Source organism: Frigoribacterium sp. VKM Ac-1396 (assembly GCF_015350895.1).
Taxonomy (GTDB): domain Bacteria; phylum Actinomycetota; class Actinomycetes; order Actinomycetales; family Microbacteriaceae; genus Frigoribacterium.
The window spans coordinates 1,073,470-1,115,953 of the sequence record NZ_JADKSD010000002.1 but is presented as its reverse complement, the minus strand read 5'-3'; the positions used below and the strand labels follow the sequence as shown (position 1 = coordinate 1,115,953).

At 70.4% G+C, this 42,484-nt stretch carries 43 protein-coding genes; 3 read left to right on the top strand and 40 right to left on the bottom strand.

Annotated features, from left to right (window positions below; all coding sequences use genetic code 11):
* Window positions 1-528 precede the first annotated feature (528 nt).
* From tyrS to infC, 20 genes are all read right to left on the bottom strand, one after another.
* Window positions 529-1,842: a tyrosine--tRNA ligase gene (gene tyrS / locus ITJ55_RS12280; RefSeq protein ID WP_370544145.1), complete on the bottom strand. Its 1,314-nt coding sequence runs from the start codon at window positions 1,840-1,842 to the stop codon at window positions 529-531.
* A 35-nt stretch (window positions 1,843-1,877) separates the two neighbouring features.
* Window positions 1,878-2,522, bottom strand: a complete 645-nt coding sequence (locus tag ITJ55_RS12275; protein ID WP_370544144.1) for a DNA-3-methyladenine glycosylase — start codon at window positions 2,520-2,522, stop codon at window positions 1,878-1,880.
* Window positions 2,523-2,568: 46 nt separating this feature from the next.
* Window positions 2,569-2,706, bottom strand: a complete 138-nt coding sequence (locus ITJ55_RS12270) for a hypothetical protein (RefSeq protein WP_194595665.1) — start codon at window positions 2,704-2,706, stop codon at window positions 2,569-2,571.
* The gene (argH, locus tag ITJ55_RS12265; RefSeq protein ID WP_194595557.1) at window positions 2,703-4,169 is read right to left on the bottom strand and encodes an argininosuccinate lyase; all 1,467 of its coding nucleotides are present in this window, start codon (window positions 4,167-4,169) and stop codon (window positions 2,703-2,705) included. Before argH ends, ITJ55_RS12270 begins: the two co-directional genes overlap by 4 nt.
* The gene (locus tag ITJ55_RS12260; RefSeq protein WP_056262928.1) at window positions 4,166-5,368 is read right to left on the bottom strand and encodes an argininosuccinate synthase; all 1,203 of its coding nucleotides are present in this window, start codon (window positions 5,366-5,368) and stop codon (window positions 4,166-4,168) included. The genes argH and ITJ55_RS12260 overlap by 4 nt, the downstream gene beginning before the upstream one ends.
* 53 nt (window positions 5,369-5,421) lie before the next feature.
* A complete protein-coding gene (gene argF / locus ITJ55_RS12255) occupies window positions 5,422-6,342 on the bottom strand; it encodes an ornithine carbamoyltransferase (protein WP_194595556.1) in 921 nt (306 codons plus the stop codon).
* The gene (locus ITJ55_RS12250) at window positions 6,339-7,535 is read right to left on the bottom strand and encodes an acetylornithine transaminase (protein ID WP_194595555.1); all 1,197 of its coding nucleotides are present in this window, start codon (window positions 7,533-7,535) and stop codon (window positions 6,339-6,341) included. The genes argF and ITJ55_RS12250 overlap by 4 nt, the downstream gene beginning before the upstream one ends.
* Window positions 7,536-7,537: 2 nt before the next feature.
* The gene (gene argB, locus ITJ55_RS12245; protein ID WP_194595554.1) at window positions 7,538-8,584 is read right to left on the bottom strand and encodes an acetylglutamate kinase; all 1,047 of its coding nucleotides are present in this window, start codon (window positions 8,582-8,584) and stop codon (window positions 7,538-7,540) included.
* Window positions 8,584-9,741, bottom strand: coding sequence for a bifunctional glutamate N-acetyltransferase/amino-acid acetyltransferase ArgJ (gene argJ, locus ITJ55_RS12240; RefSeq protein WP_194595553.1), 1,158 nt, complete (start codon window positions 9,739-9,741; stop codon window positions 8,584-8,586). The genes argB and argJ overlap by 1 nt, the downstream gene beginning before the upstream one ends.
* Complete coding sequence (gene argC / locus ITJ55_RS12235; protein ID WP_194595552.1) at window positions 9,738-10,787, bottom strand: N-acetyl-gamma-glutamyl-phosphate reductase; 1,050 nt, start codon at window positions 10,785-10,787, stop codon at window positions 9,738-9,740. Before argC ends, argJ begins: the two co-directional genes overlap by 4 nt.
* A 58-nt stretch (window positions 10,788-10,845) precedes the next feature.
* The gene (gene pheT, locus ITJ55_RS12230) at window positions 10,846-13,356 is read right to left on the bottom strand and encodes a phenylalanine--tRNA ligase subunit beta (protein WP_194595551.1); all 2,511 of its coding nucleotides are present in this window, start codon (window positions 13,354-13,356) and stop codon (window positions 10,846-10,848) included.
* On the bottom strand, window positions 13,356-14,396 hold the full coding sequence (gene pheS, locus ITJ55_RS12225; RefSeq protein ID WP_194595550.1) for a phenylalanine--tRNA ligase subunit alpha: 1,041 nt from the start codon (window positions 14,394-14,396) through the stop codon (window positions 13,356-13,358). Before pheS ends, pheT begins: the two co-directional genes overlap by 1 nt.
* A 94-nt stretch (window positions 14,397-14,490) precedes the next feature.
* On the bottom strand, window positions 14,491-15,408 hold the full coding sequence (locus ITJ55_RS12220; RefSeq protein WP_194595549.1) for an amino acid ABC transporter permease: 918 nt from the start codon (window positions 15,406-15,408) through the stop codon (window positions 14,491-14,493).
* Complete coding sequence (locus ITJ55_RS12215; RefSeq protein WP_194595661.1) at window positions 15,405-16,073, bottom strand: amino acid ABC transporter permease; 669 nt, start codon at window positions 16,071-16,073, stop codon at window positions 15,405-15,407. The genes ITJ55_RS12220 and ITJ55_RS12215 overlap by 4 nt, the downstream gene beginning before the upstream one ends.
* Window positions 16,074-16,151: 78 nt before the next feature.
* Window positions 16,152-17,015 carry a glutamate ABC transporter substrate-binding protein gene (locus ITJ55_RS12210; RefSeq protein WP_056262909.1) on the bottom strand — a complete coding sequence of 288 codons (864 nt, stop codon included), beginning with the start codon at window positions 17,013-17,015 and terminating at the stop codon, window positions 16,152-16,154.
* Window positions 17,016-17,125: 110 nt separating this feature from the next.
* Window positions 17,126-17,863: an amino acid ABC transporter ATP-binding protein gene (locus ITJ55_RS12205; protein ID WP_194595548.1), complete on the bottom strand. Its 738-nt coding sequence runs from the start codon at window positions 17,861-17,863 to the stop codon at window positions 17,126-17,128.
* A gap of 128 nt (window positions 17,864-17,991) precedes the next feature.
* A complete protein-coding gene (locus tag ITJ55_RS12200; RefSeq protein ID WP_194595660.1) occupies window positions 17,992-18,792 on the bottom strand; it encodes an RNA methyltransferase in 801 nt (266 codons plus the stop codon).
* 123 nt (window positions 18,793-18,915) lie between these two features.
* Window positions 18,916-19,302, bottom strand: coding sequence for a 50S ribosomal protein L20 (rplT, locus tag ITJ55_RS12195; protein WP_043596706.1), 387 nt, complete (start codon window positions 19,300-19,302; stop codon window positions 18,916-18,918).
* Between the two features lie 30 nt (window positions 19,303-19,332).
* Window positions 19,333-19,527, bottom strand: coding sequence for a 50S ribosomal protein L35 (gene rpmI, locus ITJ55_RS12190; protein WP_043596704.1), 195 nt, complete (start codon window positions 19,525-19,527; stop codon window positions 19,333-19,335).
* Window positions 19,528-19,530: 3 nt separating this feature from the next.
* The gene (gene infC, locus ITJ55_RS12185; RefSeq protein ID WP_082486865.1) at window positions 19,531-20,160 is read right to left on the bottom strand and encodes a translation initiation factor IF-3; all 630 of its coding nucleotides are present in this window, start codon (window positions 20,158-20,160) and stop codon (window positions 19,531-19,533) included.
* 398 nt (window positions 20,161-20,558) lie between these two features.
* Here infC and ITJ55_RS12180 point away from each other — a divergent pair, with 398 nt between their 5' ends.
* On the top strand, window positions 20,559-20,891 hold the full coding sequence (locus ITJ55_RS12180) for a DUF1844 domain-containing protein (protein WP_194595659.1): 333 nt from the start codon (window positions 20,559-20,561) through the stop codon (window positions 20,889-20,891).
* 70 nt (window positions 20,892-20,961) lie between these two features.
* Here ITJ55_RS12180 and ITJ55_RS12175 read toward each other — a convergent pair whose 3' ends face one another.
* From ITJ55_RS12175 to ITJ55_RS12150, 6 genes are all read right to left on the bottom strand, one after another.
* Window positions 20,962-21,795 (bottom strand): SseB family protein, encoded by an 834-nt coding sequence (locus ITJ55_RS12175; protein ID WP_194595547.1) that lies wholly within the window; start codon window positions 21,793-21,795, stop codon window positions 20,962-20,964.
* Window positions 21,795-22,541: a bifunctional 1-(5-phosphoribosyl)-5-((5-phosphoribosylamino)methylideneamino)imidazole-4-carboxamide isomerase/phosphoribosylanthranilate isomerase PriA gene (gene priA / locus ITJ55_RS12170; RefSeq protein ID WP_194595546.1), complete on the bottom strand. Its 747-nt coding sequence runs from the start codon at window positions 22,539-22,541 to the stop codon at window positions 21,795-21,797. The genes ITJ55_RS12175 and priA overlap by 1 nt, the downstream gene beginning before the upstream one ends.
* Before the next feature lie 67 nt (window positions 22,542-22,608).
* The gene (gene hisH / locus ITJ55_RS12165; RefSeq protein WP_194595545.1) at window positions 22,609-23,247 is read right to left on the bottom strand and encodes an imidazole glycerol phosphate synthase subunit HisH; all 639 of its coding nucleotides are present in this window, start codon (window positions 23,245-23,247) and stop codon (window positions 22,609-22,611) included.
* Window positions 23,244-23,861: an imidazoleglycerol-phosphate dehydratase HisB gene (hisB, locus tag ITJ55_RS12160; RefSeq protein ID WP_194595544.1), complete on the bottom strand. Its 618-nt coding sequence runs from the start codon at window positions 23,859-23,861 to the stop codon at window positions 23,244-23,246. Before hisB ends, hisH begins: the two co-directional genes overlap by 4 nt.
* Window positions 23,858-24,943, bottom strand: a complete 1,086-nt coding sequence (locus ITJ55_RS12155) for a histidinol-phosphate transaminase (protein ID WP_194595543.1) — start codon at window positions 24,941-24,943, stop codon at window positions 23,858-23,860. The genes hisB and ITJ55_RS12155 overlap by 4 nt, the downstream gene beginning before the upstream one ends.
* Window positions 24,944-25,035: 92 nt before the next feature.
* The gene (locus ITJ55_RS12150; protein ID WP_194595542.1) at window positions 25,036-25,404 is read right to left on the bottom strand and encodes a hypothetical protein; all 369 of its coding nucleotides are present in this window, start codon (window positions 25,402-25,404) and stop codon (window positions 25,036-25,038) included.
* A 273-nt stretch (window positions 25,405-25,677) separates the two neighbouring features.
* Between ITJ55_RS12150 and lexA the strand changes: the two genes are divergently transcribed.
* Window positions 25,678-26,391 (top strand): transcriptional repressor LexA, encoded by a 714-nt coding sequence (lexA, locus tag ITJ55_RS12145; protein WP_194595541.1) that lies wholly within the window; start codon window positions 25,678-25,680, stop codon window positions 26,389-26,391.
* 90 nt (window positions 26,392-26,481) lie between these two features.
* On the opposite strand, the gene hflX is transcribed toward lexA, so the two are convergent.
* Complete coding sequence (gene hflX, locus ITJ55_RS12140) at window positions 26,482-28,026, bottom strand: GTPase HflX (protein ID WP_194595540.1); 1,545 nt, start codon at window positions 28,024-28,026, stop codon at window positions 26,482-26,484.
* Window positions 28,027-28,102: 76 nt separating this feature from the next.
* Here hflX and ITJ55_RS12135 point away from each other — a divergent pair, with 76 nt between their 5' ends.
* Window positions 28,103-28,720 (top strand): class I SAM-dependent methyltransferase, encoded by a 618-nt coding sequence (locus ITJ55_RS12135; RefSeq protein ID WP_194595539.1) that lies wholly within the window; start codon window positions 28,103-28,105, stop codon window positions 28,718-28,720.
* Window positions 28,721-28,746: 26 nt separating this feature from the next.
* Here ITJ55_RS12135 and dapF read toward each other — a convergent pair whose 3' ends face one another.
* From dapF to ITJ55_RS12070, 13 genes are all read right to left on the bottom strand, one after another.
* On the bottom strand, window positions 28,747-29,625 hold the full coding sequence (gene dapF, locus ITJ55_RS12130; protein ID WP_194595538.1) for a diaminopimelate epimerase: 879 nt from the start codon (window positions 29,623-29,625) through the stop codon (window positions 28,747-28,749).
* Window positions 29,622-30,533, bottom strand: a complete 912-nt coding sequence (gene miaA, locus ITJ55_RS12125) for a tRNA (adenosine(37)-N6)-dimethylallyltransferase MiaA (RefSeq protein WP_194595537.1) — start codon at window positions 30,531-30,533, stop codon at window positions 29,622-29,624. Before miaA ends, dapF begins: the two co-directional genes overlap by 4 nt.
* A gap of 1 nt (window position 30,534) precedes the next feature.
* Complete coding sequence (gene miaB, locus ITJ55_RS12120) at window positions 30,535-32,136, bottom strand: tRNA (N6-isopentenyl adenosine(37)-C2)-methylthiotransferase MiaB (RefSeq protein WP_194595536.1); 1,602 nt, start codon at window positions 32,134-32,136, stop codon at window positions 30,535-30,537.
* A gap of 37 nt (window positions 32,137-32,173) precedes the next feature.
* A complete protein-coding gene (locus tag ITJ55_RS12115) occupies window positions 32,174-33,016 on the bottom strand; it encodes a regulatory protein RecX (protein ID WP_194595535.1) in 843 nt (280 codons plus the stop codon).
* Window positions 33,013-34,074, bottom strand: a complete 1,062-nt coding sequence (gene recA / locus ITJ55_RS12110; RefSeq protein WP_056262869.1) for a recombinase RecA — start codon at window positions 34,072-34,074, stop codon at window positions 33,013-33,015. The genes ITJ55_RS12115 and recA overlap by 4 nt, the downstream gene beginning before the upstream one ends.
* Window positions 34,075-34,367: 293 nt before the next feature.
* The gene (locus tag ITJ55_RS12105) at window positions 34,368-34,592 is read right to left on the bottom strand and encodes a DUF3046 domain-containing protein (RefSeq protein WP_056262867.1); all 225 of its coding nucleotides are present in this window, start codon (window positions 34,590-34,592) and stop codon (window positions 34,368-34,370) included.
* Window positions 34,593-34,688: 96 nt separating this feature from the next.
* Window positions 34,689-34,997 carry a helix-turn-helix domain-containing protein gene (locus ITJ55_RS12100; RefSeq protein WP_056262865.1) on the bottom strand — a complete coding sequence of 103 codons (309 nt, stop codon included), beginning with the start codon at window positions 34,995-34,997 and terminating at the stop codon, window positions 34,689-34,691.
* 151 nt (window positions 34,998-35,148) lie between these two features.
* Window positions 35,149-35,640 carry a nicotinamide-nucleotide amidohydrolase family protein gene (locus tag ITJ55_RS12095; protein ID WP_194595534.1) on the bottom strand — a complete coding sequence of 164 codons (492 nt, stop codon included), beginning with the start codon at window positions 35,638-35,640 and terminating at the stop codon, window positions 35,149-35,151.
* On the bottom strand, window positions 35,637-36,284 hold the full coding sequence (gene pgsA, locus ITJ55_RS12090; RefSeq protein WP_194595533.1) for a CDP-diacylglycerol--glycerol-3-phosphate 3-phosphatidyltransferase: 648 nt from the start codon (window positions 36,282-36,284) through the stop codon (window positions 35,637-35,639). The genes ITJ55_RS12095 and pgsA overlap by 4 nt, the downstream gene beginning before the upstream one ends.
* Window positions 36,285-36,287: 3 nt before the next feature.
* The gene (locus tag ITJ55_RS12085; protein WP_194595532.1) at window positions 36,288-39,155 is read right to left on the bottom strand and encodes a DNA translocase FtsK; all 2,868 of its coding nucleotides are present in this window, start codon (window positions 39,153-39,155) and stop codon (window positions 36,288-36,290) included.
* A 54-nt stretch (window positions 39,156-39,209) separates the two neighbouring features.
* A complete protein-coding gene (locus tag ITJ55_RS12080; protein ID WP_194595531.1) occupies window positions 39,210-40,427 on the bottom strand; it encodes an ABC transporter permease in 1,218 nt (405 codons plus the stop codon).
* Complete coding sequence (locus ITJ55_RS12075; RefSeq protein WP_194595530.1) at window positions 40,424-41,128, bottom strand: ABC transporter ATP-binding protein; 705 nt, start codon at window positions 41,126-41,128, stop codon at window positions 40,424-40,426. Before ITJ55_RS12075 ends, ITJ55_RS12080 begins: the two co-directional genes overlap by 4 nt.
* Entirely contained in the window at window positions 41,128-42,153 is a 1,026-nt protein-coding gene (locus ITJ55_RS12070; RefSeq protein WP_194595529.1) for an HlyD family efflux transporter periplasmic adaptor subunit, read from the bottom strand. The genes ITJ55_RS12075 and ITJ55_RS12070 overlap by 1 nt, the downstream gene beginning before the upstream one ends.
* Window positions 42,154-42,484 lie beyond the last annotated feature (331 nt).

Below are 42,484 nucleotides of genomic sequence, written 5' to 3'. Positions count from 1 at the left end.
AAGCCACAAGCAATGCCAGGGTATAATTTGGCATTTGACAATGTGCACGCTGTTGAGTTCTCAAGGACCAAACGCACTCGAGGCCCGGCTTTAGTAGACCTTCGCTCGAAGCTGCTGTGGAACCATACCATCCTGGTGGACCAAGTCAAATCGACTCGATTTCCGATCTTCACGTGGTGAAGACCAGCGCCTGGCAGAACCAGAGGATGGATTTGAAACCCTACCACACGATTCTCGAGTCGTAAACGACTCGGTCTCGGGGAGGATGTCACCACTTGAGGCCGGTGAGCTCCGGATCGGGACCATCTCTGGTCTCTGTCCTGGCCGCTCCGCCGCACCTTTGGGCTGACTCGGATTACTTTACACAGCCACGAGGGCTCACCCCCAAATCTCCATGCATCCCGGGCGTGTCGTTATAGCGACGCCCGGAAACACGGGGATGTGCTGGCCGCAGCTCTCCTCAGATGAGGAGAAGCCCGCACCCCGACGGGGAATGCGGGCTTCTCGGCTGCTCGGTGCAGACGCGTGTCAGACCTGGACGGTCACGCCGGCCAGCGTCTTCTTGCCTCGCCGGAGGACGACGACTCCCCCGTCGAGTTGCGAGTCGGCCACGAGGGCGTCGCCGTTCTCGGCCCTCGTGTTGTTCACGTAGACGCCGCCTTCGGCGGTGGCGCGGCGGGCCGCCCCCAACGACGACACGAGACCCGTGTCGACGAGGGCCTGGGCGACGGTGGTCGACCCGTCGGCCGTGGCGGCCGGCAACTCGGCGATCGCGCTCCGCAGGGTCGATCCGTCGAGCTCGGCGAGATCGCCCTGACCGAAGAGGGCCGCGGCGGCGGCGATCGCGGAACGGGTGGCCGCGGCGCCGTGGACCAGGGACGTGACGTTCCAGGCCAACGCCCGCTGCGCCTCCCGACGGAAGGGTTCGTCGGCGACGGCCGTGGCGAGGCGTTCGATCTCGGCACGCGAGAGGAACGTGAACACCTTCAGGCGCGAGACGACATCGGAGTCGTCGGTGTTGAGCCAGAACTGGTACAGGGCGTACGGGCTGGTCAGGTCGGCGTCGAGCCAGACCGCGTTGCCCTCGCTCTTGCCGAACTTGGTGCCGTCGGAGTTCGTGATGAGCGGCGTGCCGATGGCGTGCACCGAGACGCCTTCGGTGCGCCGGATCAACTCGGTGCCGCTCGTGAGGTTGCCCCACTGGTCGCTGCCGCCGGTCTGCAGCACGCAGCCGTAGCTGCGGTACAGCTCGCGGAAGTCGAGCCCCTGCAAGATCTGGTAGCTGAACTCGGTGTAGCTGATGCCGGCGTCGGAGTTCAGGCGCGCGGCCACGGCGTCCTTCTTGAGCATCGTGTTGACGCGGAAGTTCTTGCCGATGTCGCGCAAGAACTCGATGGCGCTGAGCGGTGCCGTCCAGTCGAGGTTGTTGACCACCTGGAGGCCGTTGTCGCCGTCGGGCGACAGGAACTTCTCGACGTGCACGCGGATGCGGTCGACCCACTCGGCGGTCTGCTCGGGCGTCTTCAGCACCCGCTCGGCGGTCGGTCGCGGATCGCCGATGAGACCGGTCGAACCACCCACGAGGCCGAGCGGTCGGTGACCGGCCAGCTGCAGGCGGCGCATCGTGAGCAACTGCACGAGGTTGCCGAGGTGGAGGCTCGGCGCCGTCGGGTCGAACCCGCAGTAGTACGTGATCGGCTCGCCGGCGAGCAGGGTCTTCAGTGCGTCGGCGTCGGTCGAGACGTGCACCAGGCCGCGCCACTGCAATTCGTCCCACACGTCGTCGAACGACGGGTCGTTGCTCTGGGCGGCCAGGACGTCCGCGGTCGTTTCACTGGTCACCTGCAAGACGCTACCAGCGGCCGCCACGACCCTCGTCACGCCCCACCGCGTCGGCGGGACACGGCTGCCCGGTAGGGCGAGACCGTCGGGTCGCCCTCGAGCGAGAACCACCACGGGAAGGCGTCGCCGCCGGCGTGACCCGACACACCGACGCGGGGGCCCGCGGCGACGGCGCCGACCGGTGCGGACGGGAGGCGCAACCGGAACCGCGCCTCCTGACTGGGGGCGTCGGCGACGAGGCGCGAGCCGTCGTCGCCGAGCTCGATGCCGAGGGCCGACCCGAGTCGGCCCGGGCCTCGGGCGAGGTCGGCCGGCGTCCGCGACGTCGACCGACGGGCTCGCGCCTCGTCGAGGCCGGCCACGACCTCGCCCGCCCGGAGGAGGACGCCCGATGCGTACCCCTCGGGGCCGCACACGACGTTGACGCACCGGTGGATGCCGTACGACAGGTACACGTACAGCGTGCCGCCGGCGTCGAACATGCTGCCGTTCCGTGTCGAGCGACCGCGGTGCGCGTGCGATCCGGGGTCTTGCCCCTGACCGTGGTACGCCTCGACCTCGGTCAGGCGCACCCCGACTCCCCCGGACCAGAAGATCGAGCCCAGGAGGCGCGGTGCGACCTCCAGCGCCGGCTCGGCCAGCAGCCTCGCGAGCACGTCGTCGGCAGACGTCGTGGTCACCGCCCCCTCGTGCCCACGCGGCTCGGACCCCTGGTGCCCACGTGACTCAGAAGATTCGCTGCCCGCTGGCCACCGCGATCACCACGACGGTCACGAGCACCGCCACGGCGAGGGCGACGACGACCGGCACGACCCAGGCGCGGGTCGGCCGGTCGTCGCCCGAGCCGGGGCGGCGAGGACTCACGCCGCCACCGGGTCGAGGGCCTGGACGAGGTGGCGCATCTGCTCGGTGAGCTGCGCCAGCTGCTCGGCGACCCGTTCGGGAGCCGTGCCGCCCACGCCACGGCGACTCGCGATGGACCCCTCGACCGTCAGGACCGGTCGGATCTCGGGGGTGAGGTGCGGCGAGACGGCCCGGTACTGCTCGTCGGTGGGCTCGTGCAGCTCGAGGTCGTGTTGCTCACAGAACCGCACCAGCTCACCGCTGATCTCGTGCGCGTCACGGAAGGCGACACCCTGACGGACGAGCCACTCGGCGACGTCGGTGGCGAGCGAGAAGCCCTGCGGTGCCAGCTCGGCCATGCGAGCCTCGTCGAAGTCGAGCGTCGCCACCATGCCCGTGAAGGCCGGCAGCAGCACCTCGAGCTGGGTCACCGAGTCGAAGACCGGCTCTTTGTCTTCTTGCAGATCGCGGTTGTACGCGAGCGGCAGCCCCTTGAGCGTCGCCAGCAGACCCGTCAGGTTGCCGATGAGACGCCCGGACTTGCCCCGAGCCAGCTCGGCGATGTCGGGGTTCTTCTTCTGCGGCATGATGCTCGACCCGGTCGAGAAGGCGTCGTGCAGCCGGACGAAGCCGAACTCGCGGGTGTTCCAGAGGATGATCTCTTCGGCCAGGCGCGAGAGGTCGATGCCGATCGACGCCGTGACGAAGGCGAACTCGGACACGACGTCTCGACTCGCCGTCGCGTCGATCGAGTTCTCGGTCGTGCGGTCGAAGCCGAGTTCGGTCGCCACCAGCAGCGGGTCGAGTCCCAGCGAACTGCCGGCGAGGGCACCCGCACCGTACGGCGAGGCGCCGGCTCGACGTGACCAGTCGCGCAGGCGCTCGAGGTCGCGGACCAGGGGCCACGCGTGGGCCAGCAAGTGGTGCGCCAGCAAGACGGGCTGGGCGTGCTGGAGGTGCGTCCGACCGGGCATGACGGCCGTCGGGTGGGCGGTCGCCTGCCCTGCGACGGCGTCGACCAGGTCGACGACCTGCCGACCGATGACCCGGGCGTGTTCTCGCAGGTACAAGCGCACGAGCGTGGCGATCTGGTCGTTGCGGCTGCGACCGGCTCGCAGCTTGCCGCCGAGCTCGGGCCCGGCGATGCCGATGAGCCCCCGCTCGAGGGCGGAGTGCACGTCTTCGTCGGACTCGGCCGCGGTGAACGTGCCGTCGAGCACGTCGGACTCGAGGCGGTCGAGCGCCGAGAGCATCGCGTCGAGCTCGGAGCCGTCGAGGTAGCCCGCGGCCGAGAGGGCCCGGGCGTGTGCGCGTGATCCGGCGATGTCGTACGAGGCCAGCTGCCAGTCGAACTGGGTGGACTTGCTCAGCGCCGCGAGTTCGGCGGACGGCCCGGAGGCGAAGCGGCCGCCCCAGAGGGCGCCCGCCTCGCCTGCGCGCTCGTTCTTGCCGGGCCCGTCACCGAGCCCGCCCGCGTCGGTCACGCCCCGTGGGCCAGGTCGCGACGAGCCGAGATCTTGCTCGGCAGCGACCAGATCTCGATGAAGCCCTTCGACAGGGACTGGTCGAAGGTGTCCCCCGTGTCGTAGGTCGCGAGGTCGAAGTCGTAGAGGCTCGCGTCGCTCTTCTGGCCGGTGACGACGGCACGGCCGCCCTGCAGCTTGAGGCGGATCTCACCCGACACGTACTTCTGGGTGTCGTCGATGAAGACGTCGAGCGAGCGCTTGAGCCCCGAGAACCAGAGGCCGTCGTAGACGAGGTTCGACCACTCGGCCTCGACCCCGCGCTTGTAGCGACCCAGGTCGCGCTCGATGGTCAGGGCCTCGAGAGCCTCGTGTGCGGCGATCAGGGCCATCGCGCCGGGGGCCTCGTAGACCTCGCGGCTCTTGATGCCGACCAGGCGGTCCTCGACGACGTCGATGCGGCCGACGCCGTGCTTGCCAGCGAGCTCGTTCATGCGCTCGACGATGCCGAGGGGGGTGAAGGCCACGCCGTCGATCGCGGTCGGGACGCCGGCCTCGAACGTGATGACGACCTCGTCGGCGTCCTTGAGGACGGCAGGGTCTTGCGTGTACTCGTAGAGGTCTTCGATCGGGGCGTTCCAGGGGTCCTCGAGGAACCCGGTCTCGACCGCGCGGCCCCAGACGTTCTTGTCGATCGAGTAGGGGTTCTTGGCGCTCTGTCGGATCGGCAGGGCGTGCTCTTCGGCGTACACGATCGCCTTGTCACGGGTGAGGGCCAGGTCGCGGACCGGGGCGATGCTCGTGAGATCGGGTGCGAGGGCCGCGACGGCCGCCTCGAAGCGCACCTGGTCGTTGCCCTTGCCCGTGCAACCGTGCGCGACGCTGTTCGCGCCGAGCTCCTTCGCGACCGACGCCAGGTGGCGCGCGATCAAGGGGCGGCTCAGGGCCGAGACCAGCGGGTAGGTCTTCTGGTACAGCGCGTTGGCCTTGAGGGCCGGCATCAGGTAGTCGGTGCCGAACTCCTCCTTGGCGTCGACGACGACGGACTCGACGGCACCGCAGTCGAGCGCGCGCTGACGGATGTCTTCCATGTCTTCACCGCCCTGTCCGACGTCGACGGCGAGGGCGACGACCTCCTTGCCGGTGGCGTCGGCCAACCAGCCGATGCCGACCGAGGTGTCGAGGCCTCCTGAGTATGCGAGGACGACGCGTTCCGCCATGGTTCTCCTTGTGTGGTGTGGGTGTGTCTACGTGTGTGGGTTGGTGGGGGTGCTCAGCGGGCCAGCAGCCAGGTGAGCAGTGCCTTCTGGGCGTGCAGCCGGTTCTCGGCCTCGTCCCAGATGACGCTGGTCGGGCCGTCGATGACGTCGGCCGTGACCTCGTACCCGCGGTCGGCGGGGAGGCAGTGCAAGAAGATCGCGTCGGCGTCGGCCCGGGCCATCAAGGCCTGGTCGACCTTGAACGACCCGAAGACGGCGACGCGTTCGTCTTTCTCGTCCTCTTTGCCCATCGAGACCCAAGTGTCGGTCACGACGACGTCAACGCCGTCGACCGCCTCGACCGCATCGGTCGTGACGAGCACCGAGCCGCCCGTCCGGGCCGCGATGGCCTCGGCGTCGGCCACGACGGACGGGTCGGGCAGGAAGCCCTCGGGTGCACCGATGCGGACGTGCATGCCCGCGGTCGCACCGGCGAGCAGGTACGACTGGCCCATGTTGCAGCGGCCGTCGCCGACGAAGGCCACCGAGAGGCCGGCGAGCGTGCCCTTCTTCTCGCGGATGGTCTGCAGGTCGGCCAGGAGCTGGCACGGGTGGAAGTCGTCGCTCAGGGCGTTGACGACGGGGACGGTCGTGCCCGCCGCCATCTCTTCGAGGCCGGACTGCGCGTAGGTGCGCCAGACGATGGCGGAGACCATGCGCTCGAGCACGCGGGCCGTGTCGGACGGCGTCTCTTTGCCACCGAGCTGGCTGTTCGCGGTGGCGATGATGAGCGGACTGCCGCCGAGGTCGGCGATGCCGACGGCGAACGACACCCGGGTGCGCGTCGACGACTTGTCGAAGATGACGGCGACGGTCTGCGGGCCGGCCAGCGGGCGCTGCGACCAGCGGTCGCGCTTGAGCTCGTCGGCGAGGTCGAGGACCTCGAGCTGCTCGGCGGTCGTCAGGTCGTCGTCCCGGAGAAAGTGGCGGGTCATTCGAGGCCTTTCAGGACGGTGGTCATGATCTGGGTGAACTCGGCGATCTCGTCGTCGCCGACGATGAGCGGAGGCGCGAGACGGATGCTCGAGTCGTTCGGTGCGTTGACGATCAGACCGGCCTCGAGGGCGTCGGCCGCGATCCGTGCCGCCACGGGCTGGGTCAGGCCCAGGCCGATCAGGAGCCCGGCGCCCCGGATCTCGCCGACCAGCGGCGAACCGATCGCCTCGACGGCCGCCCGCAGCTGGTCGCCCCGGACGATCGCGTTGAGCACGAGCTGGCTCGCCTCGATCTCACCGAGCACGGCGTTCGCGGCGGCCGTGGCGAGCGGGTTGCCGCCGAAGGTGCTGCCGTGCTGCCCGGCCTCGAACAGGTCGGACGCGTCGCCGAAGGTGATCAGCGCACCGATCGGGACTCCCCCGGCGATGCCCTTGGCCACCGTGATGGCGTCGGGCACGAGGTCGTGCTGCTGGAAGGCGAACCACGAGCCGGTCCGCCCGATGCCGGTCTGGATCTCGTCGAGGATCAGCAGGGCGCCGTGTCGGGTGGTCAGTTCTCGGGCCCGCTCGAGGTAGCCGTCGGGCAGGTCGACGACGCCGGCCTCGCCCTTGATCGGCTCGACGAACAATGCCGCGACCGTGTCGTCGAGGGCCGCTTCGAGGGCCTCGATCGTCGTGTCGATGTGCTCCACGCCGGGCATCATCGGCTCGAAGGGCTCCCGGAGCGCGGGTTTGCCGGTCAGTGCGAGCGAGCCCATCGTGCGGCCGTGGAACGAGTTCTGCAGGGCCAGGATGCGCGTGCGCGAACCGTCGCCGCGGTTGAGGCGGGCCAGCTTGACCGCGGCCTCGTTGGCCTCGGCCCCGCTGTTGCCGAAGTAGACGCGCCCACGCTCGCCGGCGCCGCTGATGCGGGTCAACCGTTCGGCGAGCTCGACCTGCGGGGCCGTCGCGAAGTAGTTGGAGACGTGGATCAGCTTGCTCGCCTGCTCGGTGAGCGCCTGGACGAGCACCGGGTGCGCGTGCCCGAGGGCGTTGACCGCGATGCCGGCCAGGAAGTCCAGGTAGCGCTTGCCGTCGACGTCCCACACCTGGCAGCCCTCGCCCCGGTCGAGCATCACCTTCGGCGTGGACAGCGAGCGCATCATCGAGTCGCCGAATCGGCGCTGCCAGGTACCGCCTTGGGTCTGGATCATGGTCACGACTGTCCTTTCGTGTCGGTGCCGCTCGCGGCAGGGCCGCCCGGGGTGGAGCCCCGGGTGGTGACGGACTCGCCGGCGGGGGTGCCGAACGAGGTGACGACGGGTGCGCCGGTCGAGGCCGCCCTGTCGTCGGGGACCACCTCGGTGCCCGACCCGCGCTGGGTGAACACCTCGAGGAGGATCGAGTGCGGGATGCGACCGTCGATGATGGTCGCCCCACCCACGCCGCCGACGACCGAGTCGAGACAGGCGCGCATCTTGGGGATCATGCCCGACTCGAGGGTCGGCAGCATGTCGGTCAGGGCCGAGACCGTGATGGCCTCGACCAGCGAGTCGCGGTTCGGCCAATCGGCGTAGAGCCCGGCGACGTCGGTCAGCACGACGAGCTTGGCCGCGCCGAGGGCGATGGCCAGTGCACCCGCCGCGGCGTCGGCGTTGACGTTCAAGGCGTGCTCGGGGTCGACCCGGTTGGTGGCGATGGACGAGACGACGGGGATGCGCCCCGCCGCGATCTCGGTCAGCACCGAAGAGGGGTCGACGCGCGTGACGTCACCCACGTGGCCCAGGTCGAAGGTCTCACCGTCGACGACGACGCCGCGCTTGCGGCCCTCGAACAACGTCGAGCCCTCACCCGAGACACCGCGGGCCAGGTCACCGTGCTCGTTGATGAGCTCGACGATCTCGCGGTTCACCTCGCCGGCCAGGACGTCGCGGACGACCGAGATCGCCTCGGTCGAGGTGTACCGGTAGCCGCCCCGGAACTCGCTCTCGATGCCGGCCGCGTCGAGTGCCGCCGAGATCTGCGGCCCGCCGCCGTGCACGACGACCGGGTGCAGCCCCGCGTAGCGGAGGTAGACCATGTCTTCGGCGAAGGCCTGCTTGAGGGCGTCGTCGACCATGGCGTTGCCGCCGAACTTGACGACGACCACCTTGCCCGAGAAGCGCTTGAGCCAGGGCAGGGACTCGATCAGCGTCGAGGCCTTGACCGCGGCCAGCTCTTGCTCGTCGGCAGCCGTGGCGCCGGTGTTCGTGTGGACGCCCATCAGCTCGAGTACGCGCTGTTCTCGTGCACGTAGTCGTGCGTGAGGTCGTTCGTCAGGATGGTGGCCTCGACCGGGCCCGTCTTGAGGTCGACGAGCACGTGGACCGCGCGCGGGGTCAGATCGACCTCGTCGCTCGGCCGGTCGGGGGCACCGGCGTGGCACACCCGGACGCCGTTGATGGTCACGTCGACGTCGTAGGGGTCGAACTCGGCCGAGGTGGTGCCGATCGCCGCGAGCACCCGCCCCCAGTTGGGGTCGTTGCCGAAGACGGCCGCCTTGAACAGGGCGTTGCGTGCGATGGACCGACCGACCTCGACGGCGTCGTCGTCGGACGCCGCCCCCACGATCTCGATGCGGATGTCGTGCGAGGCGCCCTCGGCGTCGGCCTGCAGCTGCCCGGCGAGGTCGGCGCAGAGCGCCGTGACCGCCGCAGCGAACTCGCCGGCAGGAGGCGCGACCCCGGACTCGGCGCTGGCCAGCAACACGACGGTGTCGTTCGTCGACATGCAGCCGTCGGAGTCGAGACGGTCGAAGGTCACCCGGGCCGCCTCGCGGAGGGCGGAGTCGAGCCCGGCCGCGTCGACGTCGGCGTCGGTGGTGAGCACGACGAGCATCGTGGCGAGGCCGGGGGCGAGCATGCCCGCGCCCTTCGCCATGCCGCCGACCACCCAGCCGTCGCCCGTCACCACCGCCTGCTTGGGCTTGGTGTCGGTCGTCATGATGGCCGTCGCGGCCTCGAGGCCGCCGTCGGCCGACAGTGCCGCGGCTGCCGCGGTGGACCCGGCCAGCACCTTGTCGCGGAAGGTCTGGTCACCGACTCCGATGAGACCCGTGGAACAGACGAGGACGTCCGTCGCCGACACGTCGAGGGCCGTGGCCACGGTCTCGGCCGTGGAGTGGGTCGTCTGGAAGCCGAAGGCTCCCGTGAAGCAGTTCGCGCCTCCTGAATTGAGGACGACGGCGTCGACGCGCCCGTCGGCGACCACCTGCTGCGACCAGAGCACGGGGTTGGCCTTCGCCCGGTTGCTCGTGAAGACGGCCGCGGCGGCGGTGCTGCGGCCGCGGTTGACGACCAGCGCGACGTCGGGGGCACCGGTGCTCTTGAGGCCGGCGACGACGCCGGAGGCCTCGAAGCCGGCTGCTGCGGTGACGCTCACGGGGCGACTCCGTTCTGGCCGAGGCCGGTGGTCTCGGGCAGGCCGAGGGCGATGTTGGCGGACTGGACCGCGGCGCCCGCGGTGCCCTTGACGAGGTTGTCGATGGCGCTCACGACGACGACGCGGTCGGCCGCCTCGTCGACGGCGAGCCCGATCAGCGCGGTGTTGGCACCGAGGGTGTCGGCGGTGCGGGGGAACTCGCCCTCGGGCAGGAGGTGCACGAACGGCTCGTTCGCGTAGGCCTGCTGCCAGGCGGACCTCACGTCGTGGGCCGAGACGCCCGGGGCGAGACGAGCGGTCGTCGTGGCGAGGATACCCCGCGACATCGGGACGAGCACGGGTGTGAACGAGACGTTCACCTCGGTCGCTCCGGCGACACGGAGGTTCTGCTGGATCTCGGGGACGTGCCGGTGGCGTCCGCCCACGCCGTAGGCGGACGCCGAACCCATCAGCTCGCTCGCCAACAGGTGCGTCTTGAGCGCCTTGCCCGCCCCGGACGGGCCGACGGCGAGCACGGTCACGATGTCGGCCGTCTCGACGACGCCGGCCTGGACGCCGGGCGCGAGCCCGAGGGTGACCGCCGTGACGTTGCAGCCGGGCACCGCGATGCGCTTCGCGCCGACGAGGACGTCTCGCTGGCGGCCCGGGGTGTCGCCGAGGACGAGCTCGGGCAGGCCGTACGACCAGGCGCCGTAGAACTCACCGCCGTAGAAGGCCTGCCAGGCGGACTCGTCGGTCAGGCGGTGATCGGCCCCGCAGTCGACGACGAGCGTGTCGTCGGACAACTGCGCGGTGATCGCCCCGGACTTGCCGTGGGGCAACGCGAGGAACACGACGTCGTGGCCCGCGAGGGTGTCGGGCGTCGTCTCGACCAGGGTCAGGTGCGCGAGGGAGCGCAGGTGCGGCTGCACCGAGAGGAGTCGCTGACCGGCGTTCTGGAACGCCGTGACGGTCTGCACCTCGAAGTCGGGATGCTCGGCCAGCAAGCGCAACAGCTCACCGCCGGCGTAACCACTCGCGCCGGCCACGGCAACGGAGAAAGGCATGCGTCCACCCTAATGTTCGAATCGGCCTGGGATCAGGGGCGGCGGCGCCGGGCGAGTGTCAGTCGCGGAGCGCCGCCCCGAATCGCTCGCCGGCCAGGCGGACGGAGCCGGACTTGGCCTCGGAGGCCTCGGCCGCGGTCAAGGTGCGGTCGTCGGCCCGGAAGCGGAGAGCGAAGGTGAGCGACTTCGACGCATCGGGCAGCCCGGCACCTCGGTAGTCGTCGACCAGCCGTGCGCTCTCGAGCAGGGGGCCGGCGCCCTCGCGCACCGTGGCGAGGACGTCGCCCGCCGGGACGTCGACGGCCACCACGAGCGAGAGGTCTTGCGTCGCCGCGGGGTACGACGACAGGGCGGAGGTGGCCGGTTCGACCGCGGCGAGGGCGAGCAGCCGGTCGAGGTCGAGCTCGGCCACCGCCACCACGCGAGGCAGGTCGAGGTCGGCCGCGACGCTCGGCAGCAGTTCGCCGGCGATGCCCACGACCTCGTCACCCACCAGCACCTCGGCCGTGCGGCCGGGGTGCAGCGAGACGTGTCGAGCCTGCCGGAACGCGACGTCGGCGGCCACGGAGGCAGCCGCGACGCGCACGGCGTCGAGCACGTCGGCGAGCGAGGCCGCGACGGCGGGCTGGCCCGGTGCGCGGTCGATCGTCGTGCCGACGGCGAGGAGCCCGAGGTGTCGGGGCTGCGGCGGCAGGGCCTCGGCGAGGGCGGCCAACGTGGCGTCGTCGGGACGAGCGGCCCCGAAGGGCACCTCGTCGCTGCCGTAGGTGACGCCCTCGGCGGGCAGGAAGACGGTGCCCACCTCGAACAGGGAGAGGTCGACCAGGCCACGCCCGACGTTGCGGCGCGCGATGTCGAGCAGGCCGGGCACCAGCGAACGGCGCAGCTCGGGCGCCGCCGAGTCGAGCGGGTTCGCGAGTCGGACCGCCGGCGACGCCGTGCCGTCGGTCGAACCGAAGGCGGCGTTCTGGGCCGACGAGACGAACGGGTACGCGGCGACCTCGGTCGAGCCGGACGCGGCGAGGCCGTTCGACACCTGGCGACGCAACTGCTGGTCACGGCTGAGGCCGCGCCCGGCGGGAGCGACGGGCAGCACGGAGGGAATGCGGTCGTAACCCGTGATGCGGGCGACCTCTTCGACGAGCGACGCCGAGTCGACGAGGTCGGTGCGCCAGGTCGGCGGGGTGACGAGCCAGTCGTCGCCGGCACGCTCGACGCGCGCACCGATCGCCGTCAGGGCCTCGGACACCTCGTCGTCGGTGTAGTCGACGCCCATCAGGCTCGCGGCCCGACCGACCGGCAGGGTGATCGTCTCGGGCGTCGTGGACGCGTCCCACCGGGAGCCGAGCGTGTCGGCGGCGCCGCCGGCGAGCTCGACGAGGAGGTCGACGACGCGCTGGGCGGCCGCCTCGGCGACCTGGGGGTCGACACCGCGCTCGAAGCGCTTGGACGCCTCGCTGGGCAGTTTGTGCCGGCGGGCGGTGCGAGCGATGGAGGTCGGGTCGAAGGTCGCGGCCTCGATCAGGACGTCGGTCGTGGTCGCACCGATCTCGGTCGAGGCCCCGCCCATGACGCCGGCGAGGCCGATCGCGCCGGACTCGTCGGCGATCACGAGGTCTTCGGCGTGCAGGTCGCGCACCTGGCCGTCGAGGGTCTCGAGGCGTTCGCCGGGTGCCGCCCGGCGGACCGAGAGCCTCCCGCTGACCTTGTCGAGGTCGTAACCGTGGATCGGCTGCCCGAGCTCGAACATGACGTAGTTGGTCACGTCGACCGGCAACGAGATGCTGCGGACGCCCGCCAGCCGCAGGCGCGAGGCCAGCCAGGGCGGCGTCGGGCGGGTCGCGTCGATGCCGCGGACCACCTTGGTGGTGAAGGTCTGGACGCCCACGCGGTCTCGCACGGGCGACTGGTCGTCGACGACGACCGAGAAGCCCCCTGACGGGGTCGGCGACACCAGGGACGCCGGGTCGCGGAAGCTCGCACCGGTCGCGTGCGAGTACTCGCGGGCCACCCCGCGGATGCTGAAGGCGTAGCCGCGGTCGGGCGTGACGTTGATCTCGACCGCCGCCTCGTCGAGGCCGAGCAACGCGATCGCGTCGGTGCCGACCTCGGGGTCGAGGCCGAGCGACGACAGCACGAGGATGCCGTCGTGCTCGTCGCCGAGGCCGAGCTCGCGGGTCGAGGCGATCATGCCGTCGGACACGTGCCCGTAGGTCTTGCGGGCCGCGATCGGGAAGGGCCCGGGCAGCACGGCACCGGGCAGCGACACGACGACCTTGTCGCCGACCACGAAGTTGTGGGCGCCGCAGACGATGCCGCGGACGTCGTCGGGGTCGTTCGCCGCGTCGGTGCCGACGGCGACCTGGCACCAGTTGATGGTCTTGCCGTTCTTCTGCGGCTCGGGCGTGAACTCGAGGACCTGCCCGACCACGAGCGGCCCGGTCACGTCGCCGACGTGGACGTCTTCTTCTTCGAAGCCCACCGACACGAGGGCGGCGTGGACGCTCTCGAGCGAGACGTCACCCGGCAGGTCGACGAACTCGCCCAGCCAACTCAGCGGAACCCGCATCAGACCACCATCCCGAACTGCTCGCTGAACCTGACGTCGCCCTCGACCATGTCGCGCATGTCGTTGAGGTCGTTGCGGAACTGGAGGGTGCGCTCGATGCCCATGCCGAAGGCGAAGCCCTGGTAGCGCTCGGGGTCGATGCCCGCTGCGCGCAGCACGTTCGGGTTCACCATGCCGCAGCCGCCCCACTCGACCCACCGGGCGCCACCCTTGGCGTTCGGCTGCCAGACGTCCATCTCGGCGCTGGGCTCGGTGAAGGGGAAGTAGTTGGGGCGCAGGCGGATCTGCGCCTCGGCGCCGAACATCGACCTCGCGAGGTGCTCGAGCGTGCCGCGCAGGTGGGCCATCGTCAGCCCCTCGTCGACGGCGATGCCCTCGAGCTGGGTGAAGACGGGCGTGTGCGTCGCGTCGAGCTCGTCGGTGCGGAACACCCGGCCGAGCGCGACGTTGTAGACCGGCAGCTCTTTCGACAGGAGGGTGCGGATCTGGACGGGCGACGTGTGCGTCCGCAGGACGAGGTGACGATCGACGGGGTCGACGAAGAAGGTGTCTTGCATGGCTCGCGCCGGGTGGTCGGCGTCGAAGTTCAGGGCGTCGAAGTTGAACCACTCGTGTTCGAGCTCAGGCCCCTCGTTGACCTCCCACCCCATGCCGACGAAGAGATCGGCCATGCGCTCTTGCAGCAGCGTCAGGGGGTGCCGGGCCCCGGCGCGACGACGCGACGGCAGGGCCGTGACGTCGACGGTCTCGGCCTCGAGCCGGGCGTTCTCCTCGACGACGGCCAGCTCGGCCTCACGCGTGGCGACGGCTTGGCCGACGCGACCGCGGGCCTGGCCGACGAGCTTGCCCGCCGCGGCCTTCTGGTCGTTCGGCAGGTCGCGCAGACCGGCGTTCAGGCGTGCCAGCACCGAGGCCTCGCCGACGTGCTGCGCACGCGCGGTCTTGAGCTCGGCGACGGTGGCGGCCGTGGCGATCGCCGCGAGGGCGGCGTCGACCGCCGACGCGACGGCGTCTTCGGAGAGGGGGACGGAGTCTGACACGAGAACCAAGCTTAGCGATCTTGCGGAGGCGACCCGTGCCTCCTGGTCGGGGACGACGAGGAGGCGCGGGCTGGGGACGAGGCGACGGGCCGGGTCAGGTCGCGCGGCCCGACACGTGGTCGGACTCGTACCGGCCACCGCGGGCGGACATGCCGGGGTCCTTCGGAGCCCCCGGGCGCTTCGCGACGACGGCGCGACGACCCGTGCGTCGGTCGACGACGCGGACGACCCACGAGAGCAGGAGGTTCGTCGCGAGGTAGACGACCAGCACGACGGCGAAGAGCGTGAAGGTGTAGCGACTGCCGTAGTACGACCCCAGCTGGTTGAGACCGACCCGGGTGAGTTCGAGGTAGCCCACGATGTAGCCGAGCGACGTGTCTTTCAGGAGGACGACGAGCTGGGCCAGGATGATCGGCAGCATCTGACGGAACGCCTGCGGGAACTCGATGGCGAACCTCGTGCGGATCGGCGTCAGTCCGATGGCGAGGCCCGCCTCGCGCTGACCCTTCGGCAGCGACGCGATGCCCGCCCGAAGGGCCTCGCCGATGAGCGCACCGTTGTAGACCGCCAGTGCGGCGACGACGGCCCAGAACGCCCCGGTCGAGAAGACCAGCAGGATGAACAGCATCATCAGCAGGACGGGCATGCCCCGGAAGAACTCGAGGACGATCGTCGTGGGCACGCGGACCAGCGCAGAACGGGCCGTCCGGAGGAACGAGAACAAGACGCCGATCACGACGGCGAGCACCGACGCGAGGGCGGCCGCCTGGACGGTGCCGAGCCACCCGCGGCCGATGGCGCGCCACAGGGCCAGGTCTTGGAGGATGTCCCAGCGGGAGGCGTCGAAGACGCCCGGCGTCTCGGCGCCGTTCGCGCTGATGCGGGGGCGTGCGAGGAGGTACGCGACGTAGGCGACCAGCGCCAGGACGAGCACGACGCCGACCACCGAGATGATCCGTGACGTGCGGCGGGCCTTGGGGCCGGGGGCGTCGTAGAGGACGGAGGTGCTCATCGGAGGACTGCGACCTTCTTCTCGACCACGGCGGCGAGGCGGCCGAGCGTGATGGTGACGAGCAGGTAGAAGAACGCCACGGCGAGCAGCGTCGTGATGACGGCGTCACCGCGGTCGTTGGCGATGTACCGGCCGGCGGCGAAGAGCTCGCCGACGAAGAAGCCACCCGCGACCGAGGTGTTCTTGGTCAGGGCGATGAAGACGTTGATGAGCGGCGGCACGACCATGCGCATGGCCTGCGGCAGCACGACGTGACCGAGCGTCTGACCGAAGCCGAGGCCGATGCTGCGCGCCGCCTCGGCCTGCCCGACGGGCACGCCGTTGATGCCCGAGCGGATCGCCTCGGCGACGAACGGCGACGTGTAGGCCGTCAGCCCGATCACCGCGAGCGGGAAGTACGTGCCGAAGTCGACGCCGAGGTAGGGCAGGACGAACGCGCAGAAGAAGAGCACGAGCGTCAACGGGATGTTGCGCAGCGCCTCGGTGTAGACCGTGGCGAGGGTGCGGAACGAGGCCACGGGCGAGATGCGCAACGCGGCCACGACGAAGCCGATCACGAGGGCCCCGAGGCCCGAGAGAACGAGCAGCTGCAGCGTCGTGGCGAAGCCGCCCCAGAAACGGGGCCAGTTGTCGGTCACGGCGTCGAAGCCGGGGATGACGTCCAAGGGGTTCAACGGGGTCCTTCGGTCAGGGCTCGTGGTGCGGGCACCCGGGGCAGGACGCCCCGGGTGCCCGCAGGGTGCTCAGTAGCGGTCGATGGCGGGCGGGGTCGGGGTGTCGAGCACCTTGCCCGCGGTCTTCTCCCACAGCTCGTCCCAGGTGCCGTCGTCCTCGGCCTCCTGGAGCGTGTCGTTGACGAACATGCGGAAGTCGGTGTCGTCGAGCGCCAGGCCGATGCCGTAGGGCTCCTCGGTGAACGGCTCGCCGACGACCTCGAACTCGCCCTCGTTCTGGTCGGCGAGGCCGGCCAGGATGACGTTGTCGGTGGTCACGGCCGAGACGGCACCCGTCCGCAGCGGCTCGAGGCAGTTCGAGTACGTGTCGGTCGCGAGGATGTCGGTCGTGTAGGCCGCGACGTTCTTCTCGCTGGTCGAGCCGCTGACCGTGCAGACCTTCTTGCCGGCCAGGTCGTCCGCGGACTCGATGCCCTCGGGGTTGCCGTCGAGAACGAGGAGGTCTTGACCGGCCGTGTAGTACGGGCCGGCGAACGAGACGACCTTCTTGCGATCGTCGTTGATCGTGTAGGTCGCGATGACGAGGTCGACCTGACCGTTCTGGATGAACGGCTCGCGGTTCGCCGACACCGTCTCGGTCCAGGTGATGTTCTCGGGCTGGATGCCGAGCTTCGCCGCGACGAGCTTGCCGATCTCGGCGTCGAAGCCCTCGGGCACGCCGTCCGGGTTCGCGAGGCCGAAGAGCGGCTGGTCGAACTTGGTGCCGATGGTGATCTCACCGGCGTCGGCGAGCCGGGCCATGGTGCTGCCTTCGGCGAAGTCGGCCGGCGTCTCGACGTCGACGGCCGGGGCCGACGAGTCGGTGCAGGCCGAGAGGCCGAGGACCACGGCGGCTGCTGCGGCTACGGCGACGAATCCCTTGCTGAGTCGCATTCTGATCTCCTTGCTGGGTGACCCGGACGCCGGGCGGCGATCGGGTGTCGGGGGCCGGCGCGTCGGGCGCCGGGGACGGGTGGCGGACGCGACGGCCTCCGCAGCCCCGCTCAGTGCGTGAGGATCTTCGCGAGGAAGTCCTGCGCGCGGGTCGACCGGGGGTCGGTGAAGAACTGCTCGGGCGTGGCCTCTTCGACGATCTGGCCGTCGGCCATGAACACGACGCGGTCGGCGGCCTTGCGGGCGAACCCCATCTCGTGCGTGACGACGATCATCGTCATGCCGTCCTTCGCGAGCTGCACCATGACGTCGAGCACCTCGGTGATCATCTCGGGGTCGAGCGCGCTCGTGGGCTCGTCGAGCAGCATCACCTTGGGGTCCATCGCGAGGGCACGGGCGATCGCCACGCGCTGCTGCTGACCGCCCGAGAGATGCGAGGGCATCTTGTCGGCCTGGTCCGCCACGCCGACCCGCTCGAGCAACTGCATCGACCGCTCGCGGGCCTCGGCCTTGCTGCGCTTGCGCACCTTGAGCTGGCCCAGCATGACGTTCTCGAGGACCGTCTTGTGCGAGAAGAGGTTGAAGCTCTGGAACACCATGCCCACGTCGGCGCGCAACCGCGCCAGACCGGCACCCTCGTCGGGCAGGCGCGTCCCGTCGATGGTGATGACGCCGTCGTCGACGGTCTCGAGGCGGTTGATGGCCCGGCAGAGGGTCGACTTGCCCGAACCGCTCGGCCCGATCACCACGACCACCTCGCCCTTGCCCACCGTCGTGGTGATGTCTTTCAGGACGTGCAGGTCACCGAAGTGCTTGTTGACGTGGTCGACCACGACGAGGGGTTCCATGCGCCCACACAAACAGACCCCCAGGTCGGGGTCAAATTCACAGTCGATTCTTAATGAAAACGAAACGACGTGTTCGGTCGCGACGTCCGCGCCCGACCCGGCCCGCGCCTCCTGAGGACGAGGAGGCGCTAGCTGCGGTGGGCGAACGCGCTCTCGTAGAGGCACACCGAGGCCGCGGTGGCGAGGTTCATCGATTCGGCGTGACCGTAGATGGGCACCACCAGGGCGCGGTCGGCACGGCCGAGGTCGACGTCGGTGAGACCTCGGGCCTCGTTGCCGAAGAGCCACGCGGTCGGCGCCGCGAGGACGCCCTCGCCGCGCGCGGCGAGCAGGTCGTCACCCTTGACGTCGGCCGCGATCACCTGCAGGCCGGCCTCGCGGCACCGGTCGACGATGCCTGCGAGCTCGACGCCCACGGCGACGGGCACGTGGAAGAGCGAGCCGGTCGTGGACCGCACGACCTTGGGGTTGTAGAGGTCGACGCTGCGGCCGGTCATTATGACGGCGTCGGCCCCGGCGGCGTCGGCGGCCCGGATGATGGTGCCGGCGTTGCCCGGATCACGGACCTCTTCGAGGATGACGATCAACTTCGGCTCGGCGGCGAAGACGTCCTTGACGGACGTGGGGAACTGCCGGCAGACGGCGACGATGCCCTGCGGCGTCACCGTGTCGGCCATGGCCTCGAGCACCGGCTCGGTGACGAACTGCACGTCGATGCCCTCGGCCTCGGCGGCCGCCGACACCGCGGGGTAGCGCTCGAGGGCGGTCGGGGTGCCGAAGAGCTCGACGATCAGTTCGGGTCGGAAGGCGAGGGCCTCACCGACCGACTGCGGCCCCTCGAGCAAGAAGGTGCGGGTCTCGGTGCGGGCGTCGCGCTTCGAGAGCTTGGCCACCGCCCGGACTCGGGGCGAACGGGGGTTGTCGAGCAGGGAGTCGTGGGGCACCCGTCCATGATGCCGCACGCGACCGGGTGGCGCGGGGACGCACGAAGCCCGACGGCGACACCGGTGAGGTGTCGGCCGTCGGGCCTCGGGTGTGTGGTGCGGGTACGACTACGCGGCGACCTTGGGGGCCGAGGTGTCGGCGGGCAGCGCGGCCTTGGCGGTGGCGACGAGCGACGCGAACGTGGCGGGCTCGTTGACGGCCAGCTCGGCCAGGATGCGACGGTCGACCTCGACGCCGGCCAGGGACAGGCCCTGGATGAGGCGGTTGTAGGTCAGACCGTTCGCACGCGACGCGGCGTTGATGCGCTGAATCCACAGGCGACGGAACTCGCCCTTGCGAGCACGGCGGTCACGGTACGAGTAGACGAGCGAGTGGGTGACCTGCTCTTTGGCCTTGCGGTACAGGCGCGAACGCTGACCGCGGTAACCCTCGGCGCGCTCGAGGATGACGCGACGCTTCTTGGCGGCGTTGACCGCTCTCTTGACTCTTGCCATTTTCTTGTTCCTCTACGTTCGTGTCAGCGGTCAGTGACCGAGAAGCTTCTTGGCGACCTTGGCGTCGGCGGGCGCGAGCACCTGGTCCTGGTTCAGGCGAGCCTTGCGCTTGGCGCTCTTCACCTCGAGGTTGTGGCGCATGCCGGCCTGCTGCTTCATGATCTTGCCGGAACCGGTGACCTTGAAGCGCTTCTTGGCGCCGGAGTGGGTCTTCTGCTTGGGCATGTCTTATTTGCTTTCTTCTGTCGGTCGGTCGGCCGGTGCGTCGGCCGGGACCTCGTCGGACGTCGGGTGCTTCGGCGCCTTGTTGGCCGCCTTGCGAGCCTCGGCCTCGGCCTTCGCCTCGGACTTGTTCTTGTGCGGGCCGATCACCATGACCATGTTGCGGCCGTCGATGGTCGGGGTCGACTCGACGCTGCCGAACTCGGCGACGTCTTCGGCGAAGCGCTGCAGCAGGCGGACGCCCTGATCCGGGCGCGACTGCTCGCGACCGCGGAACAGGATCATGGCCTTGACCTTGTCGCCGCCCTGGAGGAAGCCCTCGGCGCGCTTGCGCTTCGTCTCGTAGTCGTGCTTGTCGATCTTCAGACGGAAACGGACCTCTTTGAGGATCGTGTTCGCCTGGTTGCGACGCGCTTCTTTCGCCTTCTGCGCGGCCTCGTACTTGAACTTTCCGTGATCCATGATCTTGGCCACGGGCGGCTTCGAGTTGGGGGCCACCTCGACCAGGTCGAGTTCGGCCTCTGCGGCGAGACGCAGGGCCATGGCGATGGGGACGACACCGACCTGTTCTCCGCCAGGCCCGACGAGGCGGACCTCGGGGACGCGGATGCGGTCGTTCGTACGGGGATCGCTGATGCGGAACTCCTCTGTCGTTTCTTCTGCACCTGGCGGGGCCGGACGGCTTTGCCAGAGAAAGAGGAGGTCCGTGCGGGCGTCGTCAGGGACACGTCACACTGCACCCTGGCTGCTCGACCGGTGCCTGCCCGCGGCCTCTGACGAGGAGCGGGACGGAGCGATGGTGCTGATCGAACGGGGTGCCAACAACCCGGTAACCTTGTGCAACGGTCAAGCGCGGGTGGGAGAATCTCCACTTTCGCACGGAGCAGACGCTCCGAGCCTGGACGAGTTTAGCAGAGGATCAGTTCGTGAGCCACTCCCCCGACGACGCACCCACACCCGACGCCCGCTTCGGCGATGCCGTGTCGGTGACCACCCCCGACACGGCGCCCGGTGCGTCCCGGTTCGAGGACGACCTGCGGTTCGGCGACGACGCCGCCCGCGACATCGCCGACGTCAACGCGGTCGAGGTGATCAACACGGTTTGCGTGCACCTGATGAGCGCCGCCGCCGTCAAGGTGGGCCTGGCGGACGACCCGCAGACCCAGACCGACCTCGACGAGGCCCGCAAGCTCATCACCTCGTTGGCAGGGCTCGTCACGGCCAGCGCGCCCGAGATCGGGGACCAGCACGCCCGCGCCCTGCGCGACGGGCTGCGGTCGCTGCAGCTGGCCTTCCGCGAGGCCTCCGCCATCCCCGACGCCGTCGGCCAGGGTCCCGGCGAGAAGTACACCGGCCCCGTCAACTGACCGGGCCCCGCGTCGCGCGCCCCCCGGGGCCGTGGCGGCCTCAGCCCGCAGCGATCAACCCGCGGCGGCCTCAGCCCGCGACGATCTTGACCGACATGCTGTCGACCCGGTCGACGATGAGCGGGTCAACGGCCCACGCCGCCTGCAGTCGCCCCACGAGGGCCGCGAGCGCGTCACGGTCGAGGCCGGGAACGATCCCGAGCTGCACGACGATCTCGGGGGCACCGAGCCGTGCGTCTCGGTAACCCGGCGCGACCACCAGGCTGACCAGCGCCTCCTCGTCTCGCGACGCGTCGAGGAACGCCCGCAGGACGCGTTCGTCGTGGTGGCTGGGCGTCCACGGCAGGTCTTGGGCGATCGCCCAGACCGCCGGGCGGCGGAGTCCGAACTCGGTGATCGACCCGGGGTCGAGCACGATGTGGTCGGTCGACTCGGAGGCGGCGGCCAGGGCCACGCGGCGGGCGTCCACCGGCACGGGACGCGCGGCAGGGCGCCACCTGGTCAGGGTCTCGACCGATGTGAAGGCCGGCAGCACGTCACGACCGTCCGGGCCCGACACCGTGACGATCGACAGCTCCTGGGTCTTGTCGACGCGCCGCCCGTGTTCGTCGAGACCCTCGTCGCCGGCCACGGCGACCAGGGGCACGAGCAGTCGTGCCGGGCGCAGGGCGTCGACGACGTCGGCCTCGCCGAGTCGCCCCTCCCGAAAGCCGAGGAGGGCGTCGAGGAGGCGCGGGTCGGCCGATCCGTCGTCCCCCGCGTGCGCCGTGTCGTGGTGGTCGAAGGTGCGACCCGCCCAGGGGTGACCTGCGCTGTCGGCCCCGCGACCGGAGTGGTCGTGCCCGGAGTCGCCGGCCGCCGACCCGTCTCGCGCGTGCCCCCGGCCTTGCGGAGCAGCGGTCATCAGTTCAAGGCGACGTCGAGGGCCGCGGCGAGCGTGAAGGCACCCGAGTAGAGCGCCTTGCCGACGATGGCACCTTCGAGGCCCTGGGGCACGAGTTCGCGCAGGGCGGCGAGGTCGTCGAGGCTCGAGATGCCGCCGGACGCGATGACCGGGCGGTCGGTGCGGTCCATGACCTGTCGAAGCAGGTCGACGTTCGGGCCCCGGAGCGTGCCGTCCTTCGTGACGTCGGTCACGACGTAGCGCGCGCAACCGGCCTCCTCGAGCCGGGCGAGCACCGTCCAGAGGTCGCCGCCCTCTTCGGTCCAGCCGCGGGCCGCGAGCGTCGTGCCCCGGACGTCGAGCCCGACCGCCACCGCCTCGCCGTACTCGGCGATGACGTGGGCGGCCCATTCGGGGTTCTCGAGGGCGGCGGTGCCGAGGTTGATCCGCTTGACGCCGGTGCTCAACGCGTCCTCGAGCGACTTGTCGTCGCGGATGCCGCCGCTGAGCTCGACGTTCACCCCCTTGACCTGCTTGATGACCTTCTTGATCACGGCGCGGTTGTCGCCGCGACCGAAGGCGGCGTCGAGGTCGACCAGGTGCAGCCACTCGGCCCCCTGGCTCGCCCAGTCGTCGGCCGCCGAGACCGGGTCGCCGTAGTTCGTCTCGCTGCCGGCCTCGCCCTGGGTCAGGCGGACGGCCTGCCCGCCCGCCACGTCGACGGCGGGGAACAGGGTCAGGGCGGGGGTGGTGCAGAACTCGCTCATGTCGTCTCTCTCACGGGGCCGGGGCACCGCAGGGTCAGGAGGCGCGATCGGGTCGGTCGCGTCGGGGTCAGAGGGTGCCGAGCCAGTTCGAGAGCAACCGGATGCCCGGCTGCCCCGACTTCTCGGGGTGGAACTGCGTCGCCCACAGCGGGCCGTTCTCGACGGCGGCGACGAAGCGCCCACCGTGGTCGGCCCAGGTGACGTGCGGCTCGGTGAAGGGCCGGATGACGTCGAGCGACCACTCCTGCGCCGCGAACGAGTGGACGAAGTAGAAGCGCTCGTCGGCCACGCCGTCGAACAGGACGCTGCCCTCGGGCACGTCGACGGTGTTCCAGCCCATGTGCGGCAGGACGTCGGCCTTGAGCTCGTCGACCACGCCGGGCCAGGCCCCCAAGCCGCCGGTCGTGTTGCCGCGCTCGACGCCGCCCTCGAAGAAGACCTGCATCCCGACGCAGATGCCCATCACGGGGCGACCACCGGCGAGACGGCGATCGACGAGTTCTCCGCCGCGCACCGACTCGAGTTGGCTCATGACCGCCGAGAACGCCCCGACGCCGGGCACGAAGAGGCCGTCAGCCGCTTGCACCCGGGCACGGTCGGCCGTCAGCTCGACGTCGGCACCGGCGAGCTCGAGCGCCTTGACGGCCGAGTGGACGTTGCCGCTGCCGTAGTCGAGGACGACGACCGACGGTCGGGCGCCCGTCACAGGGCGCCCTTCGTCGACGGGATGCCACGGACGCGCGCGTCGGGCTGGACGGCCTGACGCAGCGCCCGGGCGAACGCCTTGAACTCGGCCTCGGCGATGTGGTGCGGGTCGCGACCGCCCAACACGCGGACGTGCACCGTGATGCCCGCGTGGAAGGTGATGGCCTCGAAGACGTGACGGACCATCGAGCCCGTGAAGTGCCCGCCGATCAGGTGGTACTCGAACCCCTCGGGCTCGCCCGTGTGGACGAGGTACGGACGCCCCGAGACGTCGACCACCGCCTGCACGAGCGCCTCGTCGAGCGGCACGAGCGCGTCGCCGTACCGCGAGATGCCGGACTTGTCGCCGAGCGCCTGCTTCAGCGCCGTGCCGAACGTGATGCCGATGTCTTCGACCGTGTGGTGCACGTCGATGTGGGTGTCGCCCCGCGCCGAGACCTCGAGGTCGATGAGGGAGTGCTTCGACAGCGCCGTCAAGAGGTGGTCGAAGAACGGCACCGACGAGTCGATCGTCGATCGGCCCGAGCCGTCGAGGTCGAGGGCGAGCGTGATGCTCGACTCGCTCGTCTCGCGCGAGAGGGAAGCGGTACGGGCGGCGCGGGTCGTCTCGGTCACGAAGAGAGCCTAATGTCGCGGAGCGCCTCGAGGAACGCGGTGGTCTCGGCCTCGGTGCCCGCACTGACCCGCAGGTGGTTCGGGATGCCGAGGTCGCGGACGATGATGCCCCGCTCGAGCAGGCGCTCGAAGACGTCGGCCGGATCGTCGACCCCGCCGAAGAGGACGAAGTTCGACCAGGTCGGCCACGGCTCGTAGCCGAGCTCGGTCAGCACGTCGACGATGCGGTCGCGTTGGGCCTTGATGTCGTCGACCATGGCCAGCATCTCGCCGGCGTGTGAGAGCGCCGCGACGGCCGCCGCCTGCGTCAGGGACGAGAGGTGGTACGGGAGGCGCACGAGACGGAGTGCGTCCGTCACCGCCGGGTGCGCGGCCAGGTAGCCGACCCGGGCGCCGGCGAACGCGAAGGCCTTGCTCATCGTCCGCGACACGACGAGCCGCTCACGCCCCTCGAGGAGGGTCAGGGCCGTCGGTTGGTCGGCCGGCATGAACTCGGCGTAGGCCTCGTCCACGAAGACGATGCCGTCGGTGGCCTCGTAGGCCGCCTCGACGGTGGCGAGATCGAGGGGCGTCCCGGTGGGGTTGTTCGGGCCGCAGAAGAAGACGATGTCGGGGCGGGTGCGCTCGATCTCGGAGACGGCCGTCTCGGGCGAGATGCGGAACCCCTCGTCACGGCGACCCTCGACCCACCGGCTGCCCGTGCCGGTCGTGATGATCGAGTGCATCGAATAGGTCGGGGGGAAGCCCAGCACCGACCGCCCCGGACCGCCGAAGGCCTGGAGGAGCTGCTGGATGACCTCGTTCGACCCGTTCGCCGCCCAGATGTTCTCTGGGGTCAACCCGTGCCCGAGATACGTCGCGAGCGATTCACGCAAGGTGGTGAACTCGCGATCGGGGTACCGGTTGACGTCGAGCACTGCTCGGGCCATCGACTCGACGATGTCGCGGGCCACGTCTTCGGGGATGGGATGCGTGTTCTCGTTGACGTTGAGGGCGACGGCGACCTTCTTCTGCGGGGCGCCGTAGGGCGTCAGACCGCGCAGGTCGTCACGGATGGGCAGGTCGTCGAGACTGAAGGACACCCCACCATGGTACGGGCGGGCCGCTGGCCCCCGCCTCCGTCAGCCACGGGGACGGTGGGTGGCAGGAGTGCCGGGGCCGTGCGCCTCGTGGGTCAGCGGGCGTACTGCGTCGGGACCGCGAGGCTCTGACCGGCGGAGACCTCGGCGCTGGGGAGGTTGTTCAGCGAGACCAGGTCGGCGATGACGTCGCGGGGGTCGGAGCTGGGGGCGATCTCGGAGGCGACCTGCCACAGGGTCTCGCCACCGTCGACCGTGACGTGCTGGAAGTCGGTGGAGCCCGTCGTGTCGGACGCGACCGCTCCGCCCCCGTTGAGGACGAGCGCACCGACCACGATGACTGCCGGGATCGCCACGAGCGCCGCGACGACCGCTCGGCCTCGCCGCGTGATGCGGAGGCGCGTGCGGACGACCCGGGACGGGTCGACGGGGGACGCAACTGCTGGAGAGGAGGTGACGCTCATGAGGTGGTCCTTTCACCGTGGGAAGACAGGGGACGAGTTCGTGCCCGGCACTCGGCCGGGAATGCCGGACACGAAGACGTGTTCCGAACATACATTCGATTTCTCGCGCTTTCAACCCCTCTGACGGGATCTCAGCCTCGATCGGAGGCCTGATCAGGTGGAGAAGACGCGACACACTCGAACATGTGTTTTGTCGACACCGCCTGATCGGATACGGTTTCGATCGGTGGTGAGAGTCAAACAGGGACCACCGACATCGACGGCAGGAGACCCATGAGCGACCCGAAGCGCACCCCGCAGGCGTCCCCCGACGCGCCCCGTCGAGCCGAGTCGGGCCTCCTCCCCCGCAAGGAGCTGACCGCGAAGCAGGCGACGATCCTCGCGGCCATCACCGAGAGCATCGGCCGCCGTGGGTACCCGCCGAGCATGCGAGAGATCGGTGACGCCGTCGGGTTGAGGTCACTCTCCAGCGTCACCCACCAGTTGAACCAGCTCGAACTCGCCGGCCGCATCCGTCGTGACCCGAACCGTCCGCGGGCCCTCGAGGTGCTCGTCGACGACGTGGCACCGGTCGCTCCCCCTGCCACCGTCTTCACGACGAGCGACGACGGTGACACCGCACACGTGCCCATGGTCGGCCGCATCGCCGCCGGCATCCCCATCACGGCCGAGCAGCAGATCGAGGACGTCATGCCGCTGCCGCGACAGCTCGTCGGCAAGGGCGAGTTGTTCATGTTGCGGGTGGTCGGCGACTCGATGATCGACGCGGCCATCTGCGACGGCGACTGGGTCGTCGTCCGGCAGCAGCAGGACGCCGAGAACGGCGACATCGTCGCCGCCATGCTCGACGACGAGGCGACGGTCAAGGTGTTCCGTCAGCGCGACGGCCACACCTGGCTGCTCCCTCGCAACAGCGCCTTCGAGCCCATCGTCGGCGATCACGCCCAGATCGTGGGCAAGGTCGTCGCGGTGCTGCGCTCGGTCTAGATCCTCGGGGCACCGCGGAGCCCGAACGACGAAGCGCCGGTCACCCTGAGGTGACCGGCGCTTCGTCTCGTCCGACTCGACGAGGCGGCGTCAGCGGGCGGACGTGACCGGGGCGACGTACTCCGTCAGTCCGGCGACGTCGCCCGGGTAGACGCGAGCGTGCACCCGGGTGCCGTCTTCTTCGTAGTCGGTGCTGACGACACGACCCGAGTCGTGCAGGTGCGAGACTACGTCGCCGCGGTCGTAGGGCACCAGCAGGTCGAGCTCGATCTCGGGCTCGGGCAGGACGGACGCGATGCGCGAGAGGAGCTCGTCGATCCCTTCGCCCGTCCGCGCCGAGACGAAGACGGCGGTCGGTTCGAGCCCGAGCAGGACGAGCCGCTGGTCGGCGTCGACGAGGTCGCTCTTGTTGAACACGACGATCTCGGCGATGTCGCGCCCGTCGACCTCGGCGATGACGTCGCGCACCGTGGCCAGCTGGGCGGCCGGGTCGGGGTGCGACCCGTCGACGACGTGGACGATGACGTCCGACGCCTCGACCTCTTCGAGCGTCGACCGGAAGGCCTCGACCAGCTGATGCGGCAGGTTGCGGACGAACCCGACCGTGTCGGCGTAGGTGAAGGGACGGCCGTCGGCGGTCACGCTCTTGCGCACCGTCGCGTCGAGGGTCGCGAACAAGGCGTTCTCGACGAGGACGCCGGCACTCGTGAGGCGGTTCAGCAGGCTCGACTTGCCCGCGTTGGTGTACCCGGCGATGGCGACGGTGGGCACCTCGTTGCGATCGCGGTTCGCCCGCTTCGCGTCCCGGGCGGGCTTCATCTCTTTGATCTGCCGACGCAGCCGGGCCATGCGGGTGTGGATGCGACGACGATCGAGCTCGATCTTGGTCTCACCGGGGCCGCGGCTGCCCATTCCGGCACCCGCGCCTCCTACCTGGCCACCGGCCTGGCGGGACATCGACTCGCCCCAGCCTCGGAGGCGCGGCAGCAGGTACTCGAGCTGGGCCAGTTCGACCTGCGCCTTGCCTTCGCGACTCTTGGCGTGCTGGCTGAAGATGTCGAGGATGACGGCCGTGCGGTCGATGACCTTGACCTTGACGACGTCCTCGAGGGCGCGGCGCTGGCTGGGGGCCAGCTCGGTGTCGGCGATGACCGTGTCGGCCCCCAGGGCGGCCACCGTCCCCCGTAGCTCTTCGGCCTTGCCCTTGCCGAGGTACGTGCTCGGGTCGGGGTTCGGACGGCGCTGCAGCAGGCCGTCGAGCACGACGGCGCCCGCGGTCTCGGCCAGGGCGGCGAGTTCGCGGAGGGAGTTCTCGGCGTCGGACATCGAGCCCTGCGAGTAGACGCCGATCAGGACGACGTTCTCGAGGCGCAGCTGGCGGTACTCGACCTCGGTGACGTCCTGCAGTTCGGTCGAGAGGCCCGCGACGCGTCGCAGGGCCTGGCGGTCGTCGCGCTCGGACTGGTCGCCGTCGGAACCCCCGTCGTGCAGGGACCGCGTCTGGATGGCCTGCGCCGGAGAGAAGACGGTGTACCCGGAGGCCCGCTGGGCCGCACGATCGAGGACGCGCGCGACGACGTCGTCGGGCTGGTCGTCCCGCTCGGAGTCGAGCGGTGTCGTGGTGTGGTCTGTCATCGGGGTGATACTAACCCTTTCGGTCTGCGGTGAGCGGGGAACGACGTCTCCGTCGATGTTCGGTAGGTTGACGAGCATGGCCAGCGAGCACTACTTCTCACCCCAGCCCGGCAGCGCGGCCAAGCCCAGGACGATCGACGTCGTCCTCGCGGGGCGCGAGCTGACGCTCACCACCGCCGCGGGCGTGTTCAGCCCCGGCCGCGTGGACCCGGGCACCGCGGTGCTGCTGGCGGGCACGCCGACGCCGCCGGAGACGGGCCATCTGCTGGACGTCGGGTGCGGGTGGGGCCCCATCACACTGAGCCTCGCGTTGTCGTCACCCGACGCGACGGTCTGGGCCGTCGACGTGAACGAGAGAGTGCTCGACCTCGTGCGCGAGAACGCGCGGTCGGTCGGCCTCGAGAACGTCAACGCCGTCACCCCCGACGATGTTCCCGACGACCTGCGGTTCGCGACGATCTGGTCGAACCCGCCCATCCGGGTCGGCAAGGCCGAACTGCACTCGCTCCTCGAGCGCTGGCTGCCCCGGCTCGACGACGGCGCGGAGGCCTGGCTCGTGGTGCAGAAGAACCTCGGGGCGGACTCCTTGCACCGGTGGATGGACGAGACGATGGGCGACGTCGTCGACGTGACCCGCGCCTCCACCAGCAAGGGTTATCGCGTGCTTCGCGCCGAGCGGGTCGACGCCGTCTGACGCGACGCCCGCGGCGTCGGCGGACGTCAGATCTCGAGCGCCCCGGTGAAGACGAGTTCGGCAGGACCACTGAGCGAGACGTGCTCGCCGTCGGCGTGGTGGCTGATCGAGACGCCCACGACACCCCCGGGCACGTCGACCAACCAGCCGTCGGGCGCCGAGGCACCCGCCCAGTGTCGGGTGGCCAGGGCTGCCGCGGCAGCACCCGTGCCACAGGAGAGGGTCTCGCCGCTGCCCCGTTCGTGCACGCGCATCCGGATGCGGCCGAGACCGTCGACGACGAGCGGGTCGGCCGGGACGACGAACTCGACGTTCGCCCCGTCGGCCGGGGCCGGCTCGATGATCGGCACGTAGGTCAGGTCGAGGCCGTCGAGCTCTTCGTCGCCCGCGAGTGCCACGACCACGTGCGGGTTGCCGACCGAGATCGGCAGGCCGGGGCGCGCGGCGTGCAGCTGGCGAGCCCGCACGACCGGGTCGTCGTCGCCGAGGCGCCACGGGCCCAGGTCGACCCGGAACCCCGTGCCGTCACGGCGCACCTCGCGCGCGCCGGCCCTGGTGCCGACCACCAGGACGTCGTCGTCGCCCATGGACACGAGCCCCCGCTCGACGAGGTACCGCGCGAACACCCGGATGCCGTTGCCGCACATCTCGGCGGGGCTGCCGTCGGCGTTGTGGTAGTCCATGAACCACTCGGCGCGCGGCTCGGTCTCGAGCAGGCCCGCCTCGGTCGACAGGGCGGCCGTGCGGACGGCACGGATCACCCCGTCGCCGCCCACGCCGAACCGTCGGTCGGCCAGTGCCCGGATCGTCGCGGGCGTCAGGTCGGTGCTCGCGTCGGGGTCGGTGAACAGGACGAAGTCGTTACCCGTGCCCTGCCCCTTGGTGAACTGCAGCGTGGTCGTCACCCGAGGAGTCTAGCCACGGCCCGGTCGACGGCCTGGGCGTCGCCCGAACGGGACCACTCGACGTCGTCGTAGCGACGGAACCAGCTCGCCTGCCGTCGGGCGTACCGCCGGGTGAGGGCCGCCGTCGCTTCGATCGCCTCGCCCTCGCTCAGCTGCCCCCTGACCTGCGCCGCCGCCTGGGCGTAGCCGATCGCGCGACCGGCCGTGACCCCCTGCTCGAGCCCGAGCGGCAGGAGGCCGCGCACCTCGTCGACGAGGCCGTCCTGCCACATGCGTCCGACCCGCCGGTCGAGGCGCTCCACCAGGACGGGACGCTCCTCGGCGACCCCGAACACCGTCGAGGGCCGCCAGGGCGTCGACGACCGGGGCAGCGTTCCCGAGAGCGGGCGCCCGGTGAGGTCGCCCACCTCGAGGGCACGGACGAGACGCCGGGCGTTGAACCGCCCGATCGACGCCGCCGACGCCGGATCGCGCTCGGTCAAGAGGTCGTACAGGGCGCCCGCCCCTCGCTCGTCGGCGATCGCCTCGTACCGTGCCCGGACGGCGGCGTCGGTGCCCGGGAACCGGAAGTCGAAGAGGACGCTCGAGACGTAGAGTCCCGAGCCGCCCACGAGCACAGCCACGGCCCCGCGCCCGTTGATCTCGTCGACGGCCGCCCGGGCCTCGCGCTGGTACCACTCGACGCTCGCCTCGTCGGTGACGTCGAGCACGTCGAGGAGGTGGTGCGGGATGCCCCGGCGTTCGGCCACCGGCAGTTTCGCGGTGCCGATGTCCATGCCTCGGTACAACTGCATGGCGTCGGCGTTGACGACCTCGACCGGCCGCCCCCTCTCGACGAGCGCCTCGGCGATCGCGAGCGAGAACGCGGACTTGCCCGTGCCGGTGGCACCGACGATCGCGACCAGCACGTCAGCGGAGGTCGTCGGTGGGGCTGTAGATCGGAGTCGTCGAGACCCTGATCGTCGGCAGCCCGAGACTCACCCTCGCCGGGCGAGCCGAGGAGGCGCTGGTCGCCTCGGTCGCGGACGGCACCCCGCACGACGCCGCCTGGGCGCGGTCCCACGCATCGCCCGCCCGCGTGCGACGCACCTCGTAGAGCGAGTCGGGAGCGTCGTGGGCGCCGGCGTCGGCGTCGGCGTCGGCGTCGGCAAGAAGGAAGAACGACGCCGCGTCGGTCACGCGCACGCTGACGACGTCGCCGGGACGCGGCACCTCGCGCCCGGCGGGCACCTCGAAGTGGACGAGTCGGCTGTCTTCCGCCCGCCCCGAGAGGCGATGGGTGGAGGCGTCCTTGCGGCCCTCGTCGGCGGCGACGAGGACCTCGACCCGTCGACCCACCTGACGACGGTTCTCTTCGGCCGAGATGCGGTCTTGGAGCGCCGTCAGCCGCTCGAACCGCTCTTGCACGACGGCCTTCGGGATCTGATCGACCATCTCGCCCGCCGGCGTGCCGGGACGGACCGAGTACTGGAACGTGAAGGCCGAGGCGAATCGCGATCGTTCGACGACCCTCAGGGTCTCGGCGAAGTCGTCTTCGGTCTCGCCCGGGAACCCCACGATGATGTCGGTGCTGATCGCGGCGTCCGGCATGGCTGCTCGGACACGGTCGATGATGCCGAGGAACTTCTCGCTGCGGTAGCTGCGCCGCATGGCCTTCAGCACCCGGTCGGAACCCGACTGGAGGGGCATGTGGAGTTGCGGCATGACGGTGGGGGTCTCGGCCATCGCGGCGATCACGTCGCTGGTGAAGGAGGCGGGGTGTGGGCTGGTGAAACGGACGCGCTCGAGGCCGGGGATCGCCCCGACGGCGCGCAGCAGCTTGCCGAAGGCGAAACGGTCACCGAACTCGACGCCGTACGAGTTCACGTTCTGACCGAGCAACGTGACCTCGACGGCACCGTCGTCGACGAGGGACGTCACCTCGGCCAGGACGTCGCCCGGGCGACGGTCCTTCTCCTTGCCGCGCAGCGAGGGCACGATGCAGAACGTGCAGGTGTTGTTGCACCCCACCGAGATCGAGACCCAGCCGCTGTGGGTGGAGTCCCGTTTGGTCGGCAGGGTCGAGGGAAACACGTCGAGGGACTCGAGGATCTCGAGCTGGGCTTCGTCGTTGTGTCGCGCCCGTTCGAGCAACGTGGGGAGGGCACCCATGTTGTGGGTGCCGAAGACCACATCGACCCAGGGAGCCTTGTCGAGGATGACGCTGCGGTCTTTCTGGGCGAGGCAGCCGCCGACGGCGATCTGCATGCCCTTGTGCTTCTTCTTCTGACCGGCGAGCGTGCCCAACGTGCCGTAGAGCTTCTTGTCGGCGTTCTCGCGCACGGCGCACGTGTTGATGACGACGATGTCGGCCTCGACCCCGTCGGCCGGGACGTAACCCGCCGCCTCGAGCGAGCCGCTGAGGCGCTCGGAGTCGTGGACGTTCATCTGACAGCCGAAGGTGCGGACCTCGTACGTGCGGACAGACCCGTCGACGGGCTCGGCGAGGGGGGTGGTGGCGACCGTCGTCATGGTGACTCAGTGTAGATCGCCGCCACGCCCGAACCGGTCACTCGAAGCGGACGCCGCCGCGGGAGCTTCCGCCGCGAGGAAGAGCCTTCTCGACAGCCCGACGGACGACCTCGGAGCGATAGCCCCGTCGCATCAGGTAGCCGTTCAGTCGACGCTCGGCCGTCTCTCGATCGAGTCCCCGCAGGGACCCCGCTCGCTTCCGCGCCCACTCGTCGGCACGCTGTTGCTCTTCGTCGTCGTCGGTCTCGCCCAGCGCCTCGTCGATGACCGCCGGGTCGATGCCCCGAGACCGCAACTCGGACGTGACGGCGCCGCGGCCGAGCCCCTTGCGCTCTTGTGTGGAGCGGACCAGGGTCGCGGCGAGCTCGGCGTCGTCGAGGAGTCCGACGCGTTCGAGACGCGCGATCTCGTCGGACACGACCGACTCGTCGAGATCGCGCGACCTGAGGAGTTTCTCCATCTCGTGCGACGACACGCCTCGACGGGACAGGGCGTGCAGACTCACGTTCTCTGCGCGGCGACGCTGGGCCTCGAGGTCTTCGGGCCCGTCGTCGGGCTGCTCGTCGAAGCCCGTCGCCTTGGGCCGCCCGGCGGCGCCGGCGCGGGCTCCGCGGGCCGACGGATGATCCGCCGCCGACGCGGCGACGCCATCGTCATCGCCCGCCCAGTGAGCACTGATCGCCGTCAGGACGGCGTCTCTGTCGGCCGCACCGTCTGCGGGTCGCCCGTCGCCGTCGTCGGCTCGAGCATGGGATGCCGGCTGTCGCCCGCCGTCGGTCGTGATGCCGAAGAGAGGCGTGACCGGAGCGAGACGCCCGGCGTCGGCACCGTCGTCAGACGGCCCCGACGCCGTGGCGCCGTCGTCGTCGCGCGAGGTCATGCGCCCTTTCGAGCGGCGATCTTCGCCTCGATCGACTCGACGGGCGCCTCGACGGGCTTGGCACCGCCGACACCGAGCTTGGCGAGGATCTTCTGCTCGATCTCTTGCGCGATCGCGGTGTTCTTGATGAGGAAGTTGCGCGAGTTCTCTTTGCCCTGGCCGAGCTGGTCGCCGTCGTAGGTGTACCAGGCACCCGACTTCCGGACGATGCCGTGCTCGACACCGAAGTCGATGAGGCTGCCCTCGCGCGAGATGCCCACGCCGTAGAGGATGTCGAACTCGGCCTGCTTGAAGGGCGGCGCCATCTTGTTCTTGACGACCTTGACGCGGGTGCGGTTGCCGACCGCGTCGGTACCGTCTTTCAGCGTCTCGATGCGCCGGATGTCGAGGCGGACGGACGCGTAGAACTTGAGCGCCTTGCCGCCGGCCGTCGTCTCGGGGCTGCCGAAGAAGACACCGATCTTCTCGCGCAACTGGTTGATGAAGATCATGGTGGTGCCTGTCTGGCTGAGCCCACCGGTCAACTTGCGCAACGCCTGAGACATGAGTCGGGCCTGCAGGCCGACGTGCGAGTCACCCATCTCGCCCTCGATCTCGGCACGCGGCACGAGGGCGGCGACGGAGTCGATGACGACGAGGTCGATCGACCCCGAGCGGACGAGCATGTCGGCGATCTCGAGCGCCTGTTCGCCGGTGTCGGGCTGCGACACCAGCAGCGCGTCGATGTCGACGCCGAGCTTCTTGGCGTATTCGGGGTCGAGAGCGTGCTCGGCGTCGATGAAGGCGGCGATGCCGCCGTTGCGCTGGGCGTTGGCGATGGCGTGCAGGGTCAGGGTCGTCTTGCCCGACGACTCGGGACCGTAGATCTCGACGATGCGGCCGCGGGGAATGCCACCGATGCCGAGAGCGACGTCGAGGGCGATCGAGCCGGTCGGGATCACGGCCACGGGAGCACGCTCGTCGCTGCCGAGGCGCATCACGGCGCCCTTGCCGAACTGTCGGTCGATCTGGGCGAGAGCCGTCTCGAGGGCCTTCTCGCGGTTTTCGGCTGAGGGCATGTCGTTCTCCTTCGTGGTGGTCGTCCGTGCGCCTGTAGGCTGTCGCGTCGCCGCCGACCGGTGGTGCAAGGTCGTCGTCGTTGCGACAAGGCTGATGTCGCCGGCTTCTGCCGGTGACGCGGAACGTCGATGCGAGAAACGCTACGGGCCACCCCCGACATCGCGGTGGCGACGACGGCCCGAGGTGCACAACTCGACGATCTACGTCCTTGTGGAGGACGCTATCACCCACCCGAACACGTGTTCGACCGATCCGCCCCGGCGTGTCGAACACACGGTCGAGCCGATCGTCGTCAGCCCTTCGGCTCGGGCAGGCCCACCCCGTGTCGGCGGGGCACCGGGACGCCCTCGGCCTCGCAGAGGGCGAGCCAGACGTCGCGAGGCGACTCGCCTTGCGCGATGGCCTGATCGGCCGTCCGGTCGCCCAACGACTGGATGACGAGGTCTCGCGTGAGGACACGACCGTAGGCGTCCCCGAACTCGTCCTCGACGGCTCGGGCGAACTCGCTCTTGCGCATCAGACGAGGGTACCCCGGACGACGAACGCCCCCGGCGTGAGCCGGGGACGAACGCCCCCGGCGTGAGCCGGGGGCGTTCGGAGGGGATTCGGGACGTCAGCGCACCGCGAGGTCGGCGTCGAACTCGGCGACGAGGTCGTCGGGAAGCGTGTCGGGGATCGGGTTCAACCCCTCGATGACGGCCATGCGGTCACCGACCTCTCGCATGATGACCGAGATGGGCGTCTCGAGCGCGTCCGCGACCGACGCGAGGATCTCGGAACTCGCCTCTTTCTGACCACGCTCGACCTCGCTGAGGTAACCGAGGGCGACGCTCGCCTTGCTCGCGACCTGGCGGAGGGTGCGCCCCTTCTGCAGACGGAAGTCGCGGAGGACGTCGCCGATTTCTTGACGTACCAGGACCATGGGACCCTCCTTCGGGGACAACCCACCTGACGGGATGGTTTCAGGTGGGGGACGACGGGTGTGGTGCTCTGACCGACTGACCACGACTGTAGCCATCGGGGACTGTGCACCTGTTGTGAACTCGGGAGTTGTAACGAGACCGAAACGCCGGCTATTCCCTCGTCTCGGCCAGCCAGCTGCCGAGTGCTGCCAGTGATTCGGAGACCGTGCCGTTTCGGATGGCCTGCCGGTCGCCGGCGAGCGACAGGCGAACGACGCGCGCGCCTCCTGACCAGGCGAGCCCCACGAACACCGTCCCGGGCTCGTGCCCGCCCTGCGGATCGGGCCCGGCGACGCCTGTCGTCGCCAGCCCGATGTCGGCCGAGCGTCCGTCGGTGGCGAGGACGTCGCGCACCCCGGTCGCCATGGCCGAGGCCACGTCGGGGTGCACGGGCCCGTGGCGGGCGAGCAGGCCTGCGTCGACCCCCAGCAGGGTGTGCTTGAGCTCGGTCTGGTAGGCGACCACTCCACCGCTCACGACCGCCGACGCCCCCGGCACCGACACGAACTCGGAGACGAGGGCACCGCCGGTCAAGGACTCGGCGACCGCCACCGTCAGCCGCCGCCGCGTCAACTCGGCCACGAGATCGGAGGCCAGGGTCACGCGCCGGCCTTGCCGTGTCGGAGGGCCACGCGCATGTAGTCCGCACCGGAGACGAGGGTCGCGACCGTGGCCGCGGTCATGAGCACGCCGTTGACCCAGTGCATGCCCTCGCCGAAGACGTTCCAGAGCGGAAAGAGTGCGAGTGTCACGGCCACGGCCTGGAGGACCGTCTTGGCCTTGCCACCCCGCGAGGCCGGGATCACGCGGTCGCGCAACACCGCGAAGCGGTACACCGTGATGCCGATCTCGCGCACGAGGATGAGGGCGGTGACCCACCAGGGCAGTTCGCCCAGGATCGTCAGCGAGACGAGCGCGCCGCCGATCAGCACCTTGTCGGCGATCGGATCGACGATCTTGCCGAAGTCGGTGACGAGGTCGAGCCCTCGCGCCAGCATGCCGTCGAGGCTGTCGGTCAGGATCGCCACGACGAAGAGCGCAGCAGCCCAGATGCGCAACGACCCGTCGGCACCGTCGTCGATCAGCAGCCACGCGATGAACAGCGGTGCCATCAAGATGCGCACGACCGTGATGACGTTCGCGATGTTGCCCGTGCTGGCCGGCCCCGCACCCCGCGAGGCGACCCGCCCGCGGAACGAGAAGGCCGAGCGCGGGGCAGCCGGGTCGGTCGGGTCGTGCTGGCTCATGGTCTAGTCCCTGCCCGTCAGGTGCCAGGCATCTTCGCTGCCGGCGTCGTCGTCTTCTGCGAAACCACGGGTCATCGCCTCGACCGGGTCGTCGTCGTAGTCGCCCGCCTCGGCTCGCGACGACGTCGGAGTGGCCGAGGAGGCGCCTCCTGCGGACGGGGCACCGCCGGCGTCTCCGCCGCGCAGCTTCGCCAGCACGCCGGGGAGCTGTTCGGTCGTGACGAGCACGTCACGCGCCTTGGACCCCTCGGAGGGACCGACGATGTCGCGGGACTCCATGAGGTCCATCAGGCGGCCCGCCTTGGCGAACCCCACCCTGAGCTTGCGCTGCAGCATCGAGGTCGAACCGAACTGCGTGCTGACCACGAGTTCGGCGGCAGCGAGCAACAGCTCGAGGTCGTCACCGATGTCGCCGTCGATCTCGCGTTTCTCGACCACCGCCGCGACGTCGGGCCGGTAGTCGGGCCGGGCCTGACGGGTGACGTGGGCGACGACCTGCGCCACCTCGTTCTCTTGCACCCAGGCCCCCTGGACCCGCATGGCCTTGGACGCGCCCATCGGGAGGAAGAGACCGTCGCCCTGGCCGATGAGCTTGTCGGCACCCGGTTGGTCGAGGATGACCCGCGAGTCGGTGACGCTCGAGACCGCGAAGGCGAAGCGGGAGGGCACGTTGGCCTTGATGAGCCCGGTCACCACGTCGACCGAGGGCCGTTGCGTGGCGAGGACGAGGTGGATGCCCGAGGCGCGTGCGAGCTGGGTGATGCGGACGATGCTGTCCTCGACGTCGCGGGGGGCGACCATCATCAGGTCGGCCAACTCGTCGACCACCACGAGCAGGTACGGGTAGGGCTTGAGTTTGCGCTGGCTGCCGGCCGGCAGGACGATCTCTCCGCCCACCACGGCACGGTTGAAGTCGTCGATGTGACGGAAGCCGAAGCTGGCCAGGTCGTCGTACCGCATGTCCATCTCTTTGACGACCCACTGCAACGCCTCGGCGGCCTTCTTCGGGTTCGTGATGATGGGCGTGATCAGGTGAGGGACGCCGGCGTAGATCGACAGCTCGACCCGCTTGGGGTCGATGAGGACCATCCGGACGTCGGTCGGCTTGGCCCGCATGAGCAACGAGGTGATCATCGAGTTGATGAAGCTCGACTTGCCCGAACCGGTGGCGCCGGCCACGAGCAGGTGGGGCATCTTGGCCAGGTTCGCGACCACGTAGCCGCCCTCGACGTCTTTTCCGACGCCGATCGTCAGCGGGTGGACGCTCTTGGTCGCCGCCGACGAGCGCAGCACGTCGCCCAGGGCGACGATCTCTTTGTCGGTGTTGGGGATCTCGACGCCGATCGCGCTCTTGCCCGGGATCGGGGACAGGATGCGGACCTCGTTCGAGGCCACCGCGTAGGCGAGGTTCTTCGTCAAGGCCGTGACGCGCTCGACCTTGACGCCGGGACCGAGTTCGATCTCGTAGCGCGTGACGGTCGGTCCACGCTTCAGGCCGGTGACCTTGGCGTCGACGTTGAACTGGTCGAGCACCTGGCTGATCGCCGCCACGATCGCGTCGTTCGCCTCGCTGCGAGCCTTGGCGGGCTCGCCCACCGACAGGCTCGAGACGGCGGGGAGCCGGTACGGGGCGCTCTCGGCCCCGTCGTCGACCTCGTCGAGGGACGGCGGAGCGGGCTCGTCGGGATCGACGGCGAGGAAGTCGGCGGCCGCGTCGCTCTCGCCGACGGGCTCGGCCGGGACGGACGGCAGGACGGTGGTGGAGGCGGTGGGCCGGGCCGCGGGCACGTCGAAACCCTGCGCCCGGACGGCGTCCTCGGCGCGGTCGAGATCGCCGAGGAGGTCGGCCGAGAAGACGTCGGTCGCCGCCGTCGGCGGCGCCCCGGCCGCGGCGCCCGCCGTGGCGGAAGCGCCCACGGTGCCGGCGCTCGTGGTGGCACCCGGGTCGTCGGCGACGGGTTCGAACGAGGGCTTCTTGCGACGCCGACGACCGAGCGTCTCGGTCGGAGAGGTCTCGCCGGCACTGACCAGCGGGGTGTCGTAGGCCGGGTCGTCCTCGCGCTGGTCCTTGTTGCGTCGCCACCAGGGCAGGGACTCGGACTCGGCCAGGTCGACCAGGTCGCGGTCGCCCTCGGCACCGTCGGGCGAGGTCGACGTCGTCTCGCCGAAGAGGTAGGAGTACAGCTCGCCGAGGCGCCGATGGATGCGGTTGGGGGGCGTCTTCGTGATGATCAGCAGGGAAAACGCCAGGAGGACGATCACGAGGGGGACGGCCACCCACTCGGTCGCGAGGGCGACGAGCCACGAGGCCACGACCCACCCGAGCACCCCACCGCCGGTGGCGAGGGCGCGGAGGCCCTCGGCCGCCTGGGGCTGTCCGCCGAAGATGTGGCACAGGGCGCTGATCGAGACGATCGACAGCCCCAGGCCGATGCCGATGCGCGTGTTGTCGTGAACCGAGGCCGGGTGTCGGAACAACCAACCGGCGAACAGGACCATGATGACCGGCAGGGCGTAGGCGACCCGCCCGAAGAGACCGCCGAACGTGTACGCGTCGAACCCCACGGCGAGCGGGCTGGTGGGGTTGAGCCACTCGACGACCGCGCCGGCCACGGCGAGCAGGACGAGCAGGAACGGCACGCCGTCTCGACGTTCGTCTTTGGCGAGGGACTCTTTGCCCAGCAGGCGGAACGCGCCTCCGGTCAGGTGGGCGAGCCCCATCCACGCCGAGGCGAGTGGACCGGGGCCCTCTCGGACGGGGTCGGGCTGACGGGCCGCGGGCAGCTTCTTCGTCGCCTTCGTGGCACCGGAGGTCTGCGCCGCGCGCGACGACGAGCGCGAACGCGCGGTCGACTTGGTGGGCGTGGCCATGGGCTCCAAGGTACCTCGCGGCACCGACAGGGGCCGGAGGCGGTCCGGTGTGTGTCAGTAGCGGATGGCGTCGATCACCTTGACGCGGATCGCGACGAGGGCCGGCAGCACTCCGGCCACGGCCCCGATCGCCGTGGCGGACGCCAGCCCGATCAGGGCGGCCTCGACGGGGAACGGCGGCAGGTCGCTGACGGACCCCTGCGCGATGAAGCCCTGCACGGTCGGGTTCTCGACCACGAGGACGGCGGCCATCACCCCGACCGCGCCGGCCACGACCGTCCCCACCACGCTCTCGAGCATGACCGAGAAGAAGACGCGTGGCGCCGTGGCCCCGAACGATCGACGCACCCCGATCTCGCGGATGCGTTGCCGGACCGTCACGAGCGCGATGTTGACCAGGCCGAGACCGCCGAGCAGCAGCACGAGGACGCCCACCCCCGTGATGATCAGCTTGATCGGGCCGAAGGGATCGGCGTCCCCGCCGGCGGCGTAGTCCTGTCGACTGACGTCGACCTGGAAGCCGTCGCCGAGGGCGGCCTCCATGTCGGACGCCACCTGGGCACTGAGTGCGTCGCTCGTCTCGGGCGGCAACCACATCTCGTACTGCGGGGTCTCTTCGCCGTAGGTCGTCACGGCGAGGTCGTGGTCAGGGATGGGCAGGAGGTACAGCGACGCCGACTCGTAGTCGGCCGCGGCGGACACGCCGGTGACGACGACCGTGGCCGAGTCGGCCCCGCGGAGGAGCAGCGTCGGGTGGGTCGAGAGGGGCGGCGAACCGAGCTGGCGCCAGAGCACCTCGTTCACGATGACCGCCGGCGCCAGCCGTGAGGTGTCCGCGTCGGTGAACCACAACCCCTCGGTCATGACGACCCGGTGCATCTCGCCGTAGGGGACGTCGACCGTCACGGACCCGACCTCGGTCACGCCGTCCGACAGTTGCACGGCGCGGGTGCCGTAGGCGACACGGCTGATCTGGTCGATGCCGTAGCGCTCCGTCGCCGTCGCGAAGGCGTCCTGGATCGCGTCGGCGTCGGGTGACGACGAACCGGTCGAGTAGGCGTTGACGTAGTAGTTCGCGGGCCGTCCGCCGTTCCGCTCGGCGCTCTCGCGCGACGACTGCTCGGCGAGGCCGCCGAGGGCGACGACGCCGGTCAGCGCCGCCACCGCCACGGCCACGCCCACGAGGCTGAGGAGGACGCGCAACTTGTTGACGCGGAGCTCGGCCCACGCCTCGACGACGGCACCCACGACGTCGGCCACCGCGCGCTTCACGCGTCCACCACGGTCGAGGATTCAGCAGCCGAGAGGACGCCGGCGTCGAGCCGGTAGTGACGCGACGCGAGTGCGGCCACCGCGAGGTCGTGGGTGATGGTCACCAGCGCGGCCTCGTTCTCTCGGGCGATGCCGTCGAGCAGGGTCATCACCCCGGCCCCGGTCTCGACGTCGAGGGCCCCCGTGGGCTCGTCGGCCAGGATGACCCGGGGCCGCCGGACGAGCGACCGGGCGATGGCCACACGCTGCTGCTCGCCGCCGGAGAGCCGGTGGGGCATCGACTCGGCCCGGTGATCGAGGCCGACGCGCTCGAGCATCTCGCCCGCGACGGCCCGACGACGCCAGAACTCGGAGCCCGACGAGTACAGCAGTGGCGTCATGACGTTCTCGAGCGCCGTGCGCCCCTGCAAGAGGTTGAACTGCTGGAAGATGAACCCCACCTGCGCCCCCCGCAGACGGTCTCGTCGACCGCTGCGCAGGGTCCGCACGTCGACGTCGTCGAACCAGTGGGTGCCGGTCGTGGGCTCGTCGAGGAGCCCGAGGATGTTGAGCAACGTCGACTTGCCCGACCCGGACCGTCCGACGATGCTCACGTGCTCGCCGGCGTCGACCTCGAGGTCGACGCCGGTGAGGATGTCGAGGGTGGCGTCGTCGGCGAGCGGCACGGTCTTGGTGACCGCCTCGAGTCTGATCAGGGTCATCAGCTGCAGAGGTCCTCGCCGGTCTCGACATCGACGCAGCCGTCCTGCGGCACGGCAGCCGCGCCGGGGACGAACTCGAGCACGAGGTCGCCTTCCGAGAGGCCGTCCGTGACCTCGACCGTCGTGCCGTCGTTGATGCCCAGGGTGATGTCGCGCTTCTCGGTCGTGCCGTCCGCGCCGACGACCGACACCACACCCTTGCCCGCTGCGCCCTCGACGGCCGTGAGGGGCACGGTCAGGACGTCGGTGGCGACGCCGGCAGGGATCGTCAGCTTCGCCGCGAGACCGCTGAAGACGGTCACGTCGCCGGGCACGACGCACGAGACTCCCTGCCCCGACGAGGAGCCCTGCGTCGACGTGGCACCGTCCGAGGTGGCGTCGTCGCCGAGGGACGACGACGTCGATCCCCCGACGGTCAGCCCCGTGCACGCGAACGGCGCGGGTCCGCCGGTGATGGCGACCGAGCCCTCGGTCGGCCGACTGACGAGGCGGTACAGCTGGTCGGCTGCCAACGACCCCGTGACGTGGAAGGTGGGAGGCGCGACCTGCGCGACGGCATCGCCCACGGCCACCGTCTGGTCCTTGATGACGGCCACCGACGTGACCGTCCCGGCCACGGGTGCCGTGACGACCGCCGTCTTGACGATCGGCTTGCGCTCGGTCACCGTGCCGTCGGCCGCGACGAGCGGGTCTTGCGGCGTCTCGGACCGGAGGGTCGCCAGCCGGTCACCGACCGCGACGACCTGGCCGGTGGCCACGTCGACGGTCGTCACCGTGCCGGCGAGGGTGGCGGGCACGGCCGACGCCGGGTCGGACACGACCGTGGCCTCGACCACGACGTCGTTGGTGATGGTGCCGACCGCGACGGCGACCTGCGGTTCGACGAGCTCGCCCGTCGGGACGGCCACCGAGTCGTCCCCGGCGGCGGGAGCCGCGAAGAACGCGAGCTTGACGAGTGCCGCCGCGATCGCGACGAAGATCAGGATGCGCAGGATCGGGAAGACCCAGACTTTGGCGATGCGCAAGGGCTACCCCCGGTCGATGTACTGACGTGTCAGACGTCACCGTAGCGAGGCCGGCGGGACCAGCGCCTCACCCCCGAGGATGACTGGCGTCGCCGAAGATCCGCCTCTCGGACCGGACCCGCGTCGGCACGAGGGCGGCGCCGACCCCGCGCCCTCGACGCCTCGCCGGGACGACGACGGCCCGCGGGGTCTCCCCCGCGGGCCGTCGTCGGATGCGGACACCTCAGGCGCTGATGACCACCGGCACGATCATCGGACGACGACGGTGCTGCGTGTTCACCCAACGGCCGACCGTGCGGCGCACGACCTGGCTGAAGGCGTGCGTGTCGCG

Bases quoted from the DNA above. Each gene is read 5' to 3' on its own strand.
- ITJ55_RS12260 (WP_056262928.1), bottom strand. From the start codon at position 5,368: ATGGCGGAACGCGTCGTCCTCGCATACTCAGGAGGCCTCGACACCTCG.
- argF (WP_194595556.1), bottom strand. From the start codon at position 6,342: ATGACCCGCCACTTTCTCCGGGACGACGACCTGACGACCGCCGAGCAG.
- ITJ55_RS12250 (WP_194595555.1), bottom strand. From the start codon at position 7,535: ATGATCCAGACCCAAGGCGGTACCTGGCAGCGCCGATTCGGCGACTCG.
- argB (WP_194595554.1), bottom strand. From the start codon at position 8,584: ATGGGCGTCCACACGAACACCGGCGCCACGGCTGCCGACGAGCAAGAG.
- argC (WP_194595552.1), bottom strand. From the start codon at position 10,787: ATGCCTTTCTCCGTTGCCGTGGCCGGCGCGAGTGGTTACGCCGGCGGT.
- pheT (WP_194595551.1), bottom strand. From the start codon at position 13,356: ATGCGGGTTCCGCTGAGTTGGCTGGGCGAGTTCGTCGACCTGCCGGGT.
- ITJ55_RS12220 (WP_194595549.1), bottom strand. From the start codon at position 15,408: ATGAGCACCTCCGTCCTCTACGACGCCCCCGGCCCCAAGGCCCGCCGC.
- ITJ55_RS12210 (WP_056262909.1), bottom strand. From the start codon at position 17,015: ATGCGACTCAGCAAGGGATTCGTCGCCGTAGCCGCAGCAGCCGCCGTG.
- ITJ55_RS12205 (WP_194595548.1), bottom strand. From the start codon at position 17,863: ATGGAACCCCTCGTCGTGGTCGACCACGTCAACAAGCACTTCGGTGAC.
- rplT (WP_043596706.1), bottom strand. From the start codon at position 19,302: ATGGCAAGAGTCAAGAGAGCGGTCAACGCCGCCAAGAAGCGTCGCGTC.
- rpmI (WP_043596704.1), bottom strand. From the start codon at position 19,527: ATGCCCAAGCAGAAGACCCACTCCGGCGCCAAGAAGCGCTTCAAGGTC.
- ITJ55_RS12175 (WP_194595547.1), bottom strand. From the start codon at position 21,795: ATGACCGCTGCTCCGCAAGGCCGGGGGCACGCGCGAGACGGGTCGGCG.
- priA (WP_194595546.1), bottom strand. From the start codon at position 22,541: ATGAGCGAGTTCTGCACCACCCCCGCCCTGACCCTGTTCCCCGCCGTC.
- ITJ55_RS12150 (WP_194595542.1), bottom strand. From the start codon at position 25,404: ATGAGCGTCACCTCCTCTCCAGCAGTTGCGTCCCCCGTCGACCCGTCC.
- lexA (WP_194595541.1), top strand. From the start codon at position 25,678: ATGAGCGACCCGAAGCGCACCCCGCAGGCGTCCCCCGACGCGCCCCGT.
- hflX (WP_194595540.1), bottom strand. From the start codon at position 28,026: ATGACAGACCACACCACGACACCGCTCGACTCCGAGCGGGACGACCAG.
- ITJ55_RS12135 (WP_194595539.1), top strand. From the start codon at position 28,103: ATGGCCAGCGAGCACTACTTCTCACCCCAGCCCGGCAGCGCGGCCAAG.
- miaB (WP_194595536.1), bottom strand. From the start codon at position 32,136: ATGACGACGGTCGCCACCACCCCCCTCGCCGAGCCCGTCGACGGGTCT.
- ITJ55_RS12115 (WP_194595535.1), bottom strand. From the start codon at position 33,016: ATGACCTCGCGCGACGACGACGGCGCCACGGCGTCGGGGCCGTCTGAC.
- recA (WP_056262869.1), bottom strand. From the start codon at position 34,074: ATGCCCTCAGCCGAAAACCGCGAGAAGGCCCTCGAGACGGCTCTCGCC.
- ITJ55_RS12105 (WP_056262867.1), bottom strand. From the start codon at position 34,592: ATGCGCAAGAGCGAGTTCGCCCGAGCCGTCGAGGACGAGTTCGGGGAC.
- ITJ55_RS12100 (WP_056262865.1), bottom strand. From the start codon at position 34,997: ATGGTCCTGGTACGTCAAGAAATCGGCGACGTCCTCCGCGACTTCCGT.
- pgsA (WP_194595533.1), bottom strand. From the start codon at position 36,284: ATGAGCCAGCACGACCCGACCGACCCGGCTGCCCCGCGCTCGGCCTTC.
- ITJ55_RS12085 (WP_194595532.1), bottom strand. From the start codon at position 39,155: ATGGCCACGCCCACCAAGTCGACCGCGCGTTCGCGCTCGTCGTCGCGC.
- ITJ55_RS12075 (WP_194595530.1), bottom strand. From the start codon at position 41,128: ATGACCCTGATCAGACTCGAGGCGGTCACCAAGACCGTGCCGCTCGCC.